Source organism: Heyndrickxia ginsengihumi, assembly GCF_011008565.1.
Classification (GTDB): Bacteria; Bacillota; Bacilli; order Bacillales; family Bacillaceae_C; genus Weizmannia; species Weizmannia ginsengihumi.
In genome coordinates this window covers 1-45,816 of record NZ_JAAIWK010000030.1, presented here as the reverse complement: position 1 = coordinate 45,816, position 45,816 = coordinate 1, and the positions used below count along the sequence as shown (strand labels likewise).

General features: G+C 36.9%; 38 protein-coding genes, 1 rRNA gene, 1 pseudogene and 1 riboswitch. Of the genes and pseudogenes, 38 read left to right on the top strand and 2 right to left on the bottom strand.

The features are described 5' to 3' along the window. The first annotated feature begins 15 nt into the window (after positions 1-15). From rrf to purD, 15 genes are all read left to right on the top strand, one after another. Positions 16-131 (top strand): 5S ribosomal RNA (gene rrf, locus G4D61_RS15325). A 489-nt stretch (positions 132-620) separates the two neighbouring features. Beyond that, positions 621-1,163: a DUF2179 domain-containing protein gene (locus G4D61_RS15320; protein ID WP_025731144.1), complete on the top strand. Its 543-nt coding sequence runs from the start codon at positions 621-623 to the stop codon at positions 1,161-1,163. Then, positions 1,160-1,357 carry an NETI motif-containing protein gene (locus G4D61_RS15315; RefSeq protein ID WP_025731143.1) on the top strand — a complete coding sequence of 66 codons (198 nt, stop codon included), beginning with the start codon at positions 1,160-1,162 and terminating at the stop codon, positions 1,355-1,357. The genes G4D61_RS15320 and G4D61_RS15315 overlap by 4 nt, the downstream gene beginning before the upstream one ends. Positions 1,358-1,436: 79 nt before the next feature. Next, a riboswitch (purine riboswitch) is annotated at positions 1,437-1,537 on the top strand. A gap of 123 nt (positions 1,538-1,660) precedes the next feature. Beyond that, the gene (gene purE, locus G4D61_RS15310) at positions 1,661-2,149 is read left to right on the top strand and encodes a 5-(carboxyamino)imidazole ribonucleotide mutase (RefSeq protein ID WP_025731142.1); all 489 of its coding nucleotides are present in this window, start codon (positions 1,661-1,663) and stop codon (positions 2,147-2,149) included. Further along, positions 2,142-3,302 carry a 5-(carboxyamino)imidazole ribonucleotide synthase gene (gene purK, locus G4D61_RS15305; RefSeq protein WP_035354538.1) on the top strand — a complete coding sequence of 387 codons (1,161 nt, stop codon included), beginning with the start codon at positions 2,142-2,144 and terminating at the stop codon, positions 3,300-3,302. Before purE ends, purK begins: the two co-directional genes overlap by 8 nt. Beyond that, on the top strand, positions 3,295-4,602 hold the full coding sequence (purB, locus tag G4D61_RS15300) for an adenylosuccinate lyase (RefSeq protein WP_025731140.1): 1,308 nt from the start codon (positions 3,295-3,297) through the stop codon (positions 4,600-4,602). The genes purK and purB overlap by 8 nt, the downstream gene beginning before the upstream one ends. Before the next feature lie 29 nt (positions 4,603-4,631). Further along, positions 4,632-5,342, top strand: coding sequence for a phosphoribosylaminoimidazolesuccinocarboxamide synthase (purC, locus tag G4D61_RS15295; protein ID WP_025731139.1), 711 nt, complete (start codon positions 4,632-4,634; stop codon positions 5,340-5,342). Continuing rightward, positions 5,335-5,589, top strand: a complete 255-nt coding sequence (purS, locus tag G4D61_RS15290) for a phosphoribosylformylglycinamidine synthase subunit PurS (protein WP_025731138.1) — start codon at positions 5,335-5,337, stop codon at positions 5,587-5,589. The genes purC and purS overlap by 8 nt, the downstream gene beginning before the upstream one ends. Continuing rightward, positions 5,586-6,269 (top strand): phosphoribosylformylglycinamidine synthase subunit PurQ, encoded by a 684-nt coding sequence (gene purQ / locus G4D61_RS15285; protein ID WP_025731137.1) that lies wholly within the window; start codon positions 5,586-5,588, stop codon positions 6,267-6,269. The genes purS and purQ overlap by 4 nt, the downstream gene beginning before the upstream one ends. Continuing rightward, positions 6,253-8,505 (top strand): phosphoribosylformylglycinamidine synthase subunit PurL, encoded by a 2,253-nt coding sequence (purL, locus tag G4D61_RS15280; RefSeq protein WP_025731136.1) that lies wholly within the window; start codon positions 6,253-6,255, stop codon positions 8,503-8,505. Before purQ ends, purL begins: the two co-directional genes overlap by 17 nt. Continuing rightward, complete coding sequence (purF, locus tag G4D61_RS15275) at positions 8,490-9,914, top strand: amidophosphoribosyltransferase (RefSeq protein WP_163174287.1); 1,425 nt, start codon at positions 8,490-8,492, stop codon at positions 9,912-9,914. Before purL ends, purF begins: the two co-directional genes overlap by 16 nt. 188 nt (positions 9,915-10,102) lie before the next feature. Next, a complete protein-coding gene (gene purM, locus G4D61_RS15270; protein WP_025731134.1) occupies positions 10,103-11,146 on the top strand; it encodes a phosphoribosylformylglycinamidine cyclo-ligase in 1,044 nt (347 codons plus the stop codon). Then, entirely contained in the window at positions 11,143-11,730 is a 588-nt protein-coding gene (gene purN / locus G4D61_RS15265; RefSeq protein WP_025731133.1) for a phosphoribosylglycinamide formyltransferase, read from the top strand. The genes purM and purN overlap by 4 nt, the downstream gene beginning before the upstream one ends. Then, the gene (gene purH / locus G4D61_RS15260; RefSeq protein WP_025731132.1) at positions 11,727-13,256 is read left to right on the top strand and encodes a bifunctional phosphoribosylaminoimidazolecarboxamide formyltransferase/IMP cyclohydrolase; all 1,530 of its coding nucleotides are present in this window, start codon (positions 11,727-11,729) and stop codon (positions 13,254-13,256) included. Before purN ends, purH begins: the two co-directional genes overlap by 4 nt. Positions 13,257-13,303: 47 nt before the next feature. Then, positions 13,304-14,560: a phosphoribosylamine--glycine ligase gene (gene purD / locus G4D61_RS15255; protein WP_025731131.1), complete on the top strand. Its 1,257-nt coding sequence runs from the start codon at positions 13,304-13,306 to the stop codon at positions 14,558-14,560. Between the two features lie 19 nt (positions 14,561-14,579). Here purD and G4D61_RS18635 read toward each other — a convergent pair whose 3' ends face one another. Further along, on the bottom strand, positions 14,580-14,954 hold the full coding sequence (locus G4D61_RS18635; RefSeq protein ID WP_025731130.1) for a YgaP family membrane protein: 375 nt from the start codon (positions 14,952-14,954) through the stop codon (positions 14,580-14,582). Between the two features lie 121 nt (positions 14,955-15,075). Between G4D61_RS18635 and G4D61_RS15245 the strand changes: the two genes are divergently transcribed. The 19 genes from G4D61_RS15245 to G4D61_RS15155 all read left to right on the top strand — a co-directional run bounded on the left by G4D61_RS15245 (position 15,076) and on the right by G4D61_RS15155 (position 38,429). Continuing rightward, positions 15,076-16,818 carry an adenine deaminase C-terminal domain-containing protein gene (locus G4D61_RS15245; protein ID WP_163174285.1) on the top strand — a complete coding sequence of 581 codons (1,743 nt, stop codon included), beginning with the start codon at positions 15,076-15,078 and terminating at the stop codon, positions 16,816-16,818. 165 nt (positions 16,819-16,983) lie between these two features. Further along, entirely contained in the window at positions 16,984-18,006 is a 1,023-nt protein-coding gene (locus G4D61_RS15240; protein ID WP_163174283.1) for a DUF3048 domain-containing protein, read from the top strand. Between the two features lie 99 nt (positions 18,007-18,105). Beyond that, positions 18,106-18,426 (top strand): YerC/YecD family TrpR-related protein, encoded by a 321-nt coding sequence (locus G4D61_RS15235; RefSeq protein WP_025731127.1) that lies wholly within the window; start codon positions 18,106-18,108, stop codon positions 18,424-18,426. Between the two features lie 327 nt (positions 18,427-18,753). Beyond that, positions 18,754-19,449, top strand: coding sequence for a heptaprenylglyceryl phosphate synthase (pcrB, locus tag G4D61_RS15230; protein WP_025731126.1), 696 nt, complete (start codon positions 18,754-18,756; stop codon positions 19,447-19,449). 41 nt (positions 19,450-19,490) lie between these two features. After that, positions 19,491-21,698: a DNA helicase PcrA gene (gene pcrA / locus G4D61_RS15225; protein ID WP_025731125.1), complete on the top strand. Its 2,208-nt coding sequence runs from the start codon at positions 19,491-19,493 to the stop codon at positions 21,696-21,698. A 102-nt stretch (positions 21,699-21,800) separates the two neighbouring features. Continuing rightward, complete coding sequence (gene ligA, locus G4D61_RS15220; RefSeq protein WP_025731124.1) at positions 21,801-23,807, top strand: NAD-dependent DNA ligase LigA; 2,007 nt, start codon at positions 21,801-21,803, stop codon at positions 23,805-23,807. 44 nt (positions 23,808-23,851) lie between these two features. Continuing rightward, on the top strand, positions 23,852-25,006 hold the full coding sequence (locus G4D61_RS15215) for a CamS family sex pheromone protein (RefSeq protein WP_163174281.1): 1,155 nt from the start codon (positions 23,852-23,854) through the stop codon (positions 25,004-25,006). Positions 25,007-25,164: 158 nt separating this feature from the next. Beyond that, positions 25,165-26,760, top strand: coding sequence for a malate synthase A (gene aceB / locus G4D61_RS15210; RefSeq protein WP_163174279.1), 1,596 nt, complete (start codon positions 25,165-25,167; stop codon positions 26,758-26,760). 53 nt (positions 26,761-26,813) lie between these two features. After that, positions 26,814-28,088 (top strand): isocitrate lyase, encoded by a 1,275-nt coding sequence (gene aceA / locus G4D61_RS15205; protein WP_025731121.1) that lies wholly within the window; start codon positions 26,814-26,816, stop codon positions 28,086-28,088. A 139-nt stretch (positions 28,089-28,227) separates the two neighbouring features. Beyond that, positions 28,228-28,518, top strand: a complete 291-nt coding sequence (gene gatC / locus G4D61_RS15200) for an Asp-tRNA(Asn)/Glu-tRNA(Gln) amidotransferase subunit GatC (RefSeq protein ID WP_025731120.1) — start codon at positions 28,228-28,230, stop codon at positions 28,516-28,518. 12 nt (positions 28,519-28,530) lie between these two features. After that, positions 28,531-29,988 carry an Asp-tRNA(Asn)/Glu-tRNA(Gln) amidotransferase subunit GatA gene (gene gatA, locus G4D61_RS15195; protein ID WP_025731119.1) on the top strand — a complete coding sequence of 486 codons (1,458 nt, stop codon included), beginning with the start codon at positions 28,531-28,533 and terminating at the stop codon, positions 29,986-29,988. A gap of 12 nt (positions 29,989-30,000) precedes the next feature. Then, positions 30,001-31,434, top strand: coding sequence for an Asp-tRNA(Asn)/Glu-tRNA(Gln) amidotransferase subunit GatB (gene gatB / locus G4D61_RS15190; RefSeq protein WP_025731118.1), 1,434 nt, complete (start codon positions 30,001-30,003; stop codon positions 31,432-31,434). Between the two features lie 283 nt (positions 31,435-31,717). Next, entirely contained in the window at positions 31,718-33,355 is a 1,638-nt protein-coding gene (locus G4D61_RS15185) for a copper resistance protein CopC (RefSeq protein WP_025731489.1), read from the top strand. Positions 33,356-33,711: 356 nt separating this feature from the next. After that, the gene (locus tag G4D61_RS15180) at positions 33,712-33,909 is read left to right on the top strand and encodes a hypothetical protein (RefSeq protein WP_025731488.1); all 198 of its coding nucleotides are present in this window, start codon (positions 33,712-33,714) and stop codon (positions 33,907-33,909) included. A gap of 341 nt (positions 33,910-34,250) precedes the next feature. Beyond that, positions 34,251-34,856: an alpha/beta hydrolase gene (locus tag G4D61_RS15175; RefSeq protein ID WP_025731487.1), complete on the top strand. Its 606-nt coding sequence runs from the start codon at positions 34,251-34,253 to the stop codon at positions 34,854-34,856. Positions 34,857-34,879: 23 nt separating this feature from the next. Beyond that, a complete protein-coding gene (locus G4D61_RS15170) occupies positions 34,880-35,497 on the top strand; it encodes a flavin reductase family protein (RefSeq protein WP_035354553.1) in 618 nt (205 codons plus the stop codon). Between the two features lie 91 nt (positions 35,498-35,588). Continuing rightward, on the top strand, positions 35,589-36,137 hold the full coding sequence (locus tag G4D61_RS15165) for a thioredoxin family protein (protein WP_163174277.1): 549 nt from the start codon (positions 35,589-35,591) through the stop codon (positions 36,135-36,137). Between the two features lie 249 nt (positions 36,138-36,386). Next, a complete protein-coding gene (locus G4D61_RS15160) occupies positions 36,387-37,193 on the top strand; it encodes an arylamine N-acetyltransferase (RefSeq protein ID WP_367590292.1) in 807 nt (268 codons plus the stop codon). Between the two features lie 324 nt (positions 37,194-37,517). Next, positions 37,518-38,429, top strand: a complete 912-nt coding sequence (locus G4D61_RS15155) for a diacylglycerol kinase (protein ID WP_025731483.1) — start codon at positions 37,518-37,520, stop codon at positions 38,427-38,429. Between the two features lie 71 nt (positions 38,430-38,500). Here G4D61_RS15155 and putP read toward each other — a convergent pair whose 3' ends face one another. Further along, positions 38,501-39,994 carry a sodium/proline symporter PutP gene (gene putP / locus G4D61_RS15150; protein WP_025731482.1) on the bottom strand — a complete coding sequence of 498 codons (1,494 nt, stop codon included), beginning with the start codon at positions 39,992-39,994 and terminating at the stop codon, positions 38,501-38,503. Positions 39,995-40,206: 212 nt separating this feature from the next. On the opposite strand from putP, the gene rlmD reads away from it, so the two are divergent. The 4 genes and pseudogenes from rlmD to G4D61_RS15130 all read left to right on the top strand — a co-directional run bounded on the left by rlmD (position 40,207) and on the right by G4D61_RS15130 (position 45,554). Beyond that, positions 40,207-41,580 carry a 23S rRNA (uracil(1939)-C(5))-methyltransferase RlmD gene (gene rlmD, locus G4D61_RS15145; RefSeq protein ID WP_163174275.1) on the top strand — a complete coding sequence of 458 codons (1,374 nt, stop codon included), beginning with the start codon at positions 40,207-40,209 and terminating at the stop codon, positions 41,578-41,580. 1,007 nt (positions 41,581-42,587) lie between these two features. Beyond that, on the top strand, positions 42,588-43,070 hold the full coding sequence (locus tag G4D61_RS15140) for a CBO0543 family protein (RefSeq protein ID WP_163174273.1): 483 nt from the start codon (positions 42,588-42,590) through the stop codon (positions 43,068-43,070). A gap of 354 nt (positions 43,071-43,424) precedes the next feature. Beyond that, a pseudogene (locus G4D61_RS15135) lies at positions 43,425-44,296 on the top strand (fumarylacetoacetate hydrolase family protein). Positions 44,297-44,567: 271 nt separating this feature from the next. Continuing rightward, entirely contained in the window at positions 44,568-45,554 is a 987-nt protein-coding gene (locus G4D61_RS15130; protein ID WP_163174271.1) for a ring-cleaving dioxygenase, read from the top strand. Positions 45,555-45,816 lie beyond the last annotated feature (262 nt).

The window sequence follows — 45,816 nt, the reverse complement described above, 5'->3', positions numbered from 1 at the left end:
CAATAATTTAATAGGTCCGGTAATTATAGCGAGAAGGTCACACCCGTTCCCATCCCGAACACGGAAGTTAAGCTTCTCAGCGCCGATGGTAGTTGGGGGGTTCCCCCTGTGAGAGTAGGACGTTGCCGGGCAAAAGTAAAACCACAGAGAAACCTCTGTGGTTTTTAATTTATAGTTACATATCATTTTGCTTTTTTCTCCTTAAATCTACATCTTCACATATTAGAGATATATTGTAGATTCATCGAATTTTTCGATCTTCGACTAGATATCTAAGCTTATTGTTGTCGAATCAGATACCCGCTGTCTTTTTAAATCGGAATTTATTATCTATGTTTCCAATAACCTATATCTTCGATTTCATACACAGAGATTGCTAAGTGATATCTCTTCATATTTCATTTTTACTAATTATATTTTAATCATTGGGATTCATTAATAAAAAAATAAATTACTTACTTTTAATACTTAGCCATAAGAAACATTGTTTAAATGTATAGATTAAGTGAAAAATAATTATATAAAAGCTACAAACTAATCTTGAAACTAAAGACAAGAGTGGTATACTGAGTGCACGCAAATGTGTGTTAAATTATAGGAGGGCTTAAGGGAGTGTAGAAATGTTACATAATAGTATTGCGATGGTAATAATCATACTGGTTGTAAATATTGTGTATGTATCCTTTTCAACAACGAGAATGATTTTAACGTTAAAAGGGTATCGATATTTTGCTGCCTTTGTCAGTATGATTGAAGTTGTTGTTTATATTATAGGACTTGGTTTAGTGTTAGATCGCCTTGATCAAATTCAAAATATTATTGCCTATGCACTTGGATACGGAATTGGTGTAATGGTTGGCATGAAAATTGAAGAAAAGTTAGCCCTTGGGTATATTACTGTAAATGTAATTACAAAAGGGGATGATATAGATTTACCAAAATATTTACGTGACAATGGGTATGGGGTAACAACATGGAATGCGCAAGGTTTAGAAGGAGATCGCATGGCTTTACAAGTTTTGACTCCGCGCAAATATGAACTAAGATTGTATCAGACGATTAAAACAATTGATCCAAAGGCATTTATTATTGCATATGAGCCGAAAACAATTTATGGTGGATTTTGGGTGAAAGCAGTAAAGAGAGGAAAGTTGAATCAATGAGTGGAAGCAAGAAGCAATTTGAACTACTAGAGAATGAATCCATTTCTGATTGCCTCGCACGGATGGAAGCTGAAGGATACCAGCCTGTCAAACGTATAGAAAAGCCGATATTTCAAGAAGTAAACAAGAATGGAAAGAAAGAATTCGAACCAATTGCTCGTAAAATTATATTTGAAGGGAAAAAACAGCAATAAAAACCGAACGTTATTCAAAATAGATTATTAAATGTTCGATTTTTGATTGACAGTAATGTATCGTCCCTGTTAAGATAAAAGAGGAAAAAATAAATACCCTCATATATCATGGGAATATGGCCCATACGTTTCTACCCGATTACCGTAAATAATCGGACTATGAGGGAAAGTAGATATTTTGGGACGTATGTTCGAATATGTTTTCGAATATAAATTTGTCTTTACAAGCCCAGATGGCCTGCTTTCTCTCAACAAGAGGAGCAATGCTATCTGGCTTTTTTATTTTAGAGACGGAGGGATTGGATGAAAACCGAAGTCGGCGTCATCATGGGAAGCGTTTCGGATTGGGAAACGATGAAATATGCTTGTGATGTACTAGATGAACTTGAAATACCTTATGAGAAAAAAGTCGTTTCAGCACATCGAACACCAGATTTAATGTTTCAATATGCTGAGGAAGCAAGAGATAAAGGGATAAAAGTGATTATAGCTGGGGCAGGGGGCGCAGCCCATTTACCTGGTATGGTTGCAGCAAAGACCACCTTACCTGTAATTGGTGTTCCTGTACAGACGAAGGCGCTGAATGGTTTAGACTCATTATTATCGATCGTGCAGATGCCCGGCGGTGTCCCTGTTGCAACTGTTGCGATTGGTAAAGCTGGGGCAACGAACGCAGGACTTTTAGCTGCGCAAATATTATCAACAATGAATGATGTAATTGCAGAAAGATTACAAGCAAGACGTGAGAATATTGCAAAATCTGTACTAGAAAGCAGTGATCAACTTGGATAGAAAAGTCATTTTACCAGGGAGCACTATTGGTATTATTGGCGGAGGACAATTAGGAAGAATGATGGCATTAGCTGCTAAGCAGGCAGGATTTCGTATTGTCGTATTAGATCCAGCATTTAATTCTCCATGTGGCCAGGTTGCAGATGAGCAAATTGTTACAGATTATGACGATTACGATGGACTCCGACAATTGGCGGATAAGTGTGATGTCATTACATATGAATTCGAAAATATTGATTACGAAGCCTTGAAAAAATTAACTGGCATCGCTTATATTCCTCAAGGCGCAGAGCTCATACGGATCACACAAAATCGAATTATAGAAAAAGATACTCTTGTTCGTTCAGGAGTTCAAGTTGCACCGTATGAAGCGATTTATACTTATGAAGATTTAATAGGAGCCATTTCACGCATTGGCTATCCGTGTATTATAAAAACGGCTCAAGGTGGTTACGACGGTAAAGGCCAAATGACATTAAAATCTGATGATGATATACAAGCGGCAGCACCGCTCATTGAGCATGGTCCTTGTGTGCTTGAGAAAATGATAAATTTTGAAAAAGAGCTTTCTGTCATTGTGGCACGAAATGAAACACGTGCAATGACATGCTTTCCTGTTGTTGAAAATATTCATTTTGAACACATTCTCCATAAAACTATTGCACCAGCGAGAATAAATAGTACCGTAGAAAAAGCCGCGAAAGCAATTGCTGTAAAAATTGCGCAATACGTAGATCTTATTGGAACTCTAGCAGTAGAAATGTTTTTAACTAGTACTGGCGAGGTTTATGTCAATGAATTAGCGCCAAGACCTCATAATTCAGGACATTATTCAATTGAGGCTTGTAATATTTCGCAATTTGGACAGCATATACGTGCGATCTGTAACTGGCCATTACAAGAAATTGAACTTTTAAAGTCAGCAATAATGGTTAATATTTTAGGCCAGCATGTTGACAATCTCAATAAACAAATTCCGTATCAATCTGCTTGGTTCATCCATCTGTATGGAAAAGATCAAGCGAAATACCAAAGAAAAATGGGGCATGTTACAATTTTAACTGAGGATGTCGAAACAACTTTAGACATGCTCAATCAAACGGGCATTTGGAAAGATGTAAAGAAGAAATCGGAGGCATTTATACATGATTGAACGTTATACAAGACCTGAAATGGGCTCAATTTGGACAGATGAAAATAAATATAAGGCATGGTTAGAAGTTGAAATTCTTGCATGTGAAGCATGGGCTGAATTGGGAGAGATTCCAAAAGAAGATGTTAAAAAACTGCGTGAAAATGCATCTTTTGATATTAATCGCATTCAAGAAATTGAACTAGAGACTAGACATGACGTAGTTGCTTTTACAAGAGCCGTTTCCGAAACATTAGGGGACGAAAGAAAATGGGTTCATTACGGCTTAACGTCAACAGATGTTGTAGATACTGCTCTTTCTTATTTATTAAAACAAGCAAACCAAATTATTTTGAAAGACATTGAGAATTTCATTGAAATTTTAAAGAATAAAGCATTGGAACATAAATATACCGTTATGATGGGAAGAACCCATGGAGTGCATGCAGAACCAACTACTTTTGGTCTAAAACTTGCTCTTTGGTATGAAGAGATGAAGCGCAATCTTGAGAGATTCAAACAAGCAGCAAAGGGAATTGAAGTAGGAAAAATCTCTGGGGCTGTAGGAACATATGCCAATATAGATCCATTTGTTGAAAAATATGTTTGTGAGAAATTAGGTCTTCAGCCTTCTCCAATTTCAACACAAACTTTACAACGCGATCGTCATGCACATTATGTTGCGGCACTATCGCTAATTGCAACATCAATTGAAAAATTTGCAGTTGAAATTCGCGGGCTGCAAAAAAGTGAAATCCGTGAAGTTGAAGAATTTTTCAATAAAGGACAAAAAGGCTCTTCTGCTATGCCACATAAACGTAATCCAATCGGCTCTGAAAATATGACAGGACTTTCAAGAGTTATTCGCGGACATATGATTACGGCGTATGAAAATGTGGCATTATGGCATGAACGTGATATTTCTCATTCATCCGCAGAAAGAATTATTTTACCAGACACAACGATATTGGTGAATTATATGTTAAATCGTTTTGGAAATATTGTGAAACAGCTAACTGTTTATCCAGAGAATATGAAGAGAAATATGGAAAAAACACTTGGTTTAATTTACTCACAAAGAGTGCTACTTGCGTTGATTGATAAAGGGATGGCACGCGAAGCTGCTTATGATACTGTACAGCCAAAAGCAATGGAATCATGGGAAACACAAGTTCCATTCCGTACACTGTTAGAAAAAGATCCAATCATTAAGGAAAAATTATCTGAGTCTGAATTAGATGATTGCTTCGACTATCATCACCATTTAACACATGTTGATACGATTTTTGACCGATTGGGATTACATGAACCGGGGAAATAAATTCCCGGTTCCAACAAGGGGGAAATATAATGCTTGTTTATGAAGGAAAAGCAAAGCGGTTATATGAGACAGAGGATGAGCACGTGCTATTAGTTGAATATAAAGATTCTGCAACAGCTTTTAATGGAGTAAAAAAAGCAGAGATTGATGGGAAAGGTCAACTAAACAACGAGATTACAAGTCTAATATTTCAATGGTTAGATCAAAAAGGTGTTAAGAGTCACTTTATTCGTAAAGTTTCAGAGCGCGAGCAATTAGTGAAACGAGTAACTATTTTACCGGTAGAAGTTGTACTGCGGAATGTTGTTGCGGGAAGCATGGCAAAAAGGCTTGGTTTAGAAGAAGGAACTCCTTTATTATCACCGATTGTTGAGTTTTATTATAAAAATGATGATTTAGGGGACCCGATAATCACAGAAGATCATGCATTATTGTTAGAAATAGCTAGTGAAGAAGATCTTCAATTTTTGAGAGAACAAGCACTGATTGTAAATCAAGCATTGCAGCAATTATTTTCTGACATTGGGGTACGTCTTATTGATTTTAAACTAGAATTTGGCAGAGATGAACAAGGCAGCATTTTACTAGCGGATGAAATTTCTCCAGATACTTGCAGACTTTGGGATAAAGAAACAAATCAGAAATTAGATAAAGATGTATTTCGCAGAGATTTAGGGAATTTAACAGATGTTTATCAAGAAATATTAAAACGCTTGAGAGGAGAAATTTCCCATGTATAAAGTGAAGGTATATGTGACTTTACGTGAACGTGTATTAGATCCACAAGGGATAGCGATTAAGCAATCCTTGCAGCAATTATCTTATCCTGAAGTGCAAGAAGTAAGAATCGGAAAGTATATGGAATTAACAGTAGAGAAATCTGATCGTAATATTGATGATACTGTAAAAGAAATTTGTGCGAAATTATTAGCAAATCCTGTTATCGAAGATTATCGCTATGAAATCGAGGAGGTAGTTGCACAGTGAAGTTTGCATGTGTCGTATTTCCTGGATCTAACTGCGATGTCGATATGTATCACGCTATAAAAGATGCCCTTTCTGAAGAGGTAGAATATGTTCGCCATGATGTATCGAACTTAGATCAATATGATGGCATATTGCTGCCGGGAGGATTTTCATACGGTGACTATTTACGATCAGGTGCGATTGCACGTTTTTCCAATGTGATGCAAGCTGTCATAAAAGCAGCTAAGGAAGGAAAACCTGTTTTAGGCGTTTGTAATGGTTTTCAAATTTTGTTGGAATCAGGACTGCTTCCAGGTGCAATGTTAAGAAATAAACAGCTTCAATTCATTTGTAAAACAGTGCCATTAAAAGTTATAAATGCTAATACGATGTTTACTTCAGCATATGAAGAAAATGAAATTATTCATATTCCTGTTGCACATGGTGAGGGGAATTACTATTGTGACGAAGAAACATTGAAGCAATTACGCGAAAATCAGCAAATTGTATTTACTTACGAGGATAATCCTAATGGGAGTATTTTGAATATTGCCGGTATTACGAACGAAAGTGGCAACGTATTGGGGATGATGCCGCATCCTGAAAGAGCAGTAGAGGAGCTGCTTGGTAGTGAAGATGGTTTACGATTATTCAAGTCAATTGTGAAAAACTGGAGGGAAACCAATGTCGTTACTGCTTGAGCCAAATCCGTCCGAAATTAAATCTGATAAAATCTATCGCGAAATTGGTTTAACAGATGAAGAATTTGCAATGGTTGAAAAGATTTTAGGAAGAACGCCAAATTATACAGAAACAGGTCTTTTTGCTGTTATGTGGTCGGAGCATTGCAGCTATAAAAATTCAAAACCAGTTTTGAAGAAATTCCCGACAAAAGGCGAACATGTATTACAAGGTCCTGGCGAAGGTGCAGGCATTATTGATATCGGGGATGGATTAGCAGTCGCATTTAAAATTGAAAGTCATAATCATCCTTCTGCAATTGAACCGTATCAAGGTGCGGCTACAGGTGTCGGTGGAATCATTCGTGATGTTTTTTCAATGGGAGCAAGACCGATTGCTTTGCTAAACTCTTTGCGCTTTGGAGAGTTAGAAACTCCGCGTGTAAAACATTTGTTTAAAGAGGTTGTTGCTGGTATTGCTGGTTATGGAAATTGCATCGGAATTCCAACAGTTGGAGGAGAGGTTCAATTTGATCCTTGCTATGATGGCAATCCTTTAGTAAATGCTATGTGTGTCGGTTTAATTGCACATAAAGATATTCAAAAAGGTCAAGCTCGCGGAATTGGCAATACAATTATGTATGTCGGGGCGAAGACAGGGCGAGACGGTATTCATGGCGCTACATTTGCATCGGAGCAATTAAGTGATCAATCAGATGAAAAAAGACCTGCCGTTCAGGTAGGCGATCCTTTCATGGAAAAATTACTGCTCGAAGCATGTTTAGAACTTATTCATTCGGATGCGCTTGTAGGAATTCAAGATATGGGGGCTGCCGGATTAATTAGCTCATCATCTGAAATGGCTAGTAAGGCTGGAGTTGGACTTATTATGAATCTTGATGATATTCCTCAACGAGAAACAGGGATGACGCCATATGAAATGATGCTTTCTGAATCCCAGGAAAGAATGCTAATTGTAGTGAAAAAAGGAAGAGAACAGGAAATTATTGATCTCTTTTCGAAATATCAATTGGAGGCTGTCTCAGTAGGAACAGTAACAGATGATAAAATGTTGAAATTATATCATCATCAGGAACTAGTTGCTGAAGTGCCTGTAGATGCTTTAGTTGAGGATGCTCCAGTATATCACAAACCATCAAGGGAGCCTGAATATTATCAAGAATTCCAGCAAATGGATATTGGTGTACCGCAAATAGATAATGTTACGGAGACACTTCTCAATTTGTTAAAGCAGCCGACAATTGCAAGTAAAGAATGGGTGTATTCCCAATATGATTATCAAGTTAGAACGAATACGATTGTTACTCCTGGGTCAGATGCAGCAGTTGTTAGAATAAGAGGGACGAAAAAGGCATTAGCGCTGACGACCGATTGTAATAGCCGCTATGTTTACCTTGATCCAGAAGTTGGCGGAAAAATTGCAGTTGCTGAGGCTGCCCGCAACTTAATCTGTTCTGGAGCACAACCATTAGGAGTAACTGATTGCTTAAACTTTGGAAATCCTGAAAAGCCTGAGATTTTTTGGCAACTGGAAAAGGCGGCTGATGGGATGAGTGCTGCTTGTCTGGAGTTAGAAACTCCAGTAATAGGAGGAAACGTTTCTCTTTATAATGAGACATTGCAGAGGAAAGCTGATACAGGCGAGTTGGAGGCGCAAGCAATATATCCGACACCTGTTGTTGGTATGGTCGGTTTAATTGAAGATGTAAACCATATTACAACGCAAACGTTCAAATCAGCAGGGGATGCAATTTATATAATTGGGGAAGCAAAAGCAGAATTTGCAGGTAGTGAACTACAAAAACTTCTCACAGGAACTATTAAAGGAAAACCACCTGTCATTGATTTAGCAATTGAAGCAACAAGGGGTAAACAATTGCTAGAAGCGATTCGTGCTGGAATCGTAGCAAATGCGCATGATATTGCTGAAGGTGGATTAGCAGTGGCGTTGGCAGAATGTTTAATTGGCACAGAACAACTAGGGGCAGAAGTAAAAGTTTCAGGGGATGCAGTTATACAATTGTTTAGTGAAACACAATCACGATACGTTGTTTCAATCAAACAAGATGACCGTGAAGCATTTGAGCAATATGTAGATGATGCAATCTTTATTGGAACAGTAACGAACAAAGAGGAATTGATTATTAAGGGAGAAAATGAACAAATTTATGTTCACGTAAGTAAGCAAGAATGTGAAAATGCTTGGAAAGGAGCTTTACCATGCTTGCTGAAATAAAGGGGTTAAACGAAGAGTGCGGTGTGTTTGGAATTTGGGGACACAAAGACGCTGCACAATTAACATATTATGGTCTTCATAGTTTGCAACATCGTGGTCAAGAAGGTGCGGGTATTGTTGTAAAAAATGTTGATAGATTACAAGGAGTTAAAGGGGAAGGTCTTGTTACCGAAGTTTTTACAGCAGAAAAGTTTAAAGATTTAACAGGGAATGCTGCTATTGGTCATGTTCGGTACGCAACAGCAGGTGGCGGTGGGATTGAAAATGTCCAGCCGCTGCTCTTTCGCTCACAGAATGGTAGTTTAGCAGTGGCACATAACGGAAATCTTGTGAATGCTCAATCTTTAAAACATCAACTAGAGTCACAAGGCAGTATATTTCAAACGACATCGGATACGGAAGTACTTGCGCATCTTATGAAAAGAAGCGGATTTTCAGCAATTAAAGACCAAATGAAAAATGCCTTAACAATGCTAAAGGGAGCGTATGCATTTCTCGTAATGACAGAAACAGAGATGCTTGTCGCATTAGATCCGAATGGATTACGTCCATTATCGATTGGTCAACTAGGTGATGCCTATTGCGTTGCGTCTGAAACATGTGCATTAGATATTGTTGGTGCTGAATTTATTCGCGATGTTCGGCCAGGTGAATTAATTGTTATTAATGATCGCGGAATACAATCTGAACCGTTCACATATTCAGCATCTAGTGCAATTTGCACGATGGAATATGTATATTTTTCAAGACCGGATAGCAATATCCATGGCATTAACGTTCATGCTGCCCGTAAAAATATGGGAAAATTTTTAGCGAGGCAAGCAAATATAGAGGCAGATGTCGTGACAGGCGTTCCTGATTCCAGTATTTCTGCGGCTATTGGCTATGCGGAAGAGACGGGGATTCCATATGAAATGGGGTTAATTAAGAATCGTTACGTTGGGCGGACGTTTATTCAACCATCACAAGCGCTAAGAGAACAAGGGGTAAAAATGAAACTGTCTCCAGTTCGCGGAATTGTAGAAGGAAAACGAGTAGTTATGGTTGATGATTCAATTGTAAGAGGAACAACAAGTCGGAGAATTGTCGCAATGTTAAGAGAGGCTGGTGCAACGGAAGTTCATGTATGTATCAGTTCACCGCCAATGAAAAACCCATGTTTTTATGGGATTGATACATCAACACATGAAGAATTGATTGCATCAAATCATAGTGTTGAGGAAATACGGGAAATGATTGGTGCTGACTCGTTAACCTTTCTATCAGTCGAAGGCATGCTCGAAGCTATTGGCAGACCTGCCATTAACGAAACATGCGGTCAGTGTCTAGCTTGCTTTACTGGCAATTACCCAACTGAAATTTATGCTGACACTGTACTTCCACATGAAAAAGAACTTGTAAAAAAATAGAGAATGAAAACTTATGATAGCAAGGCATCTTACCGTAAATGATGATGGGAAGTAAGGTGTCTTGTGAATTTTAGAAGATTAATAAGGTAGAGATGGTTCAACAGCAAATAAATAATCAACATAAAAGCAAATCTCTCTTAATTAATGCGGACTATAGTTTGAGCAAGGGATGTTTGAAGGAGGAAGTTATGTCAAATTCATATCGTGCAGCCGGAGTAAATATAGATGCTGGATACGAAGCTGTTCAAAGAATGAAAAAACATGTCACACGTACAAATCGATTAGGTGTATTCAGCCAGCTCGGAGGATTCGGTGGCGTATTTGATCTTTCCGCTCTCCATTATAAAGAACCTGTTCTTGTATCTGGAACAGATGGAGTTGGGACAAAGCTTAAACTCGCCTTTTTAATGGAACAGCATGATACGATCGGCATCGATTGTGTAGCCATGTGTGTAAATGACATTGTCGTTCAAGGAGCGGAACCTTTATATTTTCTTGATTATATTGGGGTAGGGAAAGCTTATCCGGAAAAAATTGAACAAATTGTCAAAGGTGTTGCAGATGGCTGTGAGCAAGCTGGATGCGCGCTCATTGGCGGAGAAACTGCCGAAATGCCAACAATGTATGATCCTGATGAATATGATTTAGCTGGATTTGCCGTCGGAGCATGTGAAAAAGATGAGTTAATTGCTGGAGCAGATATTCAAGAAGGTGATGTTTTAATTGGACTTGCCTCAAGCGGTATCCATAGCAACGGCTATTCTCTAGTTCGAAAAATTTTCTTTGAGGACCATAAGCTTGATTTAACAGCAATGTTGACTGGATTGGAAAAAACTCTAGGAGAAGAGCTTTTAACGCCAACGAAAATTTATGTGAAACCGATTATAAACGCGCTCAAATCATTCCAAGTAAAAGGGATGGCACATATAACGGGTGGGGGCTTCTATGAAAATATTCCACGCATGCTTCCAGAACATTTAGGGGCACAAATTGAGCATGGTTCGTGGCCGATATTACCGATCTTTTCCATACTTGAAGAATATGGAAAAATCCCTCATGATGAAATGTTTAATATTTTTAATATGGGTATTGGCTTTGTTGTAGTAGTAGATCCGAAAGATGCGGACACAGCTCTACAATTCTTCAATCATGAAGGTGAATCTGCTTTTATGATCGGAAGTGTAACAAATACAAAAGGTGTACAGTTTACTTCAAGGGGTACGAATGTATGATGAAACTAGCAATTTTTGCTTCCGGCAGCGGGACAAACTTCCAAGCGATTGTGGATGCAGTAAAAAAAGGTGACATACAGGCAAATATTGAAGTACTCGTTTGTGATAAGACAGATGCAAAGGTCATTGAAAGAGCGGCAAATGAACAAATTGATTGTTTCGTATTCCAGCCAAAAAAATATGAGAACAAAGCGGAGTATGAAAAAGAAATATTAGCTGTGCTTCAAAAGAGAGAAATTGACTTTATTGCATTAGCAGGATATATGAGATTAGTAGGATCAACACTGCTTCAGGCATACCAGCATCGAATCATCAATATTCATCCTTCTTTACTTCCTTCATTTCCGGGGAAGGATGCGATTGGACAGGCAATACGAGCTGGGGTAAAAGTGACTGGCGTTACAATTCATTATGTTGATGAAGGAATGGATACAGGGCCTATTATTGCCCAACAAGCTGTATCAATTTTAGAAAATGATACAGAAGAAACGTTAGCAATGCGCATTCACGAGGTTGAGCATGCATTGTACACGAAAGTACTAAAAGAAATGTTAGGACATTATATTGGAGGTTCTCTTAAATGAAAAGAGCATTAATTAGTGTTTCAGATAAAACAGGGGTCGTTGATTTTGCAAAAGAGCTATCTCAATTAGGCTTTGAAATCATTTCTACTGGTGGAACGAAAAAGGCGCTTGAGAATTCGGGCATAGACGTCATCGGAGTTGAAGAGATTACAGGATTTCCTGAAATTTTGGAAGGAAGGCTTAAAACGTTACATCCAAATGTTCATGGAGGTTTGTTAGCTAAGCGTATTCCTGAGCATGAAACACAAATACAAGAGCACGGCATTTCACCGATTGATATTGTATGTGTGAACTTATATCCATTCCAACAAACTATTGCGAAAAAAGATGTAACAGAAGAAGAGGCAATTGAAAATATTGATATTGGCGGTCCTACTATGCTTCGTGCGGCGGCAAAGAACTTTGAATATGTGACTGTTGTTGTTGATGCCAATGATTACGCAAACGTTGTTGCGGAATTAAAAGAGCAAGGGAAGGTGTCAACAGAGACAAATAAAGCACTTGCAGCAAAGGTGTTTCGCCATACTGCAGCATATGATGCTCAAATCGCAGCTTATATGACGAATTTAGTTGGAGAAGAAAATCCGGAAAAAGTAACGTATACATATGAATTGAAGCAAACACTTCGCTATGGAGAAAATCCACATCAAAAGGCAAGCTTTTATAAAGATGCGTTAGGTTCATCTTTTTCTATTGCACACGCTACACAGTTACACGGAAAGGAACTTTCTTATAATAATATTCATGATGCTGATGCGGCCTTACAGATGGTAAAGGATTTTGATGAACCTGTTGCTGTTGCTGTGAAACATATGAATCCATGTGGAATTGGTGTTGGTGGCAGTGCTTTTGAAGCATTTAAAAAGGCATACGAGGCAGATTCTAAATCGATTTTCGGTGGAATTATTGCCTTTAATCGCCCTGTTGATAAAGAGACAGCTCAATTGCTACATGAGATTTTCCTTGAAATTGTAATCGCACCATCATTTACACAAGAGGCACTTGAGATTCTGACAACAAAGAAAAATATTCGGTTATTAACTGTGCCATTTACAGAAGAGAAAAAAACGGAGAAAGTTTTAACTTCTGTGGAAGGTGGATTACTAATACAAGATCAAGACACATATACATTAACTAATGCAAGTGTGAAAGTTGTTACAAAGCGTGAACCTTCAGAACAAGAATGGGAAGCTTTAAAATTAGCGTGGAAAGTTGTGAAGCATGTAAAATCTAATGCAATTGTAGTCAGCAATCATGAACGTACACTCGGAATCGGAGCTGGACAAATGAACCGTGTGGGAGCTGCAGAAATTGCCTTAACACAAGCGGGAGAGTTAGCAAAAGGGGCAGTATTGTCTTCGGATGCCTTTTTCCCAATGGATGATACAGTAGAGGCTGCAGCTAAAGCAGGAATTACTGCTATTATCCAACCAGGTGGATCTATCCGTGATGAAGATTCAATTAAAAAAGCGGACGAATACGGAATTGCGATGGTCTTCACTGGAATCCGTCATTTTAAACATTAATTCAATCAAGATTTTCATTTATGTCATAGCAAAAGGGGTAGAAGCAAATGAATGTACTTGTGATCGGAAGTGGCGGTAGAGAGCATGCCATATGTAAAAAAGTTTCCGAAAGCCCACTCGTAGAAAAAATATATTGTGCTCCCGGTAATGGAGGTATTGCAGAAGTAGCTGAGATTGTACCTATCCACGAGACTGATTTCCTTTCATTAATTTCATTTGCAAAGGAACGCCATATTGATTTAACAATTGTCGGACCGGAAGCACCATTAAGTTCAGGAATTGTTAATGAGTTTCGTGCAGCCGGATTACGTATTTTTGGACCGACCAAAGAAGCAGCAACGATTGAGAGCAGTAAAGCTTTTGCGAAGGATCTTATGAAGAAATACCATATTCCAACAGCAAGTTATGAAGTATTTCATGAATATGATGCAGCAAAAGCATACGTTGAAAAAATCGGCGCCCCAATCGTCATTAAAGCAGATGGATTAGCTGCGGGTAAGGGCGTGGCAGTCGCAATGACGTTAGAAGAGGCACAAGAAGCATTAAAAACGATGATGCTGGAACAAAAGTTTGGAGAAGCCTCTTCACAAATTGTGGTTGAAGAATTTTTAGATGGTGAAGAATTTTCGTTGATGGCCTTTGTAAATGAAGAAAATGTATATCCAATGGTGATAGCACGCGATCATAAACGTGCATTTGACGGCGATAAAGGTCCAAATACTGGAGGAATGGGCGCCTATTCCCCTGTTCCGCAAATTTCTGCTGAAGAAGTTGAGCAAGCAGTAAATCAGATTTTAATTCCTACAGCAGCTGCGATGGTTAAAGAAGGAAGATCATTTGGCGGTGTATTATACGCAGGTCTAATTCGAACAACTGCTGGAATTAAAGTAATTGAATTTAATGCTCGTTTTGGTGATCCAGAAACACAGGTTGTTTTATCTAGACTTGAATCAGATCTTGTTCAAATTATTTTAAATCTTTTAAATGGAGAAGATCCTGAACTGTACTGGAGCAATGATGCAGTATTAGGTGTTGTCATCGCTTCTAATGGCTATCCGGAATCATATGAGAAAGGAGTTCAATTGCCGGAGTTAAATGAACTTTCATCAAATTTGGTTGTATATCATTCGGGAACAAGATTAGATAATGAGCGCTTTTTCTCAAATGGAGGACGTGTTCTTTTCGTTGGAAAAAAAGATACAACTCTAGCTTCAGCGCGAGATAGTTTATATAAGGAATTAGAAAAATATACATTTGATGGCTTTTTCTATCGTAAGGATATTGGAAAAAGGAAACCGAATTAAACTTCGGTTTCCTTCCTAATTATTGTTCATTTGAATGGTTAGCTTGATTTGAATGATTTTCACCATTGCTTACTTCATTTAATTGCTGAGTGAGATCAGTTAGATCTAAATTTTCAAAATTGAACTGGTCTGATTTAGATTGCTTTGATTCTTTGTGATCTGCACTATTTTTTAAAGGGCTCATATTAAAGCTTTGTTTTTGAAAGAGTTCTGTGATCGGGCAGTAACGAACAATTCCTTCTCCAACTTTCATTGCACTTAAAATCATGATTAACACATATTTGCTGCACCAAGGTCTTCTTGATAATTTAGCTGTTGACCACGCAAGAAATGTAAGCCCAAATGTAATTCGCAGCAGTGCACTGATAATGCCAATATTTGATGATACTTTCATTTGACAAAACTCCTCATTATTAGTTTTAATAATTCAAATTTCTTCAATGCTTTAATCAATGAAATATGGTAAAATTGTTAATATACTGAATAACTGAATCTCCTTATTGGAGGAATGAAAAATGTTAGATCAAAGATACAGATGGAAAAACAAACAGATTCGTGAACACGTTGCGGTTATTGACGGCAATATTTCACCAACAATGATTTTAAAAAACGCTCGTTTTTTACATTCAACATTAAAAAAATGGATCACAGGACATATATGGATTTTTAATGATCGTATCGTTTATGCCGGTGAAAGACTACCTGAAAATTTAACAACATGTGAAGTAGTTGACTGTTCAAATTATTTGCTTGTACCAGGCTATATCGAACCGCATGTTCATCCATTTCAATTATATAATCCCCAATCATTTGCAAATTATGCTGCAAAAACTGGAACAACAACATTAATTAATGATAACTTAATGCTAATTTTATTAACCAATAAAAAGAAAGCGTTTTCTATACTTAGAGAGTTGCGCCATTCTCCGGTTTCGATGTATTGGTGGAGCAGATTTGATTCTCAGTCAGAATTACAAGGGGAGGAAACGGTTATATCACATGAGCTAGTGAAGTCATGGCTGGAGCATGATGCCATTTTACAAGGAGGGGAGTTAACAAGCTGGCCAAAATTATTGGACGGTGATGATTTAATTCTTCATTGGATTCAAGAAGCAAAAAGAATGCGGAAAAAAATTGAAGGACATTTTCCAGGGGCATCAGAAAAAACTTTGGCTAAAATGATGTTGTTTGGTGCAGATTGTGATCATGAAGCAATGACGGGGCAAGAAGTATATTCTCGATTATTGCAAGGCTATATGGTTTCACTGCGTCATTCATCAATAAGACCAGATTTGCCTGTTTTGCTTAAAGAGATGAAAGAACTTGAGATCAACCAATATGATCAAATGTTTTTAACAACGGATGGCAGTACACCTTCGTTTTATAAGAAAGGTGTTTTAGATCAGTTAATTCGTATGGCGATAGAAAGTGGTATTCCAGCAATTGACGCTTATCATATGGCAAGCTACAATGTTGCACGTTACTATAATATTCAGCATTTGCACGGCATGATTGCAACAGGGAGAGTAGCTAGTATTAACTTTCTTGAATCAGAATCAAATCCGACACCAGTATCGGTATTATCTAAGGGACAGTGGATTAAAAAAGATGGAGTTGTTTTCGAACATGACCATAAAGTAAATTGGCCGGAATATGGGCTTAACCAATTACAGATGGATTGGGAGCTTGAGGAAGAAGATTTCCAATTCTCGATGCCAGTTGGAATTGAAATGACAAACGATGTTATTACAAAACCGTATTCTATTACAAATGATGTATCATATGATATATTGCCAAGTGACTATGAAGATAACTTTTTAATGCTAATAGATAAAAAAGGAAAATGGCGAATCAATACGTTAATTAAAGGTTTTGCTCAGCATGTGCAAGGGTTTGCCTCCTCGTTTTCAACGACAGGTGATATTCTCCTCATAGGAAAATCAAAAAGTGACATGCTACTAGCTTTTCAAAGAATGAAAGAACTTGGTGGCGGAATCGTATTAGTTGAAAATGGCAATATTGTACATGAAATACCGTTACCAGTTGCAGGGATTATGTCGAGCGAGAGCATGGAAGATCTTATTTTGCAGGAAGAAGCATTAACAAAGGTGTTAAAAGATCGCGGATACATGTATGATGACCCGATATGTACTTTGCTCTTCTTAAGTGCAACACATTTACCATATATTCGGGTTACACCAGTAGGAATGTACGATGTTATGAATAAAACAGTATTCTTTCCAACAATAATGCGTTAAAATAATAAAGTGAAGGTTTTGTATCCAGGTCTGTTTTATGGGAACGAACTGGATAAAGACACTTCGTATCTCTATAATGATGAGCCAATTATTTGTTAAAAAAGCAGATAGTTGGCTGACTTTCGTTATTAACGAAATAATCAATTGCCGATTGGAGTTTACCAAATGTTAAAAAAACATTTTATGTGGTTCGTTGCTCTTCTTTTTATTTTGTCAGCATGTAATCACCATAATACCAATCAGGATCAAAACGATGGAGCAAAGAAGGAAGCTAAAGACTCAAAAACAGTTACACCAAAATATAGAGAACCATTAACAGGAATCGGGACGGACAGTAAACCGATAAACCGTGCGGTCGCTGTTATGATCAATAATCACCCTTTAGCACGTCCACAATCTGGGATTGCATCTGCTGATGTTGTTTACGAAGTGCTAGCAGAAGGTGATATTACAAGGTTTCTCGCAATTTTTCAAAGTGAGCAGCCGAAAACAATTGGACCGGTTAGAAGTGCACGCGAATATTTTATTAAGCTAGCAAAAGGATATCATACGCTCTATATTGCACACGGCTATAGTCCAGAAGCTAAAAAAATGCTTATGAATGGCTATATTGACCAGCTAAATGGAATTCAGTATGATGGGACGTTGTTTTACAGATCTAAGGCAAGAAAAGCACCGCATAATTCTTACATCACGTATAATAACATTTTAAAAGGTGCTAAAGAAAAAGGATACTCAATGGTTACACCGCCTAGTTCCTTGCCGTTTGCAAGTGAAAAAGAAATTAAACAAATCACTGGTCAGCCAGTGGAGAAAATTAGTATTCATTACTCGAAGTCAAATGATTTTAATGCTGAATATCGGTTCGACTCTAAATTGCAAAAATTAAAACGGTATTCAGGTGGGAAGCAAACAATTGACGCCAATAATGATCAGCCGGTTTTAATCGATAATTTATTTATCGTTGCTGCAAAACATCGATTAATTGATGATTATGGGCGTAGAGCAATTGATTTAACTTCTGGCGGAGAGGCTTATTTAATACAAAAAGGAAAAATACGGAAAGTTGAGTGGGAAAATATAAATGGAAGGATTCTCCCGTATGAAAATGGAGAACCTGTAAAATTAGTACCAGGAAAAACATGGATTAACATTGTTGAAAACTTAAATACTGTTACATTTGAGTGAGAAATGTTCGTTTCACATGGAACAGTAGATCTTCCAAACCATTTAAATTTATGTATTCCATTCATATATGACAATCAGTGAAAAAAGGAGATTTCTATTATGCAAATTGATAAATTACGAGGCAGAGCACTTGATCAATTATTCGAAGCGATTTTATCACTGCAAAGTATTGAAGAATGCTATCAATTTTTTGATGATTTATGTACAGTAAATGAAATACAGGCATTAACGCAAAGGTTAGAGGTTGCTAGAATGTTGAGAGAAAATAAGACATATCACGTAATAGAAAAAGAAACAGGGGCAAGTACAGCAACCATTTCCCGTGTTAAGCGCTGCTTGAATTATGGAAATGATTCTTATCAAATGGTTTTAGACCGTATTAAAACTGAAAAAGATACAGAGACGGAAGAAAACAATTAAGGGCGTTCAAATGTATTAGCGAAGCAATATGTTGGCAGCAGTTTATATCATTTTTGAAGCATATATTTCCGTCCAGTTCATTTAAGAATCAGCTTTTAGCTGATTTTTATTTTTTTATCTACTATAAAATAATCATTAATCGTTCATTTCATTCATTTATTTCTGGCGTTCTTTAGTGTGCCTTTCTTAGTCATACGAGCGGAGCATGAGTATTCAATGTATGATATATATGTATAAAGTTCCTATTACAGGAAAACCTTTTTTGACACTAAAGACAAATGCTATAATGACTTTGTATGGAAAAGAGAATGGGGGATTTCCAAATTTATGTATGATGTGCGTGAATGGCGGCATGCCTTCAAGTTAGATCCGAACAAAGAATTATCGGATGAGGATTTAGAAAAAGTATGTGAATCAGGAACTGATGCAGTCATTATTGGCGGTTCAGATAATGTAACGTTGGATGACACTCTTAATTTAATGGCGCGTGTCAGAAGATATCCAGTTCCTTGTGTACTTGAAATCTCTAATATTGAAGCAATTACTCCGGGATATGATCTATATTTTGTCCCAACGGTTTTAAATAGTCAGGATACTGCTTGGATTACAGGAATACATCAAAAGGCAGTAAAAGAATTTGGTGAGATTATGAATTGGGAAGAAATTCTTGTTGAAGGTTACTGCATTCTCAATCATGATTGTAAGGCAGCTGCATTAACAAGTGCGGATACAAACATTGATGAAGACGATGTTGTAGCATATGCAAGAATGGCAGAAAGAATGTTCCATCTTCCTATTTTTTATATAGAGTACAGCGGAATGTATGGGGATACCCAATTAGTTGAACGTGTGAAACATGTATTAGAAAAAACAACTTTATTTTATGGCGGGGGGATCCATACCGCAAAACAGGCAAAGGAAATGGCGAAGTTCGCCGATGTGATTGTCGTTGGGAACGCTATTTATGAGGATATAAAAGAAGCACTCAAAACAGTTGCCGTTGTAAAAGAAAAGGAATCTTGATAAAATAAGAACAAACGTTCTGAAAAAGTGGTGGTGGAAGCATGCAATTTTTAACAGATAGATTGCTTACAGGTCTGAATCCAGAACAAAAAGAGGCGGTTAAAACAACTGAAGGACCGTTGCTTATATTAGCAGGGGCAGGAAGTGGTAAAACAAGAGTATTAACCCACCGAGTTGCCTATTTAATGGTCGAAAAAGGTGTTAATCCCTATAATATTTTAGCGATTACGTTTACAAATAAATCTGCTCGTGAAATGAAAGAAAGAATTGCAGGCATAATGGGGGGAACAGCTGATGAAGTCTGGATTTCTACGTTCCACTCTATGTGTGTCCGTATATTAAGAAGAGATATTGATCGAATTGGAATCAACCGTAATTTTACGATACTTGATTCAACAGATCAGCAATCAGTTATTAAAGGTATTTTAAAGGAAAAAAATATTGATCCGAAAAAATATGATCCACGAACGATACTCGGAACGATTAGCAGTGCTAAAAATGAGCTGATCAGCCCAGAAGAATATGCTTCACATGTTGGTGACTATTATGGACAAGTGGTAAGTGATATATATGAGGCGTATCAAAAACGCCTTTTGAAAAACCAAGCACTTGATTTCGATGACCTCATTATGATGACTATTCAATTGTTCAAACGTGTTCCAGAGGTACTTGAATTTTATCAAAGAAAGTTTCAATATATTCATGTCGATGAGTATCAAGATACGAACAAAGCTCAATATATGCTCGTCAAGATGCTGGCGCAGCGTTTCCAAAATATTTGTGTTGTTGGGGATAATGACCAATCAATTTATCGCTGGCGCGGGGCAGATATTACGAATATATTATCATTTGAAAAAGATTATCCTCGTGCGAAAGTAATTATGCTCGAACAGAACTATCGCTCGACAAAGAAAATTTTACAAGCAGCAAATAAAGTAATTGAAAATAATGTTAATCGTAAACCAAAGAACTTATGGACGGAAAACCCTGATGGACAGAACATTATTTATTATCGTGCAGATAGTGAACAAGCTGAAGGTCAATTTGTCGCAGGAAAAATTAAAGAATTGACAGCTTCTGGGAAAAGGAAACTATCTGATTTTGCTGTTCTTTATCGTACGAATGCACAATCACGTGTTATTGAAGAAGTGTTTATGAAATCAAATATTGAGTATAACATCGTTGGCGGTATTCGATTCTATGACCGTAAAGAAATCAAAGATATTTTGGCGTATTTAAGACTAATTGCCAATCCGGATGACGATATTAGTTTACAAAGGATTATTAATGTTCCAAAACGGGGAATTGGTTCAACTTCTTTGGATAAAATTGCCCGATATGCACAGGAACAAGATATTTCAATGTTTAATGCAATTCAAGAAGCTGATTTTATCGGAGTAAGTCCTAAAATTTCCAAAGCAGCAAGGGAGTTTTACGATTTAATTCGTAATTTTACACAGATGCAAGACTATTTATCTGTAACAGAGCTAGTAGAAGAGCTGCTCGAAAAATCTCAATACCGTGAAATGCTGAAAATGGAAAAATCACTTGAATCCCAAAGTCGTTTAGAAAATATCGAGGAATTTTTATCGGTAACAAAGGATTTTGAAAAAAGTAATGACGATAAAAGCTTAATTGCCTTTTTAACAGATTTAGCATTAGTTGCAGACATCGATCGTCTAGATGAGGATGATACGCCAAAAGATGCTGTCGTTCTTATGACTTTGCATTCTGCTAAAGGACTTGAGTTCCCGATCGTATTTTTAATAGGCATGGAGGAAGGCGTCTTTCCACATAGCCGCTCCTTAATGGAGGAAGCGGAAATGGAAGAAGAGCGCAGACTAGCATATGTTGGAATTACACGTGCCGAAGAAGAACTGTATATTACGAATGCCGCTATGAGAACATTATATGGACGGACAAATATGAACCCTGTTTCTCGATTTATTCAAGAAATTCCGCAAGAATTATTAGATGCGGTTAATCAAGAAGAAAAAGAAGAGCAGAAGCCGCTGATGCAAAAAAGAAAAGCTGCGCCTGTGATGCGCCCAGTTGTAAATCATAAAAGTGGTGCTGAGAAATTGGAGTGGAGTGTCGGCGATAAGGCAGAACATAAAAAATGGGGTATCGGAACAATTGTCAGCGTAAAAGGAAAAGGGAATGGGACAGAGCTTGATATTGCTTTTCCAAGCCCAATTGGTATTAAACGATTACTTGCTGAATTTGCACCGATTACGAAAGTAAATTGAACATACGCTTCATTAAGGTCTTTAAAGAAAGTGATCACTTCATCAGCGGGAAAAGACATCCGCTGATGGGTATCACTACTTATAATGAAAGGATTGATGTGCATGGAATATGAAGCGGCAGTCAATAGAGTAAAAGAACTACATAAACTTTTAAATCAGTACAGCTATGAGTACTACGTCCTTGATCAGCCGTCTGTTCCAGATGCTGAATATGATAAATTATTAAGAGAATTGCAAGCTATTGAGAGTGAGCATCCTGATTTAGTCACACCAGATTCACCTACACAAAGAGTAGGGGGACAAGTGCTTTCATCTTTTACAAAAGTAGCACATGAAATTCCGATGCTGAGCTTAGGAAATGCCTTTAATGAAGAGGATTTGCGCGACTTTGACCGTAAAGTTCGTGAAACAGTCGGGGAAGACTATGAATATGTTTGCGAGTTGAAAATCGATGGTTTAGCAATTTCATTACGATATGAAGACGGCCTGTTTGTACAAGGTGCCACAAGAGGCGATGGGAACATTGGAGAAGATATTACAGCCAATTTACGAACGATTCGCTCAATTCCTTTACGGCTGAATGAGCCTTTAACGATTGAAGTGCGTGGGGAAGCATATATGCCGAGAAAATCGTTCGAGAAATTAAATCAAATCAAACTCGAAAATGGAGAAGAGCCTTTCGCTAACCCTCGAAATGCTGCAGCTGGCTCATTAAGGCAGCTGGACCCCAAAATTGCCGCATCTAGAAATCTCGATACTTTTCTTTATGCAATTGGTGAGATAAAAGGGATGGAAATTGCTACACATAGTGAAGGATTAGATTTGTTAGAAAGACTTGGATTAAAGGTGAACAAAGAGCGTAAGAAATGTTATAATATCGAAGAAGTTCTTCATTATATTGAACAGTGGACAGAAAAACGCCCGAATCTCACCTATGATATTGATGGAATTGTAATCAAAGTAAATTCCTATGAGCAGCAAAGAAGATTAGGAACGACTGTAAAAAGTCCACGATGGGCGATTGCCTATAAATTTCCTGCTGAAGAAGTTGTGACAAAACTGCTCGATATTGAAATAAAAGTGGGGCGTACAGGAGTAATTACGCCAACAGCCATTTTAGAACCAGTGAGAGTTGCAGGAACAACTGTTCAAAGAGCAACATTGCATAATGAAGACTTAATTCGTGAAAAAGATATACGGCTAGGTGATTATGTTGTCGTTAAAAAGGCCGGCGATATTATTCCGGAGGTAGTCCATGTCCTTGCTGAGCGGCGAACTGGGGAAGAAAAGGAATTTTTCATGCCATCTCATTGTCCTGATTGTGGCAGTGAGCTTGTACGTCTTGAGGATGAAGTTGCACTCCGCTGTATTAATCCTAATTGTCCGGCACAAATTCGCGAAGGACTCATTCATTTTGTATCAAGAAACGCAATGAACATTGAAGGATTAGGCGAAAAAGTCATCAGCCAATTATTCCATCATCAATTAATTCATGATGTTGCTGATATTTATCGTCTTCAAAAATCTGAACTACTAGAATTAGAACGAATGGGTGAAAAATCCGTAACAAAATTATTAGAAGCGATTGAGGCCTCTAAACAAAATTCTTTAGAAAAACTGTTGTTTGGTCTCGGTATTCGCCATGTTGGTGCTAAAGCAGCGAAGGTTTTGGCACAGCAATTTGAAACAATGGATCGTCTATCATTAGCGACACGTGATGATTTAATTGAAGTAGCAGATATTGGAGAAAAAATGGCGGACTCCATTGTCAATTATTTTGAAAACGAGCAAGTAAAGACATTAATTCAAGAGTTAAAAGAACTTGGATTAAACATGGAATATAAAGGTCCAAAGCCAATTAGACCTGAAGAAGGAACAACATTGCTTGCTGGTAAAACAGTTGTATTAACAGGGAAGTTGGAACAGCTTACGCGTAATGAGGCGAAAGATAAATTAGAGTCATTAGGTGCAAGTGTAACAGGGAGTGTCAGCAAAAAGACAGATATTGTTGTTGCTGGAGTAGATGCAGGCTCTAAATTAGCAAAGGCTGAGCAACTTGGAATTGACATTTGGGATGAAGCCAAATTATTAGAAATATTGCAAGCATAATATTTTCGGAAAGCAAGAAACTTGAAAAAGGTGGAACAAGTAGCATGAAAAAATGGTTGCCCCTATTGTTTTCAGCTGTCTTACTAGGAGGATGTGCACCTCAACTAGGCTCTGAAGACAAAGTTGTGCAGAAAAAAAATAATAAGAAAGAAACAGCTGTTGTATCAAGTTACCAAATATCAAATCAATATTACAAAACGATTTATCCTTATAAAACAAGTAAATCGAGAGGACTAGTTGTCAGTAATTTAAATACTAACTATGATATTGATGAATTTGAAACAGGGTTAATGAGAGTAGCGCAAAAAAACTACTCAACTGATAAGTATTTATTTCAAGAAGGACAAATGTTAAGTTCTGATACGGTTTCAAAATGGCTGAATCGTAAATATACGAAGAGCCAATTGAAAGCCAACGGTTTAAGTGCAAAAGATAATATTGGCTTAAATCCTTTAGCCCGTAACAGTTCTGAACAACAAAAAAATCCAATTTATCTAGCACAAATATTAGAACAAGATTATTTATCGAAAGACAATAAGGGGAATGTGAAATTATCCGGTGTAGTAATTGGATTAGCATTGAACTCTGTCTATTACTATCAAAAAGAAAAGTATGGCGCAACATATGATGTGAACATTAGTCAGGCTGTTTTAAATCAAAAAGGCAAGCAAATTGCACAGGAAGTCGTAAACCGTCTTCGTAAAATGAGTGGTTTAAAAGGAGTACCAATTACAATTGCTTTATATAAACAACGTGGTAAAGACGCTGTAATTCCAGGAAACTACTTTGCTTATGCGAATGTTCCTGGAGATAGTTCAACTGTCGGCGATTGGAAATCTATTAATGAAAAATATTATTTATTCCCATCAGACTCAGCTACAAGTGCTCATCGCGATGATGAGAAGACATTTGAAAACTTTAAAACAGATATAGAAGACTTTTTCCCTAACTATACAGGAGCAGTTGGGAGAGCCCGCTATACAGATGGGCAGTTAACTGATTTAAATATTGATATTCCAATCCAATTTTTTGGAGAATCTGAAGTTGTCGGCTTTACGCAATATGTGGCTGGGCTTGTTGTTAAGTCTTTCCCAGACTATGTAAATCTACAAGTTAGCATTACAGCTAATAACGAGCCAAAAGCAGTCATCATTCGTGATTCAGGAGAAAAAGAACCAACCGTACATGTTTATCAATAAGACTTGGAAATCCGGCGAGAATGAAAGTTTTCGCTGGATTTTTTTGTTTCGTTTAAATTTTTAAAAAATACAAAATTAGGGGTTCCATTTTAAATTTTTCTGTTATATAATAAAAAACGTAATAAGTGACTGTATTATAACAAAAAAGGAGTGAGGAAATGGAAACGAAAATATCTAACATAACTGTTAGAGGTCCCATGAATCAAGGATATGAAAGGATTTTAACAAAAGATGCACTACAATTTTTAGAGCAGTTGGAAAGAAAGTTCGGCCCAAGAAGGAGAGAACTGTTACAACACAGAAAAAGACGTGAAGAGGAAATTCAGAAGGGTAAGCTTCCGCAATTTTTAAAGGAGACTGAATCGATTCGCCAAGGGAACTGGACAATTGCACCTCTTCCAAAAGATTTACAGGATCGCAGAGTGGAAATCACAGGTCCTGTTGATAGAAAAATGATTATAAATGCTTTGAATTCTGGTGCGAAAGTATTTATGGCCTGTTTTGAAGATGCAACATCTCCAACCTGGGAGAACATCATTGAAGGTCAAATTCACTTGAAAGATGCTGTCAATCGCACAATTTCTTTTACAAATGCAAGTGGAAAAAAATATGAGCTTAATGACGAAGTAGCAACATTAATAGTAAGACCGCGTGGATTGCATTTAGAAGAAAAACATATTCAAGTAGATGGAACGAATATATCAGCTAGTTTAGTAGACTTTGGACTTTATTTTTATCATAACGCTAAAACTTTAATCAATCATGGAACAGGGCCATATTTTTATCTTCCTAAGTTAGAAAGCCATCTAGAAGCTAGGCTTTGGAATGACATATTTGTATTTGCCCAAGATTATATCGGCATTCCTACTGGAACGATAAGAGCAACAGTTTTAATTGAAACAATTATGGCTGCCTTCGAAATGGATGAGATTTTATATGAGTTAAAAGAACATTCAGCGGGGCTAAACTGTGGTCGTTGGGACTACATTTTTAGTTATATTAAAAAGTTGCGGAGCCATCCAGCATATATATTGCCTGATCGTTCTGTCGTCACAATGACGGTTCCGTTTATGCGCGCTTATTCTTTACTTACTATTCAAACTTGCCATCGGAGAAAAGCGCCTGCTATTGGAGGGATGGCAGCACAAATTCCAGTAAAAAATGATCCAAAGAAAAACGAAGAGGCGTTCCGAAAAGTACAAGCAGATAAAGAAAGAGAAGCGAAGGACGGGCATGATGGAACATGGGTAGCACATCCAGGTCTTGTAAACATTGCAATGGAAGCGTTTAATCGTGAAATGCCGGAGCCAAATCAAATACATTCTACTAAACAACAAAATATTATTATTCAGGAAGAAGATTTGTTAGCTGTACCAGATGGGAACATAACAGAACAAGGTGTCCGTGAAAATATTTATGCAGGTATCCAGTATATCGAATCATGGCTAAGAGGAATTGGTGCTGTGCCTATAAGCAATTTAATGGAAGATGCAGCTACTGCAGAAATATCACGGACGCAGCTATGGCAGTGGATTCGTCATCCGAAAGGGGTACTAGAGGATGGGCGTAAAGTAACAATTGAAATGTATGAAGCAATGAAAAAGGATGAGCTTGAAAGAATTGAAAAGGAAATTGGAACAGAAGCCTTCCAGAAAGGTTGTTTTGAAGAAGCTGTTCAATTATTTGACCGTCTAGTGAAAGACGATACTTTCACAGACTTTATTACACTGCCGGCCTATGAGAAATTGCCGTAATAGCTTTTAAGATTCATAGATTTTTACTAATTCTAAATTGGGAGGAATTTTTGATGGGAAAAGAACAAGCAAAGCAACTTCAAGCAAGCTGGGAAACAGATGAAAGATGGAAAGGGGTTAAACGCCCTTATACAGCTGAAGAAGTACTGAAACTAAGAGGATCAATTGAAATTGAGTATACGTTGGCACGTCGTGGTTCTGAGAAGTTTTGGAGCCTGCTTCATCAAGAAGATTTTATTCCGGCATTAGGCGCTTTAACTGGTAATCAAGCTGTTCAACAGGTTAAGGCAGGATTAAAAGCAATTTATTTAAGTGGTTGGCAAGTAGCAGCAGACGCAAATCTAGCTGGACAAATGTATCCTGATCAAAGCTTATATCCAGCTAACAGTGTTCCGCATGTAGTAAAACGGATTAATCAAGCATTACAGCGTGCAGATCAAATCCATCATGTTGAAGGGAATGATCAAATTGATTGGTTTGCCCCAATTGTAGCAGATGCAGAAGCTGGATTTGGCGGTCCGCTGAATGTATTTGAATTAACGAAGGCGATGATTGAAGCAGGTGCATCTGCTGTTCATTTTGAAGATCAGCTTTCATCAGAGAAAAAATGCGGCCATTTAGGCGGAAAGGTACTGCTTCCTACACAAACGGCAATCCGCAATCTTGTTTCAGCACGCCTAGCAGCTGATGTGATGGGCGTTCCAACTGTTATAATTGGGCGTACAGATGCGAATGCAGCAAACTTAATTACAAGTGATGTAGATCCTTACGATGCACCGTTTATCACAGGTGAAAGGACGGCAGAAGGATTTTTCCGCACAAAGGCTGGATTAGATCAAGCTATTGCTCGCGGTCTTGCATATGCACCATATGCCGATTTAATCTGGTGTGAAACGGCTGAACCAAATATTGATGAAGCTCGTCGCTTTGCAGAAGCAATCCATGAAAAATTCCCAGATAAACTTTTAGCTTATAATTGCTCTCCATCGTTTAACTGGAAGAAGAAATTAGATGAAAAGACAATCGCTAATTTCCAAAAAGAACTTGCAAAAATGGGCTATAAATTCCAATTTGTTACACTTGCTGGATTCCATGCACTTAATCATAGTATGTTCGATCTCGCTAAAGACTATCGTGATCATGGAATGGCTGCTTATTCGGCATTACAACAGGCGGAATTTGATAATGAAAAATTCGGTTACTCAGCAACAAAGCATCAACGTGAAGTGGGTACTGGTTACTTTGATGAAGTATCGATGGTAATTACTGGAGGAAAATCTTCAACTACTGCTCTAAAAGGTTCAACTGAACAAGAACAATTTGTTTAAGAAAGTAAGTAAAGCTCGTATTGAATGCCAATACGAGCTTTACTATGTTAAAGGGGTCAGACCCCTTGCTAATTTGTGGAGATTTCTGCTATTATCAATAGTATTGTAAGGTTCGATTATTGATGGAGGTGAAGGGTTGATGTCTGATATTTCGAAAGAGCAAGTTAAACACGTTGCGAACTTGGCACGCCTTGAAATGAATGAAGCTGAAGTGGAAAAATTCACAACACAATTGGGGAATATTATCCATTTAGCAGAATCATTGAATGAACTAGATACAAAAAATGTAGAGCCTACTACACATGTATTAGAAATCCAAAACGTTATGCGTGACGATATTGTTGAAAAAGGATTACCAAGAGAAGAAGTACTAAAAAATGCACCAGATCATCAAGACGGACAAATTAAAGTTCCAACAATTATCGAATAAGGAGGGGAAAACATGTCTCTATTTGATCATAAAATTTCTGAACTGCATGAGTTTTTACATAAAAAAGAAGTGAAAGTTTCTGAACTAGTAGACGAATCTTATCGTCGTATTCAAGAAACGGATGATAAAGTTCAAGCTTTCCTAGCATTAAACGAGGAAGAGGCCCGTCAACAAGCGAAAGACTTAGACGAAAAGATTGGTACAGAGGAATCACAACAAGTTCTTTTCGGTATGCCAATTGGAATCAAGGATAATATTGTTACTAAAGGACTTCGCACTACTTGTGCAAGTAAAATTCTTGAAAACTTTGATCCAATTTATGATGCAACAGTTATGGGGAAATTACATAGTGCAAATACGATTACAATTGGGAAATTGAATATGGATGAGTTTGCGATGGGATCATCTACCGAAAACTCAGCATTTCAAATTACACATAATCCATGGAATTTAAATACTGTTCCTGGTGGTTCTTCAGGTGGCTCAGCAGCAGCAGTTGCTGCAGGAGAAGTTCCTTTCTCTCTAGGGTCTGACACAGGCGGTTCAATCCGTCAACCTGCAGCATTCTGCGGTGTTGTTGGGATGAAGCCGACTTATGGACGCGTATCTCGTTTTGGTTTAGTTGCTTTTGCTTCGTCACTAGACCAAATTGGGCCAATTACACGTACTGTTGAGGATAATGCCTATCTATTGCAAGCTATTTCCGGCGTAGATCCACACGATTCTACTTCTGCAAATGTTGAAGTGCCAAATTATGTACAAGCATTAACAGGAGATATTAAAGGGTTAAAAATTGCAGTTCCAAAAGAATACCTTGGTGAAGGTGTATCAGAAGAAGCACGTCAATCTGTGTTAAGTGCTCTAAAAGTACTTGAAGGATTAGGTGCTACTTGGGAAGAAGTTTCTTTACCTCATTCTAAATATGGTGTAGCAACCTACTATCTATTAGCGTCTTCTGAAGCTTCTTCAAACTTAGCGCGCTTTGACGGCGTTCGTTACGGATATCGCACGCCTAATGCGAAAAATCTTGAAGAACTATACAAAAAAACTCGTTCAGAAGGCTTTGGCGAAGAAGTAAAACGCCGTATTATGCTTGGTACCTTTGCTCTTAGTGCTGGCTACTATGATGCGTATTACAAAAAGGCACAACAAGCCCGTACATTAATTAAAAAAGACTTCGATGATATTTTAGAAAAATATGATGTCATTATTGGACCAACAACTCCAACACCTGCGTTTAAAATTGGAGAAATCGTTGATGATCCATTAACAATGTATGCAAATGACATTTTAACGATTCCAGTAAATTTAGCTGGTGTACCAGGGATCTCTGTTCCATGCGGATTCGTGAATGGTCTGCCATTAGGTTTACAAATTATCGGAAAACATTTTGATGAAAGCACAGTTTATCGTGTTGCACATGCATTTGAGCAAGCAACTGATTTCCATAAACAAAAACCACAATTGTAAGGGGTGAAAAGCATGAACTTTGAAACTGTCATTGGACTCGAGGTACACGTTGAATTAAAAACAAATACAAAAATTTTCTCTCCAGCACCTGCGCATTTTGGTGCTGAGCCAAATACAAACACAAATGTGATTGACCTTGGCTATCCTGGAGTACTGCCTGTTTTAAATAAACAAGTCGTGGACTTCGGCATGAAAGCTGCGATGGCGTTAAATTGTCAAATTGCAACGGAAACAAAATTTGATCGTAAAAACTATTTCTATCCGGATAATCCGAAGGCGTACCAAATTTCTCAATATGATCAGCCGATTGGGGAACATGGTTGGATTGAAATTGAAGTAGACGGCAAAACGAAAAAAATTGGTATTACCCGTATCCATTTAGAAGAAGATGCTGGTAAATTATCACACGTATCAAGTGAAGGGTATTCGCTTGTCGATTATAACCGTCAAGGAACACCGCTAATTGAAATTGTTTCGGAACCAGATATTCGTACACCTGAAGAGGCATACGCGTATCTTGAAAAACTAAAATCCATTATTCAATATACAGGTGTTTCTGACTGTAAAATGGAAGAAGGTTCTCTTCGCTGTGATGCAAATATCTCACTTCGACCAATTGGGCAAGAAGAATTTGGAACGAAAACAGAATTAAAAAACTTAAATTCTTTTAACTATGTACGTAAAGGATTAGAGTTTGAACAGAAGCGTCAAGAAAAAGTGCTTCTTTCTGGTGGGGTTATTGATCAAGAAACACGCCGTTATGATGAAGCAACTGGTGAAACAATTTTAATGCGTGTAAAAGAAGGTTCTGATGATTATCGTTATTTCCCAGAACCGGATCTAGTCAAACTTTATATTGACGATGAATGGAAAGAAAGAGTTCGTGCCGAGATTCCTGAACTTCCAGATCAACGTAAAAAACGTTATGTAGAAGAGTTAGGATTACCTGCGTACGATGCAATGGTATTAACATTAACAAAAGAAATGTCAGATTTCTTTGAAGCAACGATTGCCGCAGGAGCTCCAGCAAAACAAGCATCAAATTGGCTAATGGGTGAAGTTTCAGCACACTTAAATGCTGTTCAAAAAGAGATTCATGATATTCCTTTAACACCTGAAAGTTTAGCTGGGATGATTAAATTAATTGAAAATGGAACGCTTTCCTCCAAAATGGCGAAGAAAGTATTCAAAGAGCTTGTTGAAAAAGGCGGAGATCCGGAAAAAATTGTGAAGGAAAAAGGACTTGTCCAAATTTCCGATGAAGGCGAACTATTGAAATATGTGACAGATATTCTAGATAAAAATGAACAATCTATCATTGACTTCAAAAACGGTAAAGACCGTGCATTAGGATTTTTAGTCGGACAAGTCATGAAGGCAACGAAAGGGCAAGCGAACCCACCAATGGTAAATAAATTATTGATTCAAGAAATGAATAAGCGTTAATGTCTTAAAAAATTGGGTTTGACATCATGTATCTTTAAAGAGATATACGATGCCAGCCCTTTTTTATTAAGGAGACGATTGAAGCGCAAGGGGTGAGACTTCCACGGAAGGAGAACCCTTAAATTTGTATGATTTGTGAACAAAAGGTCGATTCATTGAACTTTTTAAGTCTCTTATTTACAATAGCTTTAGACTTTAACTCGAATAATCAATCTATGAGAAAGAGACAATAAGAATAATTGTGAAAATAAGAAAGGTCTTAAATATGAGAGAAGCGGCAAAAATGAATAAAAAAGTATCTTGGTTACTTCTACTTTTGATGTGTATTGTGACAGTTCTGTTTCCAATACAATCTTTTGCGCATGCATATGTAATCAGTTCGAACCCTAGTGAAAATGCAGTATTGAAGGAGCCGCCAAAGCAGATCCGAATTCAATTTAGCGAGTCGATCCAAACAGGGTTTCATTCAATAACATTGGTGAACTCCTCTGGGAAAAAAGTAGCAACGACATCTTCTAAAATTGATCCTCACAATGGTTCCATACTTGAAGTGAATATAAAGGGGAAAGTTTCGAAAGATACATATACTGTTCAATGGAAAGCCATTTCAGCAGATGGCCATCCTGTTCAAGGAGTCATTCCCTTCAATGTTGGTACTGGAAAGGGCAGTGTTCAAGCTGAAGCGAAAACATCCGGATATGTTCCACAAGCCGATATGATTATATTGCGTGTATTGCTATATATTAGCTTCGCGCTATTTATTGGCATTATTATGTTTAATCTACTCATTCAACAACAATATAGCCAAAAAATGAAACAGAGAAGTATAAAAGGAATTTGGATTGCATGGATTGGGATGACGATCGCTATTTTACTCGATCTGCCTTTACAAACGACAATCAATGCAAACGTATCTTGGCTTCACGCTTTTCAGCCATCATTGTTAATTAAGACATTGACGGAAACTTCCTTTGGAATTATTTGGCTGATCCAGCTGGCATTGCTGGTGGCGTTATTCGGTACAAATTATTTATCGACTATTGTTAGAAATCAATTTTCTCTAAAGAGCTGGATGGAAACGCTCATTGTTTTTATAGGTTTACTTATCACAAAATCAATAACGAGCCATGCAACTAGTTCAAATCATGAATGGCTTGGGATGGCAATGGATTTCTTGCATTTACTTTTTGCCTCTATTTGGGTTGGCGGTTTAATTGCAATCTTTTTATTATCACCGAGCAATGCTTCTGCGCCAAAAGATGAAAAAATGTGGTATTTGCATGCTGTACAGCGATTTTCAATATTGGCCTTTATCGCTGTTGCTGTAATTATTATAACTGGAATTTATGGGAGTCTTGCATATATTCCAACATGGTATGCATTGTTCCATACGGTTTATGGCAAAACACTGATTGTGAAAATCGTATTATTTTTTATCATGTTAGGAATGGGCGCTTATCATTTCATTAAAGGCAGTAGAAAGGGAAGAAATATTCGGCGTACTGTGTTATTTGAATTTGTAGTAGGTGTTTTAGTGATGGTTGCCGTTTCAGTTTTAACCAATTTACCTACAGCGATGTCGGCGCCAGGACCTTTTTCACAAACAAAACAAGTTCAGCAGCATCAAGTTACATTACAAGTTAGTCCAAATGTTGAAGGAATGAATGAATTCAAGGTGAGGCTGAAAGATAAAAATGGGCATCGTATAACGAATGTTGCACAAGTTACGCTTAAGTTTGAACACTCTACTATGAATATGAATGCAACAACGATGATTATTCCGGAAAAATCATCAGGGGTGTATGAGAAAAAAGGATTGTATTTAAATATGGCTGGACAGTGGAAGATAACTGTACATGTTTTAACAAAGTCATTAGACAGCTACGATGCACAGTTTCAAGCGGTCGTAGGAAGTCAATAAATGAATATGATTCGTTTTACAGAATACAATAGATGTATTTAAGACTGTAGGCAAACTCTCTTTAAATGGAAGTTTGCTTACAGTTTTTTTGTTTCAATTGTAAAGTTTGGCGATGATTTCCGCTACAGGGGCTCGCTTTCCGCGGGTTCTCTTGTTGAAAAGCCAATTCCCCTCATTTGCAGTATTTCAATCACCGACAAATGATTCAATCAGTAATATGAGACGACTGAATGAATTTTGGCTTGGGATATTTGACTCATATTATATTTGTTTAATCGCATGAGGTTTAGGGCGTATAAAGGCGGGTAAAATATGCAAGTATTTAAGGATAAAAGAAAAAGAGGGTGTGCCAAACAATGTGTGATGGTTTCAGCTTCAAAACAATGTGTGCATATTGTTTGAAAAAAGTAGGTGCAGAAATTGATGCTGTCTATCCAGTATATGATTGGAAGAGCAATCAATTAATCGGATATTATTGTAAAGACCATTTTTTAAAAGTAAAATATCAAAACTTGCAATTAATCCTATTAAAAAAACAAAAGGGATCAGCATAAAGTGCTGACAGAGTGATATTCATTAAAGAAAAATAAATGATTAAGCGAGCCGGTTTTATTTTCATAGAAAACCGGCTCTGTTAGTACAGAAGGTTATGCTGTTTATAAACGGCTTCATTAGCTCTTATAAGATTACTTAAACTAGTTTATTCGATAAAATTGATTTAATGTGCTTTTCGATGTATAATTATCTCGAATTCAAGATAATAAAATATTTTTGAAGATATAGTAGGATTTATATTGATGATTTCCATAAATATTTTAAAAAAATTAGCTACAAACTGAGCGAATAAAAGAGTCATGACCGATTTTTTTTAATTTAAAAAGGAAGGTTAGTTACAATGAAGCATATTTTTATACAAGGAAAAGACCCTATCAAACCGACACTTGTTTTACTCCATGGAACAGGCGGAGATGAACAATCTTTATTATCATTAGCAGATTTAATTGATCCAGAGGCATCTATTCTAAGTATTAGAGGGAATGTTTTGGAAAATGGGATGCCAAGATTTTTTAAGCGCGTTGCGGAAGGTATATTTGATCTCGAAGATTTAGAAAAAAGAACATTTGAATTAAAAGAATTCATTGACCAAGCTGCTGATCAGTATGAATTTGACCGTAAAAAATGTGTAGCGATTGGCTACTCAAATGGTGCTAATATCGCTGCTAGTTTATTATTCTATTTTGAAACAGTCTTGCAGGGGGCTATTCTTCATCATCCAATGGTTCCGCGCCGGGATATATTACTTCCGGATTTAACGGGAATTCCAGTTTTTATTGGAGCAGGTACAAATGATCCGCTTTGTGCTCCAGAAGAAACGAATGAATTACGCGATATGCTTCAAATAAAAGGAGCAGATGTAACCGTGCATTGGGATCATTTCGGCCACCAATTAACGATGAAAGAGGTAGAAAAAGCAGCGGAATGGTATCATAAATTTATATAAAATTCTACTAGTGGGGTGGTTCCATGCTTTCCATTGATCCAGAAAGTTTATCTGAAAAAGAAAATTATAAGTTCTTGACCGGAACGTTAATACCAAGACCTATTGCATTTATTACGTCACTTGCAGAGGACGGCACTTTAAATGGTGCACCATTCAGTTATTTTACGATCGTTTCGGCAAATCCCCCCTTAATTGGGATCTCTGTTCAACGTAAGGCAGATGGAGAAATGAAAGATACAGCAAGGAATATCCTAATGAAAAAAGAATTTGTTGTTCATATTACTGATGAGGAAAATGTATCAATGGTAAATGAAACAGCAGCAACTGTTCCTAATGATGTAAGTGAAATTGACTTAGCCGGACTTACTCCTGTTCAGAGTAAAGAGATTTCTATACAAGGTGTAAAGGAAGCAAAAGTGCGTTATGAGTGCAAATTACATGAAATTGTAAAGATTCAAGATGACCAAGGAAATTCAAGTTGTGATTTTATTATTGGCCGAATTGTTCAATATCATATCGCTTCTTCGCTTCGGGATCATAATGGATATATTGATTGTCAAACGCTTGCTCCTGTTAGCCGCCTTGCAGGAAATGATTATGCAGCATTAGGTCATATGTTTACAATTAAAAGACCGCAATAATAAAACGAGCTAGATATAATCTGGCTCGTTTTGTTATTTTCTTTTTGATTAAGGGTAAATAAAATAAAAAAGCGTGATTGGAGGAGATTATATGAATTTAAACAATTGGTTTGAAAAAGGGATTCCTTCAAATATATATTTAAGCAGTATGCAAGTTTACAAGGAACATATTGAGTATATTCTCGATGCATTTGATGTGAGGAAAAAAGATGATGCACTATTTCAAAAGCTACGTGAAAAACAGCTTCGTGTCATTGTTCTTACTGAGGAACGAAGTAAGGACGCAATGGTGAATGTGCCAATTTTACTAAAAATAGCAGCGGTTGCTAATATTGGTGTGAGAATGCTTTACCGTGACAAACATACGGAGCTTGTAAATCAATATTTAACAAATGGATCATATCGTTCGATTCCAATGTTTATTTTTATAGATAAAAAAGGAGGGGAAAAAGCTGTGTGGGGACCGCGTGCCCCAATTGCCCAACAAATTGTAAATCAATTGTATGAAGAACTCCTTCCAAAAGATGATTTGCAGAAAACATTGATGATTGGAAAAATCGTCGATCATTATGCTGATAATGCTGTTCTTTGGAATGATATATACGAAGACATTGTAAAAACATTACAAGCAATTGAGTGAGGCCAAAAGTCGCAAAGAAAAATATTTCAATAACGGAAAATTCTTAAAGGAATAGAATATCATTATATAAAAAACGCTAATTGAAGCGGCTGCTATTCGTTCGGAAGACCACCATCTATCTAAAATAAAAGCGGATGTCGACAAACTGAAAAAACAACAAGGTTGTCGACATCCGTTTTTAATTGTGAACAAACTATACAGAACATTGACATTTACTTATAATAAAAGTAACAAGGAGCTTTTTTTGGAGTGATAGATTTGAAGGATGCAGTAGATAAATATATCCAATATTTAAAGCTAGAGCGTGAGGAACCTACAGGGAATTATTTACAAAGATTAATACAACATCATTTATCTATCGTCCCCTACGAAACATTTAGTAAATTTCATTATTTTCAGCAATATGGCCAGGCTATTCCGCCGTTTGAAGTGTTTGTACAGAACATGATTGATAAGAACTGGGGAGGAACTTGTTTTACATTAAATATCAATTTTGCTAAACTACTTGAAAAACTTGGCTTTTCTTGTTCACTTGTCAGAGTAAATCCTGGTCATATTGCCATCATGGTCTTAGTCGGTGAACGGAAATTTTATGTGGATGTAGGTTATGGTTCACCAATCATAAAGCCTGTTGAACTTGAAACAAAGCCTCAGCATGTTCTCCATGGATTTGGTGAAGAAATTATATTCACACGAAAAACTGATACATGTTTTGAAATTGATCGCCGGTCTTTTGGAAAAACTTTTGTGAAAAAAACAATTGAATGGACACCACTATCTGAACATGAGCTTATACAAGATATTAAGGAATCTTATTATGACCATCCTAGCAACAAGACAATGCGTCGTGTTACGGCGGTTCACTTCAATGGGTCTGAATGCTATTATTTACGGGATCTTTCATTAAAAATTATTAACTATCGCAATATCAGGGAAATTCAAATGAGAGACTATGATAAGTGGAAACAAACCATTCAGGCTATATATCAAATTGATGAAGATACACTAGAGCAGACGATAGTTTTTTTACAAAAACGAGATGTTTATTTATTTTGATACGGTAAAAAATTGTAGGCTGAAGGCAATATTAATTTAGAAAGATCGAAAGAAAATGGGAATCTTAATAATGACAAACTAGAAAGTTCAGTTATACCAAGAAAGACTGATATTCTAGATTTTTTTTCGGAAAAGTTGTATGATATTTCAAGTAGACACGAGGAAAGTCGTGGTTTTTTTATGAAAATGAAACAAAGCCGCTAATAATATAAGTATTTAGGCTTATATAAGTGAATGGGATAGAAAGATCGATTTATACATATGATAAAGTTCTTAAAGTAAGGACGCTTTTGACTTGAAAAGAAAAGTATAAGGATGATTTGAATGAAACGTGCAAGAATTATATATAATCCTACTTCTGGTCGCGAAGCATTTAAACGTCATCTATCGGATGTGCTGCAAAAGTTAGAAAAGGCTGGATATGAAACATCAGCTCATGCAACTACTGGTGAAGGCGATGCAGTGAACGCTGCTCGTATCGCAGTAGAGCGTAAATATGACATTGTGATTGCAGCTGGTGGTGACGGGACAATTAATGAAGTTGTGAATGGTCTCGCTGAACAAGAATATCGTCCAAAATTAGGTATCATTCCAATGGGGACAACAAATGATTTTGCGCGTGCACTACAAATTCCAAGAGATGTAGCTGCTGCAACAGATATTATTGTTCAAGGAGATTTAATTCCAGTTGATATTGGGAAAATGAATGATAAATATTTTATCAATATTGGCGGAGGCGGAAGGCTGACAGAACTGACATACGATGTACCAAGCCGTCTAAAAACAATGCTCGGCCAACTTGCATATTATTTAAAAGGAATTGAAATGTTGCCGTCAATTCGTGCAACACAGATGACGATTGAATATGATGGCAAGCTTTTTGAAGGAGAAGCTATGATGTTCTTAATCGCCCTTACAAATTCTGTTGGCGGTTTTGAAAAATTAGCACCAGATTCTTCTATTAATGATGGATTGTTTACGTTAATGATCTTGAAAAAAACTAATCTTGCGGAATTCATTCGTGTTGTTACAGCGGCTTTACGCGGCGATCACATTAATGATCCGAATGTCATTTATGCATCTGCAAGCCATATTAAAGTAAAATCGGACGATCAAATATTAATTAATTTGGATGGAGAACTTGGCGGAGAAGTTCCAGCTGTGTTTCAAAATCTTTATCGCCATATTGATGTATTTGCACCAATCGAAAAACTGCGCCCTCAAGATCGAGTATAAAAAATAAAGATTGTCATCAAAAGGTCTGCTCCTTTTTTCTGCGACAGAACTTTTATGACAATCTTTTTTCTTTATGATTTAATGGAAGTTTCCTGTTTTAAAGATGCGATACTTTTTTCAAATTCTTGTTCGATATCCGAATGTGGTTTGTAAGTTGTGCTGCTCACAATGGCACTTACAATTAAATTAAAGGCAAATCCAGGAATCATGGCATATAGTTTTGCATCAAGTCCCGTCCATGTCCATATAATAACGGTAATCGCACCTACGATCATTCCGAAAAGTGCACCCCAGTAGTTCATTTTTTTCCAGAATAAGCTTAAGAAAATGACTGGACCAAATGAGGCTCCGAAGCCTGCCCAGGCATATGAAACAAGTTGGAGAATAGTTGAGTTTTGGTTTAATGCCAATAATGCCGCGACAATTGAGACAATGAGTACGGACATACGTCCAAAAAAGACAAGCTCTTTGTCCGAAGCGTTTTTTCGAAAGAGTACTTTATATAAATCTTCTGTTAATGCACTTGATGTAACAAGCAATTGCGAGGAAACTGTACTCATAATTGCCGCTAAAACAGCCGCGAGAATGAATCCTGCAATTAAAGGATGGAACAAAATCTGCCCTAATTGAATAAAGACAGCTTCTGGATTGTCAAGTGTATGACCTGGTTGATGATAATAAACAATGCCAACTAAAGCTGTAAGCGAAGTTCCGAGTAGTGACAGAATCATCCAACTCATTCCGATTCTTCGCGCATCTTTCGCTTCTTTTATGGACCTTAAAGCCATAAAACGCACGATTATATGGGGCTGGCCTACATAACCAAGCCCCCACCCAAGTGCAGAAATAATTCCTAATATAGATGTCCCCTTTAGGAAATCGAGCAATGCTGGGTTGATTGCATGAATAGTGTCAAATGTTTTCGCGGGGCCGCCTGTATAAAAGAAGCCAACGATCGGTACTAATACTAAGGCAATAACCATAATAAGTCCTTGAACAAAGTCAGTCCATGAAACGGCAAGAAATCCACCAAAAAGCGTGTAAAGTACGACGACACCTGCAACAATAATAAGACCTAAATAGTAAGATAATCCAAAAGAATTCTCAAAAAAGACTGCCCCTGAAACCATACCTGATGAAACGTAAAACGTAAAAAAGATAAGAATAACAAGAGATGAGACCATTCTCAGTAATTTCGTAGGATCTTTGAAACGATTTTCGAGATAAGCAGGAATCGTGATCGAGTCACCAGCAACTTTTGTATAGGAGCGGAGACGTGGAGCAACCAATTTCCAGTTTAAATAACAGCCGATCGTCAGTCCGACTGCAATCCATCCTTCTGCTATACCGCTGCTGAAGATAGCCCCCGGAAGCCCCATTAATAACCATCCGCTCATATCGGCAGCCCCTGCACTTAAGGCAGCAACCATTGGCCCTAATGAACGCCCGCCAAGCATGTAATCTGTTAGATTACTCGTTCTTCGATAGGCAATCCAGCCAATCCATAGCATAAGGATCATATATATCCCGATTGAGATTAATTTAAATGTATTGTCACTTAGCATAAAAAGCCCCTTTCATAAAATGGTTTATTATATTATTATGAATAGTCTATCATTGAAAGAACGAAACAAAAAGAGGGCAAAGGGAATTTTTGGGTGAAATGAAAGTTGATTCATTGCCTTCATAGCATTTAGGAAAAATAAAATAATATGATACAATCAAAAAAGATCATTCTTATTATCGATGTTTAATATATATGAAGAGGAAGAACTGTATGAATCAACAAGCTCCAGTTAAGAAAAATGATGAGATATATGTTCACTTTGAGGATTTAACGCACGAGGGAAATGGGGTTGCAAAAGTAGATAGTTATCCACTATTTGTACCAAATGCTTTGCCTGGTGAAAAAGGAAAAATCAAAGTGGTAAAAGTAAATAAAAATTATGGATTTGGAAAATTAATGGAACTAACAGAAACTAGTCCAGATCGTGTCGCACCCGCTTGTCCTATTTATGATGCTTGCGGCGGTTGCCAGCTTCAACATTTAAGTTATTCAGGACAGCTGCAAATAAAGTATAAACAAGTGAAAGATGTGCTTACGAGAATTGGAAAGCTGGAAAATGTTAAAGTTCATCCTGTTTTAGGGATGGATGATCCGTGGCGTTATCGTAATAAAGCGCAAGTTCCAGTAGGTGATCGTGAAGGCGGATTAATTGCTGGTTTTTATAAGCATCGTTCGCATGACATTATTGATATGGAAGCATGTCTTATCCAGCAGGAACAGAATGATATTGTTGTTCAGACGGTGAAGAAGATTTGTGAAAAATATGGTATCTATGCTTATAATGAAGAACTTCATAAAGGAACGTTACGGCATATTATGGCCCGCTACGGACATAAAACTGGCGAAATCATGATTGTTCTAATTACACGTACAAAGGAAATACCACATAAAAAAATGGTAGTAGAGGATATTTTAAAAGCAATACCGGAAGTTCGCTCTATCGTGCAAAATGTAAATGCAAAGCGTACGAATGTTATCTTTGGCGATGAAACAAAGGTTCTTTGGGGAAATGAAGTGATTTACGATTACATCGGCAATATTCGTTTCGCGATCTCAGCTCGTTCTTTCTATCAAGTGAATCCAGAACAAACAAAGGTCTTGTATAATAAGGCACTTGAATTTGCAGGTTTAACTGGTGAAGAAACAGTGATTGATGCTTATTGCGGGATTGGAACGATTTCACTGTTTTTAGCCCAAAAGGCAAAACAAGTATATGGGGTTGAAATTGTTCCAGAAGCAATTGAAGATGCAAAACGAAATGCTGAATTAAATGGTATTACAAATGTTGAATTTGCAGTAGGTGAGGCAGAAACGATTATTCCGCAATGGTATAGCCAAGGAATTAATGCCGACGTGCTAGTTGTTGATCCACCTCGCAAAGGCTGTGATGAAACATTATTAAAAACAATTATCGAGATGAAACCTCGACAAGTAGTATACGTTTCGTGTAATCCCGCAACTTTAGCGAGAGATTTACGAATACTTGAAGACGGGAGTTATCAAACTGTTGAAGTTCAACCAGTGGACATGTTTCCGCAAACGATGCACTGTGAAGCAGTGGCGAAAATAATGTTGAAATTGTAGCCCAAAAATAAACACTTCCGAACCAAAATAGAAATTTCCGATGACAGCCCTGATTTTGTGAAAAAATACTTTTCCGAATTCGGGGCATAATTCTGTTGAATCCTTGTCATACCAAGCCTTTACCAAGTTGGCCGAGAGAAGAATTTTGAGAAAAGATTATTTTAACTCTCGAAAAAACGTGAAAAATAGGCGGAAAAACAGGCGAAAAAACGGTCATTTTTGAATCAAAAACACCCCAAAATGGGGGTTCCATCGGAAAACTTTATTTTAACAGCGACGGTGGAATGCGGGTTGGAGGCGGGGGGTTTCGGAAATTAACTTTTTTGTTGAACAGAAATTGTAGCAAAAAAATAAACATCTCTCAGCCAAAATAAACATTTCCGATTCTGACCCTGATTTTGTGAAAATAAACTTTTCCGATTTCAGGGTCTTTTTTCTATTATTCCTTGTACTGTCAGTCTTTTCTCGAATTTCTCTTCCCTCTATTATCGGAAAACTTTATTTTAACGACTACAGTGGAATGTGGGAGTTAAGAGGGGGAGAAGGACTAAAATATTTAATGTAGAGTTGTAAAGAAATCCTGCAAAGAGTGTTACTGTAGAATCCGATTACACTTTAAGGTTTTACAATTGTGTCTCTATAAAAAATAACGTTTCTTATATAAAAATAAGTTTCTAAATCAGTAGATTTTTTACGGTGCTTTTTCCGGAAGACCTTTGGTTTTTTTTTGAAAAATCCAGTTGAAATACAATAGAAATTACAGTAGATCCCATCTCACTTTTAAAATTAAGAAGAAAATAAACACGCAAGTTATTTTATTTATAAAATTAATCTCTCCAACCTCCATGGGCTTTCTCAACAATAAAATAACGTTCTTTAAATATTGGATGCGTTAAACTTGATCGTTGAGTTTCTGCTCAACGTACGGTATACATTAACGATATAAAATTGTTGCGGAAAATGGATAAAAGTCCAAACAAGTAGCAAGCTAATATTGGGTGATTATCATGGGTGGTAAGAAAAATGAAAAGAGATTTTTATATGGATTACTATTACTTTCCGTTGTAATGATTTATTTCGTAATGAAACGGCCACCTAAAAAGGACTGGTTGTTTGCATATATTTATAACGCAATTACCAATATTATTTTAGATAAATGGGTTACGATGAATTTCATTTCGTATCCTACACGCTTATTACCGAAATTATTTAACATACACATACTGTATGATGCTTTCCTTTATCCAATTGTTACTGTTATTTACAATCAATTAACGAGTAAAGATAAACCGGTAGCGATTATTTATAAATTACTTTTTTTTTCAGTCCCACTTACAATTTTTGAGCTTTGGGCTGAACGAAAAACTGGATTGATAAAATGGAGAAAGCGATGGCGATGGTATCATACATTTCTTAGTGTTAGTTTGAAATCTTTAATTACAAGAGGTTTAGTGTCAATTTTTAGAAAATTCAAGAGAGAGAGAACTTGAATAACAGTTCGTTTCCAAGCGACAAAGAAAGCAGAAAGAGCAGCGGTCAGATTTTTATGTATTCAATCGTTTTTTTAATAAATTGATGCTACTCGTTTTCTTTTTTATATAGTCCCAAAAATAAACAAATCGATACCGCCCTGATTTCGTGGAAAAATACTTCGGATTTGGGGGGGGTTTCTGTTATCCTTGCCCTGCAACGTTCACTATTTTTCCATAAAGTTAAATATAGAAGTCTTATAATTGTAGAATATTGCTAAAATGTATGCCATCTTTTGGATGCTTTATACAATGAAAAAATAAATTCTCTTATATATAGTAATGTTAATAAATGAAAAAACATTGTAGACGGGGATGGGGATGCATATGAAATTTGCAACTGTGAAAATGGCAGGTGAAGAAGCGGCGGCAATTGTTCATGATAATCGGATAATTCTTATTAAAACAATCAATGAAAAAGAGCATAAAACTTGGAGTACAAAGCTACTTGATATTTTACAAAAAGAGGAGCTAGAGGAAATCTCTCTCTGGTTTAATAATGAGGGAAAAGCCAAATTACATACATTACCTGCTTTCATGGCAGGCGAGATACAATATGGACCGCTTTATCGAACGCCTAAGAAGATTTTGGGCGTTGGGATGAATTATATGGAAAAAGCACTAGAGTTATCTGGAAAGCCACCTGAAACTGAGCCTGTTATATTTATGAAGCCAGATACTAGCTTAATTGGTCCGCAAGAGGCAATCAAATTAATAAAGGAATCTAAAGAGATAACAGCAGAAGCTGAGCTTGGAATCATTATTGGAAAAATATGCAAAGAAGTAGAAGAAGTAGATGCTCCTAAAGTTGTTGCAGGATTTACGACGACTTTAGATGTGACGGCGCAAGATATTAATAAGAAAAACCCACGTTTTTTACAACGCTCTAAAAGCTTTGACACATTTTTTAGCTTTGGTCCATATTTAATTACTATTGATGAGTTTCCTAATATAAATGATATAGCTGTTGCAACGATTTTAAACGAAGAGGTTCATCATCGTAATGTTGTTGCAAATATGATGTACCAGCCATGGTTCATTGTGTCATTTTTTCAAAAATTATGACATTGGTTCCCGGAGATATTATTATGACAGGGACACCTGGATCTGTCGTTATTCGAAATGGCGATATTGTTGAATGCAATATAAGTAGATTTTATTCTTTAAGGAACAAAGTATCAGATTGAAATGAGGGATGGTGGAGAGCGGCATATTCATTACAAATATATAAGAAATACTGTTCTCCTTTTACATAACATCAATGTGGCATTTAATACTGTTCATTTGATTGACAGAATGTTTAATTCGTGATACATTTATCTCGAATTAAAGATGTTTATATTCGAAATAATTGATTTCAACATATATGGCATATTTCAGTTCATGGATGTGGAAAATGAACATTTCTATATTCCGTTGAAGATTGGCTAAATTAAGGTGTAATTGGGAGGAACGAACATGGATGAATTAAAAGGAATACATCATGTAACAGCGATAACGAGTAGTGCCGAAAAGATCTATGATTTTTTTACTTATATTTTAGGAATGCGATTAATCAAGAAAAGTGTCAATCAAGATGATATTCAAACATATCATTTATTTTTTGCAGATGATGTAGGAAATGCAGGAACAGATATGACATTTTTTGACTTCCCGGGAATTCCAAAGGGTGTTCACGGAACGAATGAAATTTCAAAAACGTCTTTTCGTGTACCAAGTGATGCCGCTTTATATTACTGGGTTAGCCGTTTTGATCGTTTTGAAGTAAAACATTCAGGCATTAAAGAACAGTTTGGCAAGAAGACTCTTTCTTTTGTGGATTTTGATGATCAACAATATCAATTAATATCTGATGAACATAATAAAGGTGTTGCATCAGGAACGCCTTGGCAAAAAGGGCCAATTCCGTTAGAATATGCGATTACAGGATTAGGGCCGATTTTTGTCCGTACAGCTCATTTTGATTATTTCAAGGAAATGATGGAAAAAGTTCTATTGTTTAAAGAAATTGACCATGAAGGTTCATTTCACTTATTTGAAGTCGGCGAAGGAGGAAATGGTGCACAAGTAATTGTGGAAAGCAATGTGATTCTCCCTCAAGCCTGTCAAGGATTTGGTACAGTTCACCACGCAGCCTTCAGAGTCGAGGATCGATCTGTTTTGGAGGAATGGATTAAACGTATGGAAGCTTTCCAATTTAGAACTTCTGGTTATGTTAATCGTTATTTCTTTGAATCATTATATGTTAATGTTGCACCGCAAATTTTATTCGAATTTGCAACGGATGGTCCAGGATTTATGGGCGATGAGCCTTATGAAACGCTTGGAGAAAAACTTTCTTTACCTCCATTTTTAGAGCCTAAACGTGAACAAATTGAGCAATTGGTTCGTCCAATAGATACCGTTAGAAGTACGAAAGAGTTTGTGAAGGAATACGAAAAATAAAAATTGGTTTAATAAAACATGTAAGTAATATCTCTGTTTTAAAGAAGAATTGAATTCTTTTCTTAACCGAATAGGCAATGTAGATTGGGGCTCCTGCGGAAAAACTACCCGCGGAAAGCAGACCTTAACTGAATGTAAAAAACCGAAAGATAATAAGTAATTCTGAACTGCCCCCCAATTGTTAGACACCATCTAACAGTTGGAGGTGCAGTTTTTCTATGGTTAAATTTACTGCCGAAGATAAATTACAAGCAGTTAAGTG

What these genes read in the sequence shown, in the direction of transcription:
- G4D61_RS15320 (WP_025731144.1), top strand. Translation starts at nt 621, where the DNA reads ATGTTACATAATAGTATTGCGATGGTAATAATCATACTGGTTGTAAAT.
- G4D61_RS15315 (WP_025731143.1), top strand. Translation starts at nt 1,160, where the DNA reads ATGAGTGGAAGCAAGAAGCAATTTGAACTACTAGAGAATGAATCCATT.
- purE (WP_025731142.1), top strand. Translation starts at nt 1,661, where the DNA reads ATGAAAACCGAAGTCGGCGTCATCATGGGAAGCGTTTCGGATTGGGAA.
- purB (WP_025731140.1), top strand. Translation starts at nt 3,295, where the DNA reads ATGATTGAACGTTATACAAGACCTGAAATGGGCTCAATTTGGACAGAT.
- purC (WP_025731139.1), top strand. Translation starts at nt 4,632, where the DNA reads ATGCTTGTTTATGAAGGAAAAGCAAAGCGGTTATATGAGACAGAGGAT.
- purS (WP_025731138.1), top strand. Translation starts at nt 5,335, where the DNA reads ATGTATAAAGTGAAGGTATATGTGACTTTACGTGAACGTGTATTAGAT.
- purL (WP_025731136.1), top strand. Translation starts at nt 6,253, where the DNA reads ATGTCGTTACTGCTTGAGCCAAATCCGTCCGAAATTAAATCTGATAAA.
- purF (WP_163174287.1), top strand. Translation starts at nt 8,490, where the DNA reads ATGCTTGCTGAAATAAAGGGGTTAAACGAAGAGTGCGGTGTGTTTGGA.
- purM (WP_025731134.1), top strand. Translation starts at nt 10,103, where the DNA reads ATGTCAAATTCATATCGTGCAGCCGGAGTAAATATAGATGCTGGATAC.
- purN (WP_025731133.1), top strand. Translation starts at nt 11,143, where the DNA reads ATGATGAAACTAGCAATTTTTGCTTCCGGCAGCGGGACAAACTTCCAA.
- purH (WP_025731132.1), top strand. Translation starts at nt 11,727, where the DNA reads ATGAAAAGAGCATTAATTAGTGTTTCAGATAAAACAGGGGTCGTTGAT.
- purD (WP_025731131.1), top strand. Translation starts at nt 13,304, where the DNA reads ATGAATGTACTTGTGATCGGAAGTGGCGGTAGAGAGCATGCCATATGT.
- G4D61_RS18635 (WP_025731130.1), bottom strand. Translation starts at nt 14,954, where the DNA reads ATGAAAGTATCATCAAATATTGGCATTATCAGTGCACTGCTGCGAATT.
- G4D61_RS15245 (WP_163174285.1), top strand. Translation starts at nt 15,076, where the DNA reads ATGTTAGATCAAAGATACAGATGGAAAAACAAACAGATTCGTGAACAC.
- G4D61_RS15240 (WP_163174283.1), top strand. Translation starts at nt 16,984, where the DNA reads ATGTTAAAAAAACATTTTATGTGGTTCGTTGCTCTTCTTTTTATTTTG.
- G4D61_RS15235 (WP_025731127.1), top strand. Translation starts at nt 18,106, where the DNA reads ATGCAAATTGATAAATTACGAGGCAGAGCACTTGATCAATTATTCGAA.
- pcrB (WP_025731126.1), top strand. Translation starts at nt 18,754, where the DNA reads ATGTATGATGTGCGTGAATGGCGGCATGCCTTCAAGTTAGATCCGAAC.
- pcrA (WP_025731125.1), top strand. Translation starts at nt 19,491, where the DNA reads ATGCAATTTTTAACAGATAGATTGCTTACAGGTCTGAATCCAGAACAA.
- ligA (WP_025731124.1), top strand. Translation starts at nt 21,801, where the DNA reads ATGGAATATGAAGCGGCAGTCAATAGAGTAAAAGAACTACATAAACTT.
- G4D61_RS15215 (WP_163174281.1), top strand. Translation starts at nt 23,852, where the DNA reads ATGAAAAAATGGTTGCCCCTATTGTTTTCAGCTGTCTTACTAGGAGGA.
- aceB (WP_163174279.1), top strand. Translation starts at nt 25,165, where the DNA reads ATGGAAACGAAAATATCTAACATAACTGTTAGAGGTCCCATGAATCAA.
- aceA (WP_025731121.1), top strand. Translation starts at nt 26,814, where the DNA reads ATGGGAAAAGAACAAGCAAAGCAACTTCAAGCAAGCTGGGAAACAGAT.
- gatC (WP_025731120.1), top strand. Translation starts at nt 28,228, where the DNA reads ATGTCTGATATTTCGAAAGAGCAAGTTAAACACGTTGCGAACTTGGCA.
- gatA (WP_025731119.1), top strand. Translation starts at nt 28,531, where the DNA reads ATGTCTCTATTTGATCATAAAATTTCTGAACTGCATGAGTTTTTACAT.
- gatB (WP_025731118.1), top strand. Translation starts at nt 30,001, where the DNA reads ATGAACTTTGAAACTGTCATTGGACTCGAGGTACACGTTGAATTAAAA.
- G4D61_RS15185 (WP_025731489.1), top strand. Translation starts at nt 31,718, where the DNA reads ATGAATAAAAAAGTATCTTGGTTACTTCTACTTTTGATGTGTATTGTG.
- G4D61_RS15180 (WP_025731488.1), top strand. Translation starts at nt 33,712, where the DNA reads ATGTGTGATGGTTTCAGCTTCAAAACAATGTGTGCATATTGTTTGAAA.
- G4D61_RS15175 (WP_025731487.1), top strand. Translation starts at nt 34,251, where the DNA reads ATGAAGCATATTTTTATACAAGGAAAAGACCCTATCAAACCGACACTT.
- G4D61_RS15170 (WP_035354553.1), top strand. Translation starts at nt 34,880, where the DNA reads ATGCTTTCCATTGATCCAGAAAGTTTATCTGAAAAAGAAAATTATAAG.
- G4D61_RS15165 (WP_163174277.1), top strand. Translation starts at nt 35,589, where the DNA reads ATGAATTTAAACAATTGGTTTGAAAAAGGGATTCCTTCAAATATATAT.
- G4D61_RS15155 (WP_025731483.1), top strand. Translation starts at nt 37,518, where the DNA reads ATGAAACGTGCAAGAATTATATATAATCCTACTTCTGGTCGCGAAGCA.
- putP (WP_025731482.1), bottom strand. Translation starts at nt 39,994, where the DNA reads ATGCTAAGTGACAATACATTTAAATTAATCTCAATCGGGATATATATG.
- rlmD (WP_163174275.1), top strand. Translation starts at nt 40,207, where the DNA reads ATGAATCAACAAGCTCCAGTTAAGAAAAATGATGAGATATATGTTCAC.
- G4D61_RS15140 (WP_163174273.1), top strand. Translation starts at nt 42,588, where the DNA reads ATGGGTGGTAAGAAAAATGAAAAGAGATTTTTATATGGATTACTATTA.
- G4D61_RS15130 (WP_163174271.1), top strand. Translation starts at nt 44,568, where the DNA reads ATGGATGAATTAAAAGGAATACATCATGTAACAGCGATAACGAGTAGT.